Annotated in this window: 50 protein-coding genes (2 of these 50 cut by a window edge); 18 read left to right on the top strand and 32 right to left on the bottom strand. The window is 62.9% G+C overall.

Annotated elements, in window-relative coordinates; genetic code table 11:
* The 12 genes from E8E75_RS16155 to yaaA all read right to left on the bottom strand — a co-directional run.
* Positions 1-617, bottom strand: partial view of an alginate O-acetyltransferase AlgF gene (locus E8E75_RS16155; RefSeq protein ID WP_120652770.1) — the 5' portion only. It extends 28 nt beyond the left edge of the window; only the first 617 of its 645 coding nucleotides appear in the window; its start codon is at positions 615-617; its stop codon lies off the left edge, out of view.
* A 67-nt stretch (positions 618-684) separates the two neighbouring features.
* Positions 685-1833 (bottom strand): alginate O-acetyltransferase, encoded by a 1149-nt coding sequence (locus E8E75_RS16150; protein WP_120652769.1) that lies wholly within the window; start codon positions 1831-1833, stop codon positions 685-687.
* A 12-nt stretch (positions 1834-1845) separates the two neighbouring features.
* On the bottom strand, positions 1846-3339 hold the full coding sequence (locus tag E8E75_RS16145; protein WP_120652768.1) for an MBOAT family protein: 1494 nt from the start codon (positions 3337-3339) through the stop codon (positions 1846-1848).
* 177 nt (positions 3340-3516) lie between these two features.
* Positions 3517-4614, bottom strand: a complete 1098-nt coding sequence (locus E8E75_RS16140) for a mannuronate-specific alginate lyase (RefSeq protein WP_153922381.1) — start codon at positions 4612-4614, stop codon at positions 3517-3519.
* A 14-nt stretch (positions 4615-4628) separates the two neighbouring features.
* Positions 4629-6053, bottom strand: a complete 1425-nt coding sequence (locus tag E8E75_RS16135; RefSeq protein ID WP_153922383.1) for an alginate O-acetyltransferase — start codon at positions 6051-6053, stop codon at positions 4629-4631.
* A gap of 11 nt (positions 6054-6064) precedes the next feature.
* Entirely contained in the window at positions 6065-7600 is a 1536-nt protein-coding gene (gene algG, locus E8E75_RS16130; protein ID WP_153922442.1) for a mannuronan 5-epimerase AlgG, read from the bottom strand.
* 53 nt (positions 7601-7653) lie between these two features.
* The gene (locus tag E8E75_RS16125) at positions 7654-9099 is read right to left on the bottom strand and encodes an alginate export family protein (protein ID WP_153922386.1); all 1446 of its coding nucleotides are present in this window, start codon (positions 9097-9099) and stop codon (positions 7654-7656) included.
* Positions 9100-9114: 15 nt separating this feature from the next.
* Positions 9115-10488, bottom strand: coding sequence for an alginate biosynthesis TPR repeat lipoprotein AlgK (algK, locus tag E8E75_RS16120; RefSeq protein ID WP_153922388.1), 1374 nt, complete (start codon positions 10486-10488; stop codon positions 9115-9117).
* Positions 10489-10501: 13 nt separating this feature from the next.
* On the bottom strand, positions 10502-11662 hold the full coding sequence (locus tag E8E75_RS16115; RefSeq protein WP_153922390.1) for an alginate biosynthesis protein Alg44: 1161 nt from the start codon (positions 11660-11662) through the stop codon (positions 10502-10504).
* Positions 11663-11691: 29 nt separating this feature from the next.
* A complete protein-coding gene (gene alg8, locus E8E75_RS16110) occupies positions 11692-13173 on the bottom strand; it encodes a mannuronan synthase (protein WP_120652762.1) in 1482 nt (493 codons plus the stop codon).
* 256 nt (positions 13174-13429) lie between these two features.
* Complete coding sequence (algD, locus tag E8E75_RS16105) at positions 13430-14740, bottom strand: GDP-mannose 6-dehydrogenase (protein WP_153922392.1); 1311 nt, start codon at positions 14738-14740, stop codon at positions 13430-13432.
* 786 nt (positions 14741-15526) lie between these two features.
* Positions 15527-16306, bottom strand: coding sequence for a peroxide stress protein YaaA (gene yaaA / locus E8E75_RS16100; protein ID WP_153922394.1), 780 nt, complete (start codon positions 16304-16306; stop codon positions 15527-15529).
* Positions 16307-16724: 418 nt separating this feature from the next.
* Here yaaA and E8E75_RS16095 point away from each other — a divergent pair, with 418 nt between their 5' ends.
* The 5 genes from E8E75_RS16095 to E8E75_RS16075 all read left to right on the top strand — a co-directional run bounded on the left by E8E75_RS16095 (position 16725) and on the right by E8E75_RS16075 (position 20509).
* Positions 16725-18116, top strand: a complete 1392-nt coding sequence (locus tag E8E75_RS16095; RefSeq protein WP_120652759.1) for a PhoH family protein — start codon at positions 16725-16727, stop codon at positions 18114-18116.
* 81 nt (positions 18117-18197) lie between these two features.
* Positions 18198-18668 (top strand): cyclic pyranopterin monophosphate synthase MoaC, encoded by a 471-nt coding sequence (gene moaC / locus E8E75_RS16090; RefSeq protein WP_280359425.1) that lies wholly within the window; start codon positions 18198-18200, stop codon positions 18666-18668.
* A 2-nt stretch (positions 18669-18670) separates the two neighbouring features.
* Positions 18671-18919 carry a MoaD/ThiS family protein gene (locus tag E8E75_RS16085; protein WP_120652757.1) on the top strand — a complete coding sequence of 83 codons (249 nt, stop codon included), beginning with the start codon at positions 18671-18673 and terminating at the stop codon, positions 18917-18919.
* Position 18920: 1 nt separating this feature from the next.
* Positions 18921-19370, top strand: a complete 450-nt coding sequence (gene moaE / locus E8E75_RS16080; protein WP_120652756.1) for a molybdopterin synthase catalytic subunit MoaE — start codon at positions 18921-18923, stop codon at positions 19368-19370.
* Between the two features lie 362 nt (positions 19371-19732).
* Positions 19733-20509: an ABC transporter substrate-binding protein gene (locus E8E75_RS16075; protein ID WP_120652755.1), complete on the top strand. Its 777-nt coding sequence runs from the start codon at positions 19733-19735 to the stop codon at positions 20507-20509.
* 219 nt (positions 20510-20728) lie between these two features.
* Here E8E75_RS16075 and E8E75_RS16070 read toward each other — a convergent pair whose 3' ends face one another.
* The 4 genes from E8E75_RS16070 to E8E75_RS16055 form a co-directional block, all read right to left on the bottom strand.
* Positions 20729-21490, bottom strand: a complete 762-nt coding sequence (locus E8E75_RS16070) for an amino acid ABC transporter ATP-binding protein (RefSeq protein WP_077522538.1) — start codon at positions 21488-21490, stop codon at positions 20729-20731.
* 10 nt (positions 21491-21500) lie between these two features.
* Positions 21501-22598 (bottom strand): amino acid ABC transporter permease, encoded by a 1098-nt coding sequence (locus E8E75_RS16065; protein ID WP_120652754.1) that lies wholly within the window; start codon positions 22596-22598, stop codon positions 21501-21503.
* A 10-nt stretch (positions 22599-22608) separates the two neighbouring features.
* On the bottom strand, positions 22609-23796 hold the full coding sequence (locus E8E75_RS16060; protein WP_120652753.1) for an amino acid ABC transporter permease: 1188 nt from the start codon (positions 23794-23796) through the stop codon (positions 22609-22611).
* Between the two features lie 109 nt (positions 23797-23905).
* Positions 23906-24934 (bottom strand): amino acid ABC transporter substrate-binding protein, encoded by a 1029-nt coding sequence (locus E8E75_RS16055; RefSeq protein WP_120652752.1) that lies wholly within the window; start codon positions 24932-24934, stop codon positions 23906-23908.
* A 478-nt stretch (positions 24935-25412) separates the two neighbouring features.
* On the opposite strand from E8E75_RS16055, the gene E8E75_RS16050 reads away from it, so the two are divergent.
* The 5 genes from E8E75_RS16050 to rhlB all read left to right on the top strand — a co-directional run bounded on the left by E8E75_RS16050 (position 25413) and on the right by rhlB (position 32068).
* Positions 25413-26072, top strand: coding sequence for an alpha/beta fold hydrolase (locus E8E75_RS16050; protein WP_120652751.1), 660 nt, complete (start codon positions 25413-25415; stop codon positions 26070-26072).
* Positions 26073-26101: 29 nt separating this feature from the next.
* Positions 26102-28003 carry an acyl-CoA synthetase gene (locus E8E75_RS16045; protein WP_120652750.1) on the top strand — a complete coding sequence of 634 codons (1902 nt, stop codon included), beginning with the start codon at positions 26102-26104 and terminating at the stop codon, positions 28001-28003.
* A 310-nt stretch (positions 28004-28313) separates the two neighbouring features.
* Positions 28314-29252, top strand: coding sequence for a GGDEF domain-containing protein (locus tag E8E75_RS16040; RefSeq protein ID WP_120652749.1), 939 nt, complete (start codon positions 28314-28316; stop codon positions 29250-29252).
* Positions 29253-29336: 84 nt separating this feature from the next.
* Complete coding sequence (locus tag E8E75_RS16035) at positions 29337-30494, top strand: dipeptidase (RefSeq protein ID WP_120652748.1); 1158 nt, start codon at positions 29337-29339, stop codon at positions 30492-30494.
* Between the two features lie 98 nt (positions 30495-30592).
* Positions 30593-32068, top strand: a complete 1476-nt coding sequence (gene rhlB / locus E8E75_RS16030; protein ID WP_120652747.1) for an ATP-dependent RNA helicase RhlB — start codon at positions 30593-30595, stop codon at positions 32066-32068.
* Positions 32069-32167: 99 nt separating this feature from the next.
* Here the strand turns inward: rhlB and E8E75_RS16025 are convergent, their stop codons facing one another.
* From E8E75_RS16025 to E8E75_RS16000, 6 genes are read right to left on the bottom strand one after another with little or no spacing between them, the layout of a single operon-like run.
* On the bottom strand, positions 32168-33499 hold the full coding sequence (locus E8E75_RS16025) for a DUF58 domain-containing protein (protein ID WP_120652746.1): 1332 nt from the start codon (positions 33497-33499) through the stop codon (positions 32168-32170).
* The gene (locus E8E75_RS16020; RefSeq protein ID WP_120652745.1) at positions 33496-34521 is read right to left on the bottom strand and encodes a MoxR family ATPase; all 1026 of its coding nucleotides are present in this window, start codon (positions 34519-34521) and stop codon (positions 33496-33498) included. The genes E8E75_RS16025 and E8E75_RS16020 overlap by 4 nt, the downstream gene beginning before the upstream one ends.
* Positions 34518-35759, bottom strand: coding sequence for a DUF4350 domain-containing protein (locus tag E8E75_RS16015; RefSeq protein WP_153922398.1), 1242 nt, complete (start codon positions 35757-35759; stop codon positions 34518-34520). Before E8E75_RS16015 ends, E8E75_RS16020 begins: the two co-directional genes overlap by 4 nt.
* On the bottom strand, positions 35756-37339 hold the full coding sequence (locus E8E75_RS16010; RefSeq protein ID WP_120652710.1) for a DUF4129 domain-containing protein: 1584 nt from the start codon (positions 37337-37339) through the stop codon (positions 35756-35758). Before E8E75_RS16010 ends, E8E75_RS16015 begins: the two co-directional genes overlap by 4 nt.
* The gene (locus tag E8E75_RS16005) at positions 37326-38306 is read right to left on the bottom strand and encodes a stage II sporulation protein M (RefSeq protein WP_153922400.1); all 981 of its coding nucleotides are present in this window, start codon (positions 38304-38306) and stop codon (positions 37326-37328) included. The genes E8E75_RS16010 and E8E75_RS16005 overlap by 14 nt, the downstream gene beginning before the upstream one ends.
* On the bottom strand, positions 38303-39037 hold the full coding sequence (locus E8E75_RS16000) for an RDD family protein (protein WP_120652709.1): 735 nt from the start codon (positions 39035-39037) through the stop codon (positions 38303-38305). The genes E8E75_RS16005 and E8E75_RS16000 overlap by 4 nt, the downstream gene beginning before the upstream one ends.
* 320 nt (positions 39038-39357) lie before the next feature.
* Here E8E75_RS16000 and sbcB point away from each other — a divergent pair, with 320 nt between their 5' ends.
* Positions 39358-40788, top strand: a complete 1431-nt coding sequence (gene sbcB / locus E8E75_RS15995; protein WP_120652708.1) for an exodeoxyribonuclease I — start codon at positions 39358-39360, stop codon at positions 40786-40788.
* Positions 40789-40868: 80 nt separating this feature from the next.
* Here the strand turns inward: sbcB and mvaT are convergent, their stop codons facing one another.
* Positions 40869-41249, bottom strand: a complete 381-nt coding sequence (gene mvaT / locus E8E75_RS15990) for a histone-like nucleoid-structuring protein MvaT (RefSeq protein ID WP_120652707.1) — start codon at positions 41247-41249, stop codon at positions 40869-40871.
* Between the two features lie 325 nt (positions 41250-41574).
* Here mvaT and purU point away from each other — a divergent pair, with 325 nt between their 5' ends.
* From purU to E8E75_RS15975, 3 genes are read left to right on the top strand one after another with little or no spacing between them, the layout of a single operon-like run.
* Positions 41575-42426 carry a formyltetrahydrofolate deformylase gene (purU, locus tag E8E75_RS15985; RefSeq protein WP_120652706.1) on the top strand — a complete coding sequence of 284 codons (852 nt, stop codon included), beginning with the start codon at positions 41575-41577 and terminating at the stop codon, positions 42424-42426.
* 48 nt (positions 42427-42474) lie between these two features.
* On the top strand, positions 42475-42900 hold the full coding sequence (locus tag E8E75_RS15980) for a CBS domain-containing protein (RefSeq protein WP_120652705.1): 426 nt from the start codon (positions 42475-42477) through the stop codon (positions 42898-42900).
* 11 nt (positions 42901-42911) lie between these two features.
* A complete protein-coding gene (locus E8E75_RS15975) occupies positions 42912-43088 on the top strand; it encodes a hypothetical protein (protein ID WP_178123599.1) in 177 nt (58 codons plus the stop codon).
* A gap of 58 nt (positions 43089-43146) precedes the next feature.
* Here E8E75_RS15975 and E8E75_RS15970 read toward each other — a convergent pair whose 3' ends face one another.
* On the bottom strand, positions 43147-45024 hold the full coding sequence (locus E8E75_RS15970) for a methyl-accepting chemotaxis protein (RefSeq protein WP_120652704.1): 1878 nt from the start codon (positions 45022-45024) through the stop codon (positions 43147-43149).
* A gap of 124 nt (positions 45025-45148) precedes the next feature.
* Between E8E75_RS15970 and E8E75_RS15965 the strand changes: the two genes are divergently transcribed.
* Positions 45149-46642, top strand: a complete 1494-nt coding sequence (locus E8E75_RS15965) for a helicase HerA-like domain-containing protein (RefSeq protein ID WP_153922402.1) — start codon at positions 45149-45151, stop codon at positions 46640-46642.
* Positions 46643-46754: 112 nt separating this feature from the next.
* Here E8E75_RS15965 and E8E75_RS15960 read toward each other — a convergent pair whose 3' ends face one another.
* The 8 genes from E8E75_RS15960 to E8E75_RS15925 all read right to left on the bottom strand — a co-directional run bounded on the left by E8E75_RS15960 (position 46755) and on the right by E8E75_RS15925 (position 55327).
* Positions 46755-48227 carry an inorganic phosphate transporter gene (locus E8E75_RS15960; RefSeq protein ID WP_120652702.1) on the bottom strand — a complete coding sequence of 491 codons (1473 nt, stop codon included), beginning with the start codon at positions 48225-48227 and terminating at the stop codon, positions 46755-46757.
* Between the two features lie 154 nt (positions 48228-48381).
* Positions 48382-48579: a hypothetical protein gene (locus E8E75_RS15955; RefSeq protein WP_028628576.1), complete on the bottom strand. Its 198-nt coding sequence runs from the start codon at positions 48577-48579 to the stop codon at positions 48382-48384.
* Positions 48580-48881: 302 nt separating this feature from the next.
* On the bottom strand, positions 48882-50303 hold the full coding sequence (gene mapR / locus E8E75_RS15950) for a GntR family transcriptional regulator MpaR (protein ID WP_153922445.1): 1422 nt from the start codon (positions 50301-50303) through the stop codon (positions 48882-48884).
* A gap of 81 nt (positions 50304-50384) precedes the next feature.
* A complete protein-coding gene (gene ccoG / locus E8E75_RS15945) occupies positions 50385-51800 on the bottom strand; it encodes a cytochrome c oxidase accessory protein CcoG (RefSeq protein WP_153922404.1) in 1416 nt (471 codons plus the stop codon).
* A 246-nt stretch (positions 51801-52046) separates the two neighbouring features.
* Complete coding sequence (locus E8E75_RS15940) at positions 52047-52220, bottom strand: hypothetical protein (RefSeq protein ID WP_153922406.1); 174 nt, start codon at positions 52218-52220, stop codon at positions 52047-52049.
* A gap of 44 nt (positions 52221-52264) precedes the next feature.
* A complete protein-coding gene (gene nudE, locus E8E75_RS15935) occupies positions 52265-52849 on the bottom strand; it encodes an ADP compounds hydrolase NudE (RefSeq protein ID WP_153922408.1) in 585 nt (194 codons plus the stop codon).
* Between the two features lie 192 nt (positions 52850-53041).
* Complete coding sequence (locus E8E75_RS15930) at positions 53042-54172, bottom strand: LuxR C-terminal-related transcriptional regulator (RefSeq protein ID WP_120652699.1); 1131 nt, start codon at positions 54170-54172, stop codon at positions 53042-53044.
* A 108-nt stretch (positions 54173-54280) separates the two neighbouring features.
* Positions 54281-55327 carry a Rieske 2Fe-2S domain-containing protein gene (locus tag E8E75_RS15925; protein WP_153922410.1) on the bottom strand — a complete coding sequence of 349 codons (1047 nt, stop codon included), beginning with the start codon at positions 55325-55327 and terminating at the stop codon, positions 54281-54283.
* 180 nt (positions 55328-55507) lie between these two features.
* On the opposite strand from E8E75_RS15925, the gene E8E75_RS15920 reads away from it, so the two are divergent.
* The 3 genes in view from E8E75_RS15920 to E8E75_RS15910 are tightly spaced (at most 13 nt apart) and all read left to right on the top strand, a layout consistent with a single transcriptional unit that may run on beyond the window.
* Complete coding sequence (locus E8E75_RS15920) at positions 55508-55840, top strand: hypothetical protein (protein WP_120652697.1); 333 nt, start codon at positions 55508-55510, stop codon at positions 55838-55840.
* Positions 55830-56468, top strand: coding sequence for a Dabb family protein (locus E8E75_RS15915; protein ID WP_120652696.1), 639 nt, complete (start codon positions 55830-55832; stop codon positions 56466-56468). Before E8E75_RS15920 ends, E8E75_RS15915 begins: the two co-directional genes overlap by 11 nt.
* A 13-nt stretch (positions 56469-56481) precedes the next feature.
* Positions 56482-57051, top strand: partial view of an NADP-dependent oxidoreductase gene (locus E8E75_RS15910; protein ID WP_153922412.1) — the 5' portion only. The gene runs 405 nt beyond the window's last position; the window shows 570 of its 975 coding nt (coding positions 1-570); its start codon is at positions 56482-56484; its stop codon lies beyond the right edge, outside the window.

The following is a 57051-nucleotide window of genomic DNA, read 5'->3' as shown; positions in this document are numbered from 1 at the left end:
ACAGGAGAGAGCTTGCCGCCGCTGCCGGTGATGTAGAGGCAGACCACTTCGCCGCGCTGCAGCGAGACGGGCTTGAGGTCGCTGACCTTCTTGTCACCGTCGAACAGGGCGAGGCCGACTTTCACCGGATTGATCTCGCGCTCGCCGCGACCCTGCGGGGCTACGTCCGCCACGACTGGCGTCTTGCCGTCGGCAGTCTTCAGGGTGAGCTTGGCGTCCGACAGGTTCTGTACGCGCAGGAGGGCCTTCTGCTTGTTTCGGAACGGCGGCTCTTCCACCAGCTGCGGGTCTTTGCCGGTCTGGTTGACCAGGGTGTAGTAGCGGTCGGCCTCGAGTTTCACCGAGAGGTTGCTGCTGCCGACCTGGGCGCTGTAGTTGCCTGGCGGGAGGAACTTGAAGTCGCTGGAGCCGAGCGGCGGAACGTCGGTCAGTGCGGTGTTGCCGACGTTGACGCTGAGCTCGTTACTGGCGGCGTTGTAGGCGCGGACGAAGGCGGAGCCCTTGGGCGCCTGGGGGCCGTACAGTCCACCTTCGTTGGCCTGGGCGTGCAGGGCACCGAGGCCGAGCACCAGGGCGCAGGCATAAGACGTCCAGCTGCGGTTGTTCTGTCGGTTCATGAGGTGTACCTCCATCTTCTCTCTTGATCGGGCCGTGTCCGGCCCTGTGTTCCCGTTCACGGGGTATTCAGTTGCCCGAGCGCGAAGCCAGGCGTTCGTCGGAACCCACACCCTTGCGCAGGCTGGCGACCCATTCGGGGTCGAATTCGGACAGGTCGCTCAGCATCGGCAGGTAGCGTTCCGGGAACTCCCAGATCACCAGCTGCGGCGGGGCGTCCTTCAGTTCGTCGCTCCTGAGGTACTTGAGCATCGGCAGGATCGGGCCGTGGCCGTCCTCCGCGTGGTTCACCAGGTCGCGCTGCAGTGACTGGCGCAGGGCGCCGGCGAAGTTCCAGCGGTCGTTGGCGCTGTAGCTGGTGCCCACCAGCACGACCGGTACATCGTTCTCGGCGAACAGGGCATCGTCGCCGGCGTTCGCTTCGTCCTGGCTGCGGGTGGCGCGCTTCTGCAACTGGTCCGGGGCCGGCATCAGGTTTTCGAACAGCGGGTCCAGGGGCAGGAAGCGGGTCAGGTCGCCCTTGTAGTCCTCATTCCCCACCACCTCGGTGACGTACTGCTGCGGAGTGCCGCGCAGGCTCATGGCCTGGCCCACCGCCTGGCCCAGGCGACCGGCCACCACTTCGGCGCCCAGCGGGGTCCAGTGGGTGTCGGTGCGCAGGAAGACCTGGCCCTGGTTCTTGGCGTCTTCCAGCGTGGCGAGCAGGTCCGGGGCGGTGATCCCGGCCTTGCGCGCGGCACCACGGAAGCGCTCATAGAGGTCCTGGCGCAGGGCAGTGGGGGTGACCTCGCCGACGTGCTCGGGGTAGAGGCGCGATTTGGACGGGATGATCGCCAGTACCAGTTCCACATTGTGCCGCGCCAGCTCGTCGCGCACGCCCTGGATCAGCGCAAGGTTGTCGCGGACCTGACGGGAGCCGTCGGCTACCGGGTCGAACTCCTCGTCCGAGTAGAGCCAGCCGTCCTGGCCGATGACTACGCCCTGGCGGCCTTCGCCGAACAGCTTGTAGTCCACCAGGGCCCAGAGGTTGGTGCCCAGTTGCTTGACCGGGAATTCCTCGTCGTAGCGCTTCTCGAAGGCCAGGGCCAGCTTGCCATCCAGCACGCTGGTTTCCTTTGCCACGGAGAAACCGAGGATCGAGCGCATGGACCACAGGCTCAGCGCCAGCAGCAGGCCGCAGAAGAGCAGGATGTAGAGCAGGTTCAGGGTTCTGTTCATGGTCGGTTCCACTCAGAACTGGAAGTACAGGAAGGGCGAGAAGCTCTGCGCCGAGAGCTTCAGCACCGAGGCGGCGAACAGCAGGAGCACAGCGGCGTGGAAGGCCAGGGCGCCGATCTGTATGCGGGCGCGGGGCAGGGTGGCGCTGCCGTCGGCATTGATAGCGATGCCGTCGTCGTCCTCACGGGCCTTGGCCTTTGGCGCGCCAGCCAGTGGCTGGGCATAGAACTGACGGATGCCGCAGATGACCAGCACGACGTAGGCCAGCACCAGGGTGGCGATCTGCAGGCTGGTGAGTTGCGCGCGGTTGAGCTCGGAGAGCTGCCAGTCACCGAAGCTGAACATGGCGGCATACATGCGCCAGGCAACATCCAGGTTCTCGGCGCGGAAGATCACCCAGCCGATCACCACCAGCAGGAAGGTGAAGACCCACTTCAGCGGGTTGATCGCGCGGGGCGCGGCGTTCACGCCCAGCGCGCGTTCGATGGCCAGCCAGGCACCGTGCCAGGCGCCCCAGATGATGTAGGTGAAGTTGGCGCCGTGCCAAAGGCCACCCAGCAACATGGTGAGGAACAGGTTGCGGTAGGTCTGGAAGGTGGTGCCACGGTTACCGCCCAGGCTGATGTACAGGTAGTCGCGCAGCCAGGTGGAGAGGCTGATGTGCCAGCGCCGCCAGAACTCGGTGATGGACTGGCTGATGTAGGGCTGGTTGAAGTTCTCCATGAAGCGGAAGCCCATCATCAGGCCTAGGCCGATGGCCATGTCGCTGTAGCCGGAGAAGTCGAAGTACAGCTGCGCGGTATAGGCCAGTGCGCCGAGCCAGGCATCGCCCGTGGTCGGGTCGGAGAGTGCGAAGCAGTGATCGGCGATGGGCGCAATGCTGTCGGCGATGAAGACCTTCTTGATGAAGCCCTGCATGAAGCGCGTGCAGCCCTCGGCGAACTTGTCCACCGTATGGGTACGGTGGTTGAACTGGTCCACCAGGTCTTTGAAGCGCAGTACCGGGCCGGCGATCAGGTGCGGGAAGATCGCCACGAAGGCCGCGAAGTCCACCAGGTTGCGCGTGGCCGGGGTGTCGCCTCGGTACACGTCGATGATGTAGCTGATGGATTCGAAGACGTAGAAGGAAATCCCGATCGGCAGCAGGATGTGCGTGAGCACGAAGGGCTCCAGGCCGAAGGAGGTGATGATGGCGTTGAGGCTGTCGACGCCGAAGTTGGCGTACTTGAAGTAGCCGAGGACGCAGAGGTCCACCACTACGCCGAGGAGCAGCCATTTCTGCGCTGTTTTCGTGCGCACCCCGGCTGCGCCGATGCGCAGGCCGATCCAGTAGTTGAACACCGTCACCGCAGCGAACAGTGCCAGGAAGTCGATGCGCCACCAGGCGTAGAAAATGTAGCTGGCGACCAGCAACAACAGGTTTCGATAGCGTGTCCCGACCAGGTAGTACAAGCCGAGGAAGATCGGCAGGAACAGGAACAGGAACACGTTTGAAGAAAAGACCATCCGAGTCTCTCCGTTGAACGTTTGATTTCTGGCCCGCCACGTTGGGGCGGGGGCGTTTTTCTCCCCTCTCCCATTGGGAGAGGGGCAGGGGGTAAGGGATGTTGGGCTCCGCGTGGAGTCCGTCCGCCCTGACCCCAACCCTCTCCCAGGGGGAGAGGGGGCTGTCCGAGCGGGGGTTTAGCTCCCACCCTCCTTCTTCGGATGGAACACCTGGGTCACATCCCCGCCGAGGCGGAAGGTCTTGTAGGGCCCCATCTCCTCTTTGCGTTCGAGGGTCGCGGCCGAGCATTGGTAGAGCGAGCACCAGGGCTCCAGCCAGGCAAACTTGGCGTGTTTCTTCAGCTCGCTCATGTCCTGGTCGTCGCCGGTCTTCTCATCGAAGGCTTCCTGGTCATCCACGCCGGCGATCACGTTCTCGCCGAGGCGGCGCAGGGCGCCGTCGTTCGCTTCGCGCAGGTCCACACCGTTGGCCTGGGCGAAGGCCGCGATCATCGCCAGCGGTGGCAGGCTGTAGTTGTGGTAGGCGAGCGCGCGCTGGCGGCGCTTGAGTTCGTTGGGCAGGAAGCCGTCCTGGTCGACCTGGCCGGCGGCGACGCGGAACTGCTGCACCGACCAGTCGAAGAGGTCCTGGCGATTGGTCGCCACGGCGGTGGCCATCACCGACCAGGCGGCCCAGTAGGAGTGGTTGTTGATCTTCTTCAGCGGCAGGTCGCTCCAGTCGTGGACGACCTGGTCGGCAAGGCGCGAGAACCAGGACTCGATCATCCGGGTCTGGGCGCGGTAGGGTGCCAGGGGCTGCGACTCGGAGAACTTCAGGTGCAGGTAGGCCGAGGCCATGCTGCCCAGCGCCCATTTGCGCATCGACTTGCCGGTGTGGTTGTACTGGGGGCTCAGCAGCGCATTCGCCTGGGCCCAGCTGCCCAGCCACTGCAGGGAACATTCGAGCTGGGTGCGTTGGCCCTTGCGCATGTACTCCATGACCATCTTGCTGATGCCACGCTCCATCTCTGTGATGTCAGCGGTCTTCTCGCGGAAGGCCTTTTCCGCGTTCGGGTTGAGCGTCGCGCGGGCCTTGTCGGAGCCTTCGTACTTGCTGCGGAACTCCAGCTTCGCGGTATAGGGCGTGGGTGGCGCCTTGCAGGTGCCGGCGGACTTGGCGTCGATTTCCACAGGGGCGTAGTAGCCCCTGGGCGGCACCAGGTCTGCGGCGTGGCCTTGCCCGGCGAGCAGGATCCCCGCGAGCAGCGGAGCGATCAGCCAGGGTCTGGTAGTCATGGGTACCTCCTTCCTCACTCGGCCTTGGCCGTGAGGTTGTCCCCGCCCTTGCCGGAACGCGCGCAGAGGCTGACCTCGACGCTGAGATCCTGGGGCATTTGTTCGGGGCTGTGGATTTCCAGGGCGAGCATGTTCAGATCGGCCCAGTCGGGGTCGTTGCGCAGCTCGAAGGCGTAGCGACCACCGGTATCGATGCGGTCGCTCTGTTCCAGCTTGAAGTTCTCGCGTCGGCCGTTGAGGTACCAGATGGTGGTCTTGAGGTCGTGAATGGACGGATCGCTGAGTCGCAGGTCCACCTGGTAATCGCCTCCGCGCAGGTCACGCAGTGGCGCGCCCTTGCCATTGACCAGTACCTCGTTGGCGCCAGGTTTGAGCGAGACTTTGTTCTTCAGCACCGCCGTCCGGCCTTCGCAGCCGTTGTTCACCATGGGCACGGCCTGGCGGTAGAAACTCGCTTCGGCCATGTCGTAGTGGGTGGCGAATTCCCAGACCAGGACCTTGGGCGGGTTCTGATGGAACTCCGGGCTGCTCATGTACTGCATCAGGGCGCTTTCGAAACCGCCGCCACTGACCGCCATGTTGAGCACCTCGGCACCGGTGTGCTGCTGCAGGAATCCGGCGAAGTTGTAGGCCGGACCGCTATTACTGGTGCCCACCAGGGTCACCTTCGGGTTGGATTCGTCGCCGAACAGGCTGTCGCCGCCATCGCCCGCCGCCTCGGTTTCGTAGCGGTCGACGTACTGGGTGGCATAGCCGGTGCCGCAGAACTGGGCCGCGGTCTTGTGCAGGGTGCCGGCCTTGGACAGCAGGCCCACCACCTTGCTCTGGTAGTCCTTCTTCGGAATGTCGCTGAAGCCGGGAATCTGGTTCAGGGTTTCGGCGACAAGCGCGGCGGTACGGTCGGCGCCGGCCGGCGTCCAGTGGTGGTCCGCCTTGAAGTAGTAGTCGGTGCCCACGCCCTTCTCATCGAAGAGCGGCGACAGGTCGGTGACCCAGATGCCGGCCTTGCGGAAATGGTCGACGGCAGCCAGGTAGTTCTTCTTTGCCAGCTCGTAGTTGAAGTGGGCCTTCTCTTCGGGCGTGAGCTTCTCGCGGTTCACCAGGCCACGGGTGGGCTGGTAGACCACCATCAGCTCCACACCCTTGGCCTTGAGCGCATCGCGCAGACGCTTCAGTTGGCTCCAACCGAAGGGGGTGGTACCGAAGTCGGTACGCAGATCGTACTGGGTCCGGAACAGCCAGTCGCCCTGACCCTGAACCAGGGTGGTGAAGAAGCTGAGGTACTTGGTGTTGTAGTTGGCCGGATTCTGCGCTGCGGCGCAGAGCGGCCCGGTGCGCTGCACGCTGAACTCGGGCGCGGCGTGCGCACCTTGGGCGGCGGCCAGCAGGGCGGCTGCAAGGGCCGAAGGGGTGAACCATTTGCGGGAAATTCTGGGCATGATCGGGTACCTCAATCCTGGAGTTCGGCCTGGGTTTCGACGGGGTCGATCAGCACCGCTTGTTTGCGGCGCACCATCAGGTCGAGGATTTCGTCCTGCTTTTCGCCGAGGATGCCGGCGAAGCTGATACCGGTGGATTTGCTCGGCGCGAGCAGCTCGACGCGGTACAACTCGACCGACAAGGGCGAGTCGATGGATAGGGGGCTGGAGCCGTTGCCTGCGAGCTTGCCGCCGACCAGGATCAGCGAGACCTTGGTGTCGAAGGGGTCGAGCTTGATGTTGCGGTCGGTGTTGGAGAGGTCCTTGATGTGGCCATACACGCCGGTCAGGCCGTTGGCCGCGGAGAGGTTCTCGTACAGACGGATGTTCACGCTGTTGCGCACGCGGATGCCGTGGCGCTGGTTGCTGAGGATCTTGTTGCCCCAGAGCAGGTTGTTGGAGCTTTCGTAGATGGTGATGCCGTCGGAGTGGTTCTGGTACACCTCGTTCCAGGCGACAAGGTTGTTCACCGAGTTACGGTCGATCACGATGCCGGAGAGCTTGTTGTCATAGCTCTTGTTATTGATGATCCAGCTGTCGTCCACCTCACGGGAAATGATGATGCCGTGCTTCTTCTTGGTCCCGAAGACGGTGTTGTGGGCGATGACCAGACCGCTCGATCGGTCGTGCGGGTCGATGCCGTAGACGATGTTGTCGCGGTAGGTATTGCCTTTGATGACCACGTTCTCCGCTTCGAAGCAGTAGAAGCCGTACCAGTGGTCGACGAACTCCGAATCCAGCAGCCAGCCGGTCGGCGCAGGGCGCTTCAGGCGCTTGGCCTGGCCTGGCGTGTACTGGGTGATGGAGACACCGTAGGACTTGGAGTTGTCGTAGCCGAGGCTTGTGACCTTGCTGCCGACGATGTACAGCTCGCTGCCGCCCCAGGACACCAGGAACGGGCGGAACTCCTCGGGCTTCTGGAACCAGGCCGGGGAATTGTTCTTTTCGTTCCAGGCGGTGAGCTGGGTGCCGGTGATGAACAGCTTGCCGTCGTTGACCAGGAACGCGCCGCGCTCCTGGGACATGCGGAATTCCCGGGTCTCCTTGCCGATCTGCAGGCTCGCGCCCTGGGCCACCACGATTGGCAGGCGGGCGATGTAGACGCCCGGCTCGGTTTCGCTGAACTGGTTCTCGGGAAGCGCCTTGGCAAGGTCTTCCGGGGTCACGTAGCCCCCTTCGACGAAGATCGCCTGCGGCATGTTCTGCTGGCGCTTGACCCACTCACGCAGACGCTCGTCGCCGCCGATGAAGTCCTTCAGCGCATCCTGCTGGAGCATGCGCCTGACCGCTACGTGGCCGCGGGTGGCGCGATCGATCTTCGCTTCCACCGCTGCGGCGGTGTAGCCAGACAGGTCTGGCGCCTTCGGCGTATCCATGTGCAGTTGTTCCACCGGCGCGGTGGAAACCGTGTAGTTCTTGGTTTCCTTGAGCTCCTGGGTCGGTTCCGCACCTTGTACCCAGGGTGCGGCGAACTGCAGGGCGCCGAGCACGACGCCGCCCATCAGCATTGTGGTTCCCATGCTGCGTTTCATGGCTGTTCCTCCCTTGCGCCGGATGCTCATCAGAAGCGCCAGATGAAGTCGACGAAGGCGCGATGCATGAGCGAGTCGGTGCCGCTGGCATAGGCATCGCCCGGCTTGAACACGCCGCCACGGAAGCGCACGAGGGCGGAGCGCTCGTCCAGGTGTTCGGCCATGGAGGCCGGCAGCAGGCCCTGCTTGAAGTAGCGGGTGACCACCAGATCCATCTCCTGGCCGATGTCTTTCTCGCCGTCTTCCAGGGGCGCGATGATTCCGCTCTGGCCCACGTCCTGGTTGTCGTCCACGCGCCAGAAACGGTGGTAGACGACGCTCGCGTCGTAGTCCTCGCCCATCTGCCAGGAGGTGAAGGCAGTGGCCACCTGGAGGTTGCTCAGCTCGCCACGGAAGGCCTCGCCGAAACGGTGCATGCGGGCTTCGGTACCGGTGAAGTTGGAGCGGTTGCTTTCCAGGCCGGTCTGGCGGAACTGCTCGGAGCTGTCGTCATCGCCGCCGCCACTGCCCCGGGCGTAGGCGCCGCCGACCTTCCACTGGTCATGGATATTCCAGCGCAGGCCGAGATCCAGTGCCCAGGCGTCGACGTCGACGTTGCGCTTGCCGCTGGCGACGTTCTGATTGCCGACGGTGGTCTGTTGCAGTTCGTCTACATCGCCGGTCAGCCATGTGGCCTGGGCCCAGTAGTTCAGCGGCAGGGTGGAGCGCCGATCGAAGAAGCCGCCGTCGGCTTCCAGGCCCAGCCAGGTCAGGTCGCCGGTGGTGCGCTTGTCGAGTTCATCGACTTCCTCGCCGACGTTGGGCAGGTCGCCGTTATCACGGCTGTGGTGCAGTTTGGCGCCGACCCAGTGGCCTGGTTGCCACTGGGTGGAGATGTCGCCGAAGAAGTGCTGGCGGTCCTCGTCTTCAGGGGCCAGTTCGTCGATGTCGGTGCGGTACTCGCTGAAGCGCTCGGCGACTCCGGCATGGGCACGCAGCAGGGTGGTGTCGAAGCTCCAGCGCAGGGCTTCGATATTGGTGTCCCACCAGGTGCCTTCTTCGCTGCGCACGCGCTGGCGACCGAAGCGCAGGTGCTCGCCCGGGTAAGCGGTCAGGCCGCCGTAGTCGACCCAGAACTCGCGCATGGCTAGGTAGCTTTTGTCCGGCTCGCGGCCGTTGTTGCGCTGGCCGGCATCGGCTTCGATGTCGCTGGATTCCAGGGTGTCTGTTTCGACGATATCGGTGGCGGTAACGGCCTGGCCCATGGCGAAGGCGCTCCAGTCGCCACGCTCGCCATAGACCCAGGGACGCAGGTCGAGACCGATACCGTTGACGTCGCCACCGTCGCGGGTGCCGAGGTCGCGGTCGTCTTCGGATTGCGCGGTGATCTTCACGTCCAGGCCGTAGTTCTTGCCGTTGGGCTCTGCGGCGTGGGCGATGCTCGCGGCCAGCAGGGACAGGCCGAGGCCTGCGCGGATCCAGGGTTTGTTGTTCATCGTCGGTACGGGTCCTTATTGGGTCTGCATGGCCTGCATCTGGGGCGTGCCAGGTGCGGCGGCGCCACGTGCTGCGCGTTCTTCACGCAGCAGTTGTTCGGCGCGGGCGCGTTCGGCGGGCGGCAGCTGCTGATCAACGCGCTGGGCAAGTTCCAGGGCCTGCGGGGTGTTCTTGGGCAGGGCCAGTTGGCTGAAGACGTAGGCATTGACCAGGTTCGGCTGGATGCCCTTGCCCTGGGCGTACATCTGGCCCAGCGCGAAGTCGGCATTGATCTGGCCGTTGCGTGCGGCACTGAGCAGGTGCTCCAGGGCCTTGTCCGGGGCGATGTCGCCCAGGTAGCCGCGCAGGTAGATCTGGCCCAGCAGATAGTTGGCGGTGGGCTCGGTCGGGGCCGCCTTGAGCAGGTGTTCCTCGGCCTTCTTCGGGTCCAGGGGCACCAGCTTGCCTTCGTAGTAGAGGCGGCCCAGCAGGAGTTCGGCGCGGGGCTGGGAGGCGGCGCGACCCTTCTCCAGGTAGCCCAGCATCTGCTCGGTATCGCCCTGGCCGGGGTACTCGTACAGCAGCTTGGCCAGGCTTACCCAGGCAGCGGGGTAGGTCGGTGCCACGGCTTCGAGCATTTCCTGGGCCTTGCCTTCATCGGGCTTGCCGATATCGGCGTCGGCCAGTACCTGAGCCACTGATTCCACGCGCTGGGCGGGAATGCGCCCGGCCTGGTAGCCGGCCATCAGTTGGTCCAGCAGTTTCTGCTGGGCTTCGGCATTGCCTTGCTTCTGATAGACCGTGGCCAGCTCGACGTAGCAGACGTCGGCGACCGCCAGGTTGCGGGCACAGATCTGTTCGATCTCGCCCAGGTGCTGATCGTAGGTACCCTGGGTGCGATAGACGAGGATCTGCGCCAGGTCTGCCTGGATGTGGCCTTCGGCGCGCCACTTGGCGATACGTGCTGGGACGTTCACGGATGGGAAGTCCTGCGGGTACTGCAGATAAAGCATCACCAGCGGTAGCAGGCTGCTTTCTTCACCGGCTTCGAAGGACTCCTCCAACAGTTGCGCGGTTTCGCGGCGCTCGGCCTGGCTCAGCGCAGTCTTGCGCGCCAGCAGTTTGCCAAGGCGGGCCTTGGCGCGGGGCGACTGGTCCATGGCCTGGCGATAGGTCTGCTCGGCCTTCTGCAATTGCTCCGGATCGCCACTGGCGACCTGCATGTCGGCCAGACCGACCGCGGCATCGGCATAACCGAGATCGGCCAACTGGCGGAAGTTCTGCTCGGCAGTGGTGCTGTCGCCGCGCTTCAGGGCCTCGCGGGCGAGGCGTTCGTCCGGAAGTCCCGCGCAGCCGGCCAGGGCGATAGCCGCGGCCAGCAGCAGGACGGGGGTGGCGTGATGGGCCATGGTCGCGCCCTCCTCAGAAGCCCGCGGCCAGGGCGCGGTCGATCAGCCAGTCGAGGGACGGGCCGCGATCGATGCTGACTTCCACCGGCTGGCCGGCGAAAGTGCTGGGCAGCGGCTCGTCGGGCTGGATGGTGGCGCGGATGTCGGCGGACATGCTGCCGTCATGCAGGTTGCTGCTGAGGATCTTGCCGTGGCGCACCTGATCTTCGCCGGCGACCTGGAAGGTGACGCGGGCACCCGGTTTGGCCTGGGCGATGTTGCGGAAGGGGAAGCGCGCCTGGATGGTGGCCTGGGTGTCCTGGGGCACCAGTTCGAAGATCACGTCGCCCTTGCTGGCGAACTGGCCGTCGGCCACGAGCTGGCGCGCGATCTTGCAGTTGCAGGGGCTGGTGAGGGTGCCCTTCATCTGCTTGCCGAACAGTTCTTCGACGTTCTTCGGAGTGAGCTGGTCGTCGGTCAGGTGGCCCTTGAGCATCTCCAGCATGGTGGCGTTGAAGGATGCGATGGGCGCGCCTTTCTCCACGCTGGCGTCGGCGCTTACCAGGCTCTGTACCGTGCCTTCGCGGGGCATGGTGACCTGCATGGAGGGCACTGCCACCATCGCCGAGTCAGCGTGGGTGACGAAGTACAGGCCGTACAGTGAGTTGAGGATGTAGGCGAAGGCACCGACGCCAACGACGAAGATGCCGGCGCTCAGGCCGACTGCCCTGAGGCGGGCGAGGGGGCCCATGCCGCCACCGGCGCCACCTTTGCGCGGTTTGGTGAAGTTCTCGCGCTGCAGGGTGTTGAGCAGGTCGCCGGCGCTGACCAGTTCGCCCGAGAGGTGCGAGCTGATGAGGTAGCGCAGGGTGGCGATGTCGCGCGGCTGAAGGCCATGGAAGACGCAGCCGACGCGCTCGTTGCGCGAATCCACGGCGCGTACCTGGAACTCCACGTCCAGGCCCAGGCTGAGGCCGTCGATCTGGAACATCAGGCGGCCCTTGTGGTGGTCGCCGATGTTGGCGCTGGCGCGGCCGGCGGTGAAGGCGAAACCTCCGGCGGACACGTCCAGCAGCGACGCTTCGAAGCGTTCGCCACGGGCGATGTAGCGGATCTTGCCGGGGATTTTCACCCGCGCGTGCTGGCGCTGGGCTTCGGATTCATGCACCACATTGAGATTGACGGCTGTATTCATGGCTTCGATTCCTGTCAGGTTCCTTGTGCTCACACGATCGCCAGCAACGTGGCGATGAATACGCTGGTTGCGGAGAAGGTCATGGCGCGTGAGGACCAGGTGTTGAACCAGCGCGAGAAGCTCGCGAGGTCACGGTTGAGCTTGGTGTTCTGGCGGGTCCAGGACTGCTGGTCGAGGCGGAAGAAGACGTAGATCTTCACCAGGGCCCCGACGATCTGGTTGTAATAGAGGATCAAGGGGTAGGCCGGTCCGATCCGGTGCCCCGTAATGCTGAGCAGCAGGGTCAGGACGAAACGGGTGAGGCCGATCCACAGGAGGTACACCAGCAGGTAGGCGATGCTGTACTTCAGGCTGGCGATGATGGCCACGGCCAGACCCAGCAGGCAGGTCCACATCGACGCACGCTGGTCGGCCAGCACCACGGTGGTGAACCAGCCGAGGCGACGTGGGCCGAGCGCGAGGGCGCGGGAGTTCTGCCGCAGGTTGTTGCCGTACCAGCGGAACATCAGCTTGCGGCTGGCCTTGATGAAGCTCTTCTCCGGCGGGTGCTCGACGGTGTTGATGGCGGCATCCGGAACGTAGAAGGTGTCGTAGCCCAGGCGCATCAAGCTGTACCAACTGGACTTGTCGTCACCGGTGAGGAACTGGAAACGACCCAGACGCCAGTGGTCCAGGTGATCGCTTTCCACGTCGGCGATGAAGTCCGGATCGGTCACCACGCTGGCACGGAAGACCGACATCCGCCCGGTCATGGTCAGCACACGCTTGGAGAGTGCCATCGAGCACATGTTGAGGTGGCGCTGGGCGAACCGCAGCTTGTGCCACTCGCTCATGATGTAGCTGCCGCGTACCTCGCAGAACTCGTTGGTGGTCAGGCCGCCGACATTCGGGAAGAGCTTGAACCAGGGCACGGTCTTCTTCACAACGCCTTCGGCCAGCACCGTGTCGCCGTCGATCACCGCCACGACCGCGTTCGAGTCCGGCAGTTGCCGCGAAATGGCGCGGAAACCGTAGGCCAGGCCATCGCGCTTGCCGGTGCCGGGAATACGCACGAAGTCCAGCTTGACTCGCGGCGGCGGTGCGAGCTTCGTCCAGAGGTTCTTCACCAGCAGCTCATCGGACAGCTCGACGATGGAGCAGACAACAGTGGTCGGGTAGCCGCAGTCGATGGCTTCCTGGATCACCGAGCGGTAGACCATGGCGGTGGTCAGGGCCTCGATGCGGAAGCTCGTCACCATCAGGAATACGTGGGACGGGTCCGCTGCGTTGCCGAGTTTGGCCAGGCGCCGCTTGTACCAGGGGTAGACGAAGTAGAGGAACAGCGTGCCGCGCACGAAGTGCAGGGCGCCCATGGAGTAGCGCCAGATGCCCACAGCCCCGATCAGCAGCAGGAAGTGCTTCGAATCGGGGTCGAATACGGACTTCGGCAGTGCCAGTGCCAGCAGCATCAGTGCGAGGAGGTAGAACAGCCAGCCCGAGGCTTCGAGCAGGCCATGCTTGATCTTGTCCATAGAGTCGTCCTGGGATCGTTGCGGATGCCCCCTTCCCGAGGGAAGGGGGCAGGGCGCTCAGAACCTGTTTACGATCTCGCGAGCTAGAGAAGAACAAGGCGAAAATGGGTGAGGAAGCGGAATTTACGAGTGGTAAATGAGCATTACTCGCTCTGCTCGCCCTTCGGGCCGCGCTAAAGCGCGTTAGCCGCAAGCGGCTTTCCGAAGCCATTTTCAACGCAGTTATTCCGACGCGCAGCGGATCGCAAGCAGGTTCTTACCAGCAGATCCCCTCGGCGTTGCCTTGGGTGCCCTTGGGCATGAAGCCCACCAGGTCGATCACCTGCTTGCCGGCTGGAGCCTGTTGGGCCAGCGGGGCGAACAGCTCGTCACGGTTGCCCAGGACGATGATGTCGGCCTTGTCGACCACCGAGTCGAAGTTGCTGTCCAGCAACGAGGACACGTGGGGGATCTTCGACTCGATGTAGTCCTTGTTGGCGCCGTGGACGCGGGCGTACTCGACGTTGCGATCGTAGATGCTGAGGTCGAAACCCTTGCCGATCAGCATCTCGGCCAGCTCCACCAGGGGGCTTTCGCGCAGGTCATCGGTACCCGCCTTGAAGGACAGGCCGAGCAGAGCGACCTTGCGCTTGTCATGGCTGGAGATGATGTCGAAGGCTTTCTGTACCTGGCCGGCGTTGCTGCGCATCAGCGAGCCGATCAGCGGGGACTCCACGTCCAGCGAAGTGGCGCGGTAGTTCAGCGCACGCACGTCCTTGGGCAGGCAGGAACCGCCGAAGGCGAAGCCGGGACGCATGTAGTACTTGGACAGGTTGAGCTTGTTGTCCTGGCAGACCACGTCCATTACCTCGCGGCCATCGACGCCAACCGCCTTGGCGATGTTGCCGATCTCATTGGCGAAGGTGACCTTGGCCGCGTGCCATACGTTGCAGGTGTACTTGATCATTTCCGCCACTTCGATGTCCTTGCGGATGATCGGGGCGTCGAGCTCGCGGTACAGGGTTTCCAGGACGTCGCCAGCAGTCTTGTCCAGCTCGCCGATGACGGTCATGGGTGGGTAGTCGTAGTCCTTGATTGCGGTGCTCTCGCGCAGGAACTCGGGGTTCACCGCTACGCCGAAGTCCACGCCGGCCTTCTTGCCGGAGCAGTCTTCGATGATCGGGATCACCACGTTCTTCACGGTGCCCGGCAGCACGGTGCTGCGGACTACCACGGTGTGGCGATCGGCCTTGTCGCGCAGGGCGAAGCCGATCTCGCGGCAGACGCCCTCGATGTAGTCCAGCGACAGGTCGCCGTTCTTCTTGCTCGGGGTGCCGACGCAAATGAAGGAAACCTGGGTATCGCGAACGGCACCGGCGACATCGGTAGTTCCGCGCAGGCGGCCACTCTTCACGCCTTGCTGCAGAAGTTCTTCCAGACCCGGTTCGACAATGGGCGATTTGCCATTGTTGATCAGGTCGATCTTGGTCTGAGAAACGTCGACACCGACAACTTCATGACCACGAGCAGAGAGGCAGCCGGCGCACACTGCACCAACATAGCCCAAACCGAAGATGCTGATTCGCATCGTATTCACCTCGTCCTTTAAGCACGCTGTTTAATATGTGACGTTAGTGTCACTTCCGTTTGCACCTTTATGTCGCAGTTGCAACTTTAAAGTGCACAGGCATGAGTAATACCGGACGCCAAAGTTAGGGCGCCTGAACTGGGCATGTCGTATTGCTTGCCCGGGTAGAGTCCTGAGCTGATCGCCGCGCGGGCTCTGGCTCGTTGGTTTTGTCCAGTAGGTCGAGTTTGTTGCGCTTCTCCTTAACTAACTTATTTGGCTTTCGCCAGATAAAAACTACCCCTCGGCTCGCGCCGATAGTTTTCAAGGCAGTTTGAGATCACACCGAAATATGGTGTGAAGAATTAAGTCACGGGGGTATGAGTGTCCATCTTTTCGGATAGTTCCTACCGTTCGTCCCTGATTTTGCTTATTGCAGTTTTTTGACTGCGCCCCGTGTAAGGCTCGTGGCATTCTCAGAGTTGGCGCGCCCGGGAAAAGTTCCAATCATGCAGTTTGCAATTTATCGGTGATTGCATTTTGCAACTTGGCCACTATCGCGGGGCAACTTGGCCACTATCAAGAAAACAAGTTGGCCAGTATCAAAGGCAAACTTGTGCCACGCATATGATCTTGAAGTGATATTGAAATTGCGATGGCCATTGAATGGCAAGGCGCAGAGGTAGGGGTGCGCTGCGCACACCAACGGATCTTGCGCTGCGAGGGAATGGGAGTGGTGCGCATGGCGCACCCTACGAATGCGCGCGGCACAAAAGAAAACCCCGCCGGATGGCGGGGTTCGTGGGGTCAGTCCTGGGGCTGGTCTCGCAGGAACACCAGGCTGTCAGGCTTGGAGTGCTCCGCCGAGTAGCGGTAGCCCTGGTAGCTGAAGTCCTTCAGGCCGGCGGGGTCCTGCAGGCGCTCCTTGATCACGTAGCGGGCCATCAGGCCGCGGGCCTTCTTGGCGTAGAAGCTGATGATCTTGTACTGGCCGTTCTTCAGGTCCTTGAACTCGGTATCGATGATGCGGGCGTTCAGGGCCTTGCGCTTCACCGAGCTGAAGTACTCGTTGGAAGCGAGGTTGAGCAGGATGTCGTCACCCTGGGCTGCGAGGGCTTCATTCAGCCAGCCGCTGATGCGCTCACCCCAGAAGGCATAGAGGTCCTTGCCGCGGGCGTTGACCACCTTGGTGCCCATTTCCAGGCGATAGGGCTGCATCAGGTCCAGCGGCCTCAGCAGGCCATAGAGGCCGGAGAGCATACGCAGGTGCTGCTGGGCGAAGTCGAAGTCGGCCTCAACGAAGTCTTCGGCGTTGAGGCCGGTGTAGACGTCGCCCTTGAAGGCCAGCAAGGCCTGCTTGGCATTGCCTGGAGTGAAGTCCGGGTGCCAGCTGCCGTAGCGCGCGGCGTTGAGGCCGGCGAGCTTGTCGGACAGGTGCATCAGCTCGGCGATCTGCGCGGGACTGAGTTCGCGCAGTTGCTGGATCAGCTCCTGGGCGTGATCGAGGTACTCCGGCTGAGTGAAGCGCGAAGTGACCGGTGGGGTCTCGTAGTCCAGGGTCTTGGCGGGGGAAATCACCAACAGCATTGAATCGTCTCCTTCGGGAACGGGACGATTCTAGGGATTTGCGTCGGTTGGCTCCACCTATCCCGCCGATAGGCAGGTTGGATGCAGGCGCGGATTCGCCGCCAAGGTCAGAAAAATCGGGAAAATTCGGGGGAGGGGACTTTCGACTTTAACGGGCGCTTTCCTACACGCCAAGGGCTTTTTGTCTTGCTGTGAAAAAAGACTCGTACAGGCAAAAAAGTTCTTTTTTCTGTCATCCCGAATGGAGTATTAACAAATCAGACCGCCGAACCCTGCAGACAGGTGGCGGCCATCGGCCCTCACCTTGTTGGCACCTTCTCCCTACCGGTACGACCCGGAGCGGGGAGGTCGGCGGCCCTCCGCGGCGGAGCGCCTCCTTGGCATTCCGTCGCCTGGCCCTATAAGAAGGTGACCGAGTATGGATGACCACGGACGCTCCCGCCCTACCGCTCCAACCTTGTACGCGCTCGACACCAACGTCCTGATCCACGATCCCAACGCATTGTTCAATTTCCAGGAACACCACGTGGCCATTCCGATGACCGTGCTGGAGGAACTGGACAAGCTGAAGACTGGCAAGCAGGGTGTTGCCGCTGAATGCAGACAGGCCATCCGTAACATCGACAAGATCCTCAGCGGTGCCACCCCTGAGGAAGTGGAGCACGGAGTACCCATCCAGCGAGAGAAAAGCGGCCCCTGCGGCTTCCTCTCGATTCTCATGAGCAAACACGCAGCTCCCATCACCTGGCTGCCTGAAGACCTCAACGACAACAAGATCATCAACCAACTGGTGGAGCTGAAGAGCCGCAGGCCGGGCATGTCCGTGGTGCTGGTGACCAAGGACATCAACATGCGCCTGAAAGCGCGCGCCTGCGGGATCGACTCGGAGGACTACCACACCGACCAGTTGGTGGATGATGTCTCCCTGCTGTCCCGTGGCTACCACGACATGCCCGGGTCGTTCTGGGATCGCGTGAGCAAGGTGGAGACGCGCCAGGACCATGGACGTACCTGGCATCGTGTGCAGCTCACCGACAACCTGCCGGCAGTACACGTCAACGAGTTCATCGTCGACGAGCAGGGTTTCGTGGGCTGGATCAAGGGCATCAAGGCCGATGAGCTGCTGATCCTCGACCTGCATCAGGAACCGCTGTTACACCAGGAAGCCTGGGGCTTGCGTCCGCGCGACGTGTACCAGGCGCTGGCGCTCTACGCGCTGCTTGACCCGGATATCCATCTGGTCAACCTCAGCGGCGCGGCGGGTTCGGGCAAGACCATCCTGGCGCTGGCCGCTGCCATCGAGCAGACCATGGTCAGCAAGCGCTACCGGCGCATCATCGCCACCCGCAGCGTGCAGGGTCTGGACCAGGAAATTGGCTTCCTGCCCGGTACCGAGGCGGAGAAGATGGAGCCCTGGCTGGGTGCGATCACCGACAACCTCGAAGCCCTGCACATGGATGATGAGAACACCCATGGCAGCGTGGACTACATCCTCAGCAAGGTGCCACTGCAGTTCAAATCCCTGAACTACATCCGTGGCCGCAGCTTCCAGCAAAGCCTGATCATCATCGACGAGTGCCAGAACCTGACGCCGCACCAGATGAAAACCATCATCACTCGTGCGGGCACCGGGTCCAAGGTGATCTGCCTGGGCAACCTGGCGCAGATCGATACCCCTTACCTTTCCGCCCCCAGCTCGGGCCTGACCTACCTGACCGAACGCTTCAAGGACTTCCCCCACGGCGTGCACATCACCCTCCAGGGCGTGCCGCGTTCCGTGCTGGCCGAGTACGCCGAAGCTCATATGTGACCCTCGACTCCCGCCGGGCGGCAGCTGCCGCCCGGCGGGGATTTCTGTATACAATCTGTCTCCTGTCCAAGGAGACTTTTAGTGCTTACCCATCTCGATGCCCAGGGCCGCGCCAACATGGTCGACGTCACCGACAAGGCGGTGACCTCCCGTGAAGCGACGGCCGAAGCCCGTGTGCGCATGCGCCCGGAAACCCTCGCCATGATCCAGTCCGGCGGCCACCCCAAGGGCGACGTGTTCGCCGTGGCGCGCATTGCCGGCATCCAGGCGGCAAAAAAGACCTCCGATCTCATTCCACTGTGTCACCCATTGATGCTCACCAGCGTCAAGGTAGAGCTGGCAGCGGAAGGGGAAGACTGCGTGCGTATCGTCGCCCGCTGCAAACTGGCCGGGCAGACCGGCGTGGAAATGGAAGCGCTGACCGCCGCCAGCGTGGCCGCCCTGACGATCTACGACATGTGTAAGGCGGTCGATCGCGGCATGACCATTGAAAACGTACGCCTGCTGGAAAAGTTGGGCGGCAAGAGCGGCCATTACCAGGCCGGGGAGTAATGATGATTCGCGTGCAGTATTTCGCCCGTTACCGTGAAGCGCTCGGCATCGAAGGCGAGCAGCTCAACTGTGACCCGGCGTTCGCGAAACTGGATGATCTGCGCCAGCACTTGCTGGCCCGTGGCGGCGTCTGGGAAGTCCTCGCCGAACAGAACCTGATGTGCGCCCGCAACCAGGAGCTCTGCAGCCTGGACGAAGCCCTCAGCGACGGTGACGAGGTCGCCTTCTTCCCGACGGTCACCGGAGGCTGAGATGGCCATTCGCGTGCAGGAAACCGCCTTTGACCCCGGTGTTGAACTCAACGCGCTGCACGCGGCCAATGTTGGCATTGGCGCGGTGGTCGGCTTCGTCGGCTATGTGCGCGATTTCAATGATGGCCAGGATGTGGCTGGCATGTTCCTGGAGCACTATCCGGGCATGACCGAGAAAGCCCTGGAGAAAATCGCGGCCGAAGCCCGGGGACGCTGGCCGCTGCTCAATGTGGATATCCTCCACCGCATCGGCCGCCTGGAGCCGGGCGAGCCGATCGTCTTCGTCGGTACAGCCAGCGCCCATCGTCAGGCGGCGTTCGACGCCTGCAACTTCATCATGGACTTCCTCAAGACCCGCGCACCCTTCTGGAAGAAGGAAGACACCGCCGAAGGCCCGCGCTGGGTGGAAGGGCGGTGCAGCGACAAGGCCGCTGCCGAGCGCTGGAAATGATCCCGGCCGGGGCTGCTTTTCCTGTGAGGCGAATTTATTCGCGAAGGGCAGCGTAGCTGCCCACGGGGGGCTCCCAATGGCAGGCCTGCGGCCTGTTTGGCGAATGAATTCGCCCCTACAAGGTTCGAACAAGCCTGGCCTTTGCCGGGCTTTTTCATAGGTGATTGACGATATGTACATTTGAGTCCAGTATGGACTCACAAGTACAAGTTAGCGGCATCCACGATGATCCACAGCCAGCTACTCATTCCATTCCCATGCCGGCCAGCCCTGGCGGCGCCTTCTTCTGCCTCGAATATCCATTCCGAACCGGCTTGCCCTGCAATGTGGCGAGCCTCCATCCGTAATGCGGGAGTCGCACCATGAAGAAACTCGTTCTGCTGGGCAGCCTTGCCCTGAGCCTGCTGGCCTCCAGCGTTTTCGCTGCTGACAAGCCCTTGCGCATCGGCATCGAGGCGGCCTATCCACCTTTCGCCTTCAAGACCCCGGAAGGGCAGATCGCCGGCTTCGACTATGACATTGGCAATGCCATGTGCGAGGAAATGAAGGTGAAGTGCCAGTGGATCGAGCAGGAATTCGATGGCCTGATCCCTTCCCTGAAGGTGAAGAAGGTGGACGCGGTGCTGTCCTCCATGACCATCACCGATGAGCGCAAGAAGTCCGTCGACTTCACCGGCAAGTACTACTACAGCCCGGCGCGCCTGGTGATGAAGAAGGGCACCGCGGTCGACCCGGAATTCAAGAGCCTGGTGGGCAAGACCATCGGTACCCAGCGCTCTACCACCACCGATCGCTTCGCCACCGAGGTCCTGGAGCCCAAGGGCATCAAGATCGTGCGCTACAGCACCCAGAACGAGATCTACCTGGACGTGCTTTCCGGCCGCCTGGACGGTGTGCTGGCTGACGTCTTCCCGCTCAACGAAGGCTTCCTCAAGACCGATAACGGCAAGGGCTACGAGTTTGTTGGGCCGGTCCTGAACGATCCGAAGTACTTCGGCGAAGGCGCCGGGATCGCCGTGCGCAAGGGTGATAACGAGCTGCGCGAGAAGTTCAATGGCGCAATCAAGGCCCTGCGTGAGAATGGCAAGTACCAGGCGATCCAGGCCAAGTACTTCGATTTCGATATCTACGGCGATTGAGTCCTGCCGCTGTGAAAAGCCGCGCATCTGCGCGGCTTTTTTTATCTGGAAGAAAGCAGTCAGAGCGCTGCACGGGCTACCTCAGGACTGGGGTGAGGGTTGCCTCCGGTTGGCTCGGTGCCTGGCCATTTCGTGAATGAATTCGCTCCTACGGGGAGCTTCCACACGCCAACGAAAAAGGGAGCCCGAAGGCTCCCTTTTTCATTCAGCGTCCCATCCTCAGTGCAGGATCTGCCCGAGGAACAGCTTGGTCCGCTCGTTCTGCGGGTTGTCGAAGAACGCGTTGGGCTCGTTCTGTTCCACGATCTCGCCCTTGTCCATGAAGATCACCCGGTTGGCCACGGTGCGCGCGAAGCCCATCTCGTGGGTCACGCAAAGCATGGTCATGCCGTCATGGGCCAGGCCGATCATGGTGTCGAGCACTTCCTTCACCATCTCCGGGTCGAGCGCCGAGGTGGGCTCGTCGAACAGCATGATCTTCGGCTTCATGCACAGTGCACGAGCGATGGCAACGCGCTGTTGCTGGCCGCCGGAAAGCTGCCCTGGGAACTTGTGCGCCTGCTCCGGAATGCGCACGCGCTCCAGGTAATGCATGGCGACTTCCTCGGCCTGGCGCTTGGGCATCTTGCGAACCCACATGGGGGCCAGGGTGCAGTTCTGCAGCACGGTGAGGTGCGGGAACAGGTTGAAGTGCTGGAACACCATGCCCACTTCGCTGCGGATCGCCTCGATGTGCTTGAGGTCGTTGGTCAGCTCGGTGCCGTCGACGACGATGCGACCTTGCTGGTGCTCCTCCAGGCGGTTGATGCAGCGAATGGTGGTGGACTTGCCGGAACCGGACGGGCCGCAGAGGACGATACGCTCGCCCTGCTGCACGTCGAGGTTGATGTCCTTCAGGACGTGGAACTGGCCGTACCACTTGTTCACGCCCTGCAGTCGGATGATCGGCTCGCCGGCGGTTTTCTTGCTTGCTTCAGTCATGGAATGACTCCTAACGCTTGTGGCTGGTGTCCAGCTTGCGCTCCAGGCTCATGGAGTAGCGGGACATGCCGAAACAGAAGATCCAGAACACCAGGGCGGCGAAGACGTAGCCTTCGGTGGCCATACCCAGCCAGGCCGGGTCGGTGGTGGCTTGCTTGATGCTGTTGAGCAGGTCGAACAGGCCGATGATGATCACCAGGCTGGTGTCCTTGAACAGCGCGATGAAGGTGTTGACGATGCCGGGGATCACAAGTTTCAGGGCTTGCGGCAGGATCACCAGGCCCATCATCCGCCAGTAGCCCAGGCCCATGGCCGCAGCGGCTTCGTACTGGCCCTTGGGGATGGCTTGCAGGCCGCCACGCACCACCTCGGCGATGTATGCCGACTGGAACATGATCACGCCGATCAGCGCTCGCAGCAGCTTGTCGAAGGACAGGCCTTCAGGCAGGAACAGCGGCAGCATCACCGAAGACATGAACAGCACGGTGATCAGCGGCACGCCGCGCCAGAACTCGATGAAGGTCACGCAGATGACCTTGATCGCCGGCATGTTCGAACGCCGTCCCAGCGCCAGCAGGATGCCCAGCGGCAGTGCACCGACGATACCCACGGCAGCAATCACCAGGGTCAGCATCAGGCCGCCCCACTGGCTGGTGGAGACGGTGGACATACCGAGGAAGCCGCCATGCAGCAGCCAGTAGGCGACGAGCGGATAGATCACCAGGAATGCCAGTCCGTACTTGGCCTTCTGCTGGAAGCGCGGGATGAACAGCGGCGCAGCGCCGATGATCGCGATCCACACCGCCAGGTCCACGCGCCAGCGCAGGGCTTCGGGATAGAAGCCGTACATGAACTGCGAGAAACGCACCTTGATGAAGACCCAGCAGGCGCCTTCGCTGGTGCAGTCGGCACGGGTGGTGCCGCTCCAGTCGGCCTGGAGGAAAGCCCACTTGATCAGCGGCGGCAGGATCAGCCAGACCAGGTAGATGGCGAACAGGGTCAACAGAGTGTTGAACCAGTTGGAGAACAGGTTGGCGCGTAGCCAGCCCACTGCGCCGACGCTCATCCGGGGTGGCGGCTGGTCGGGCTTGAATACGTGTGTCGTCATGGTTCGGACCTCACCGCTCGACTAGCGCAATGCGCTTGTTGTACCAGTTCATCAGCAGGGAAATGCTGATGCTGATGGCCAGGTAGACGCTCATGGTGATCGTGATCACCTCGATCGCCTGGCCGGTCTGGTTCAGCACCGTACCGGCGAACAGCGAGACCATGTCCGGGTAGCCGATGCCGGCCGCCAGGGACGAGTTCTTGGTCAGGTTCAGGTACTGGCTGGTAAGCGGCGGGATGATCACGCGCAGGGCTTGCGGAATGATCACCAGGCGCAGGGTCTTGGCGGCGGGCAGGCCCAGGGATCGCGCGGCTTCGGTCTGGCCGTGGCTGACCGCCTGGATGCCGGAGCGCACGTTCTCGGCGATGAATGCCGCGGTGTACACGGTGAGCGCCAGGGTCAGGGCGATCAGTTCCGGAATCACCACCCAGCCGCCACGGAAGTTGAAGCCCTGCAGTACCGGCATGCTCCACTCGAAAGGCGCGCCGAACACCAGCGACACCAGGCCCGGAATCACTACCAGCAGTACCAGGGCAGTGAGCAGCACCGGGAAGCGCTGGCCCGTGGCCTCACGCCTGGCCTTGGCCCAGCGGGCAGTCCCGACGATCGCCGCCAGTACCAGTACCAGGCTGATCAGGAACGGCCAGAAGCCATCGGCGATGGTTGGCGCCGGCATGTACAGGCCGCGGTTGTTGAGGAAGAAATGCTCGCCGATGGCCATGCTCTGGCGCGGCCCCGGCATGGGCAGCATGACCGCGAAGTACCAGAAGAAGATCTGCAGCAGCGGCGGGATGTTGCGGAAGGTCTCGATGTAGACGGTCGCCAGCTTGCGCACCAGCCAGTTCGGCGACAGGCGCGCCACGCCCAGGATGAAGCCGAGGATGGTGGCGAAGATGATACCGATGACCGAAACCAGCAGCGTGTTAAGCAGACCGATGACGAAGACGCGGCCGTAGCTGTGGCTTTCGTTGTAGTCGATCAGGTGTTGGGAAATCCCGAAGCCGGCGCTTTGTTCGAGGAAATCGAAGCCGGACAGGATGCCGCGCTGTTGCAGGTTGTGCTGGGTGTTCTGGAACAGATACCAGCCCAGTGCCACGACTGCGACGACGGCGATGATCTGGAATAGCCACGCACGTGCCTTGGGATCGGTCCAGACCGAACCTTTCGGGGCACGCGGGGCGTTGGCAGGTTTTTGCATGACAGCCCTCTGGGAACCACTGGCCGACCGGATGGGGGACGGCGGCCAGGGTTCGCGTTGAAACGGAACTCAAACCCGGCAGCCACGTCATGTGGCCGCCGGGCGACGGTCAGCGCACCGGCGGTGCGTACTGCAGACCGCCCTTGTTCCACAGGGCGTTGAGACCACGCTCGATCTTCAGCTCGCTACCGGCACCGATATTGCGATCGAAGATTTCACTGTAGTTACCAACTTGCTTGACGATCTGCACCGCCCAGTCCTTCGGCAGTTTCAGGTCCTTGCCGAATTCGCCTTCAGTGCCCAGCAGACGAGCAATGTCGGGGTTCTTGGTGGACTTGGCCATTTCCTCGACGTTCTTCGAGTCGATGCCCAGTTCCTCGGCGTTCACCATGGCGAACAGGGACCAGCGCACGATGTCGAACCACTCCTCGTCACCCTGGCGTACGGCCGGGCCGAGGGGCTCCTTGGAGATGACTTCCGGCAGTACCACGTACTCGTCCGGGGCAGCCAGCTTGATGCGCTGTGCATAGAGCTGGGACTGGTCGGAGGTCAGCACGTCGCAACGACCGGACTCAAGCGACTTGGCGCTCTCGTCGGAAGTGTCGTAGGTGATGGGGGTGTACTTCAGGTTGTTCGCGCGGAAGTAGTCGGACAGGTTCAGCTCGGTGGTAGTACCGGCCTGGATGCAGACGGTGGCGCCATCGAGTTCCTTGGCGCTGGAAACGCCGAGCTTCTTGTTCACCAGGAAGCCTTGACCGTCGTAGTAGGTCACGCCGGTGAAGTTCAGGCCCATGGCTGCGTCACGGGAGCTGGTCCAGGTGCTGTTGCGCGAAAGGACGTCGACTTCGCCGGACTGCAGCGCGGTGAAACGTTCCTTGGCGGTCAGCGGGCTGAATTTGACCTTGCTGGCATCGCCGAACACGGCGGCGGCAACGGCACGGCAAACGTCAACGTCGATGCCTTTGTAGTTGCCCTTGCCATCGGCATACGAGAAGCCCGGGAGGCCGTCGCTGATGCCGCATTGTACGAAGCCTTTCTTCTTCACCGAGTCCAGGGTAGCGCCCGCCTGCGCGAAACCGCTGACACCGAGAACGGTTGCCGCGGTCAGCACGGCCAGGGTGGATTTCACCATCTTCATCAAAAACCTCCAGTTGCTTTTATTGGTGTTGGAGTCTCGGTCCCACCGCCGTACCCTCGTGAGGCAGGTTCAACCTTTCATGCACTGGAAAAGGTCAACCGGGGTGTCAGACCTAAGGAAGGAGTCTAGTTGGCGCTGCTCCGCTCGCCACCAGACCTTTCCTCGCCCATTGGTCAAATGGGCTGGAGACGGATTGCGCCACCCCCGCACCACGAATGGCACCAGGTGATCGCCTGCAAGGTAGCAACCTGAGTTGCTACCCAACCCGCTGCACGCCAGGGCAAGTGTTACCGAACCCGGGCGCAATATTCAGTCTGGAGCTCGTTAGCAAAGGACGTACCAGCCAGGTGCCAGTAGGCCTATTCCGATAGGTCAATAGGTAAAGTTTTAGCGGTGCGACATCTTTTTCAGTTATCAAACCACCCCTTCCAATGTCATCGCCCCACAACTGTGCAGATGCACCACAACGGAGCCACACATGAGCGACACACTGATCCTCGAGCCCCCACATCGTGCCGATGCCTGCATTATCTGGCTCCACGGCCTCGGCGCGGATCGCTATGACTTCCTGCCAGTGGCCGAGGCCCTGCAGGAAGTGTTGGGTACAACCCGCTTCGTGCTACCGCAGGCACCGACTCGCGCCGTGACCATCAATGGCGGTTGGGCCATGCCCTCCTGGTACGACATCCTTGCCATGAGTCCGGAGCGCGCCATCAACGAGGCCCAGCTGGAAGAGTCGGCGGAACAGGTCATGGCCCTGGCGCAGGCACAGGTCGACGGTGGCATCGAGCCGCGCCGCATCTTCCTGGCCGGATTCTCCCAGGGCGGCGCAGTCGTCCTGCACACGGCCTTTCTGCGCTGGCCGGATGAGCTGGGTGGTGTGCTGGCGCTTTCCACCTACGCACCGACCTTCAGCGATGAAATGACACTGTCGGATACAAAACGACAACTGCCAGTCCTTTGCTTGCATGGCACTTTCGACGATGTGGTGCTTCCCGCGATGGGGCGCTCCGCCCACGATCGCCTGGTGGCCGCCGGGGTCCCCGTGGAGTGGCGCGACTATCCAATGGCCCACGAAGTATTGCCGCAGCAGATCCGCGACATCGGCACCTGGCTGGTGGAACGGCTGCACAGCTGAACTGCAACCCTTCAGAACAAGAAGCGACCATGGCCCAGACCTTAGCTCCGCCCATCGCCAACCTGCGCGATATCGAAGAACTCGAGCGTCTTTCACTGGAACAGCGCGGCATGCCGGACAGCACCTACGAGCTGATCCGTCGCAGCGCCGAGCGTTACCCAAGCAAGCGAGTCATGACCTTCCTGCTTCAGGGCGACGCTGAAGAGACTCCCGTCGAGCTGACCTATGGGGAGCTGCTGGCGCGGGTGACCCAGGCCGCCAACGCCTTCCACCATCTGGGTGTGCGTCCGGGCAAGGCGGTGTCCTTCCTGCTGCCGAACCTGCCCCATACGCACTTCACCATCTGGGGCGGGGAGGCGGCTGGTGTGGTCAATGCCATCAACCCGCTGTTGGAGCCGGAGCACATCGCCGAGCTGGTCCATGCCGCCGACTCCAAGGTGCTGGTGACCCTGGCGCCGTTCCCCGGTACTGATCTCTGGGACAAGGTTGCCAGCCTGCGTGACCGTTTGCCCGAGCTGGAAGCCATCGTCACGGTCGACCTGGCCAATCTGCTGCCTGAGCCGCAGCGCAGTGCCGTCAAGGCTCAGCGCGGAGCGTTGCCCGAGGGTGTGCTGGATTTCGATGAGCTGCTCGACCGCTTTCCCTCCGACCACTTGCAGAGCGGTCGGGTGATTGCGCCGGATGATGTAGCCTCCTATTTCCACACCGGTGGCACCACCGGAACGCCTAAGCTGGCGCCCCACAGCCACCGCAACGAAGTGGCCATGGCGATGATTCTCGCTTACGCGATCAACCTGGGTGAGGGCGACAATACGCTCTGCGGGCTGCCACTGTTCCACGTCAACGGCGTGATGGTCACCGGACTTGCCCCATTCTTCGCTGGAGCGGAAATCCTCATCGCCACGCCACAGGGCTATCGCAACACACGGTTGATCCAGAACTTCTGGAAAGTCATCGAACGCTATCGCGTGAGTTTCTTCAGCGGTGTGCCGACCATCTATGCCGGCCTGCTGCAGGTACCCAGCGAGGGGCACGACCTGTCCAGCCTGCGCTACGCCTTGTGCGGCGCTGCACCTATGCCGGTCGAGCTGATCCGCCAGTTCGAGGCCAAGACCGGCCTCAAGCTGATCGAAGGCTACGGCCTGACCGAGGCCACCTGCGGCACTTGCGGCAATCCGGCCCACGGCGAGCGCCGGCCAGGCTCCATCGGCATGCGCATGCCCTATTGCCAGGTGAAGATCGCGGTACTCGACGAGCAGGGCCAGTACCTGCGCGATGCTGCCTCCGATGAGATCGGCAACCTCTGCGTGCGTGGCGTGACCGTGTTCAAGGGCTACTTGCAGGCGAGCAAGAACAAGGACATCTGGGTCGATGGCGACTGGTTCAACACCGGTGATCTTGGCCGCATGGACGCCGACGGCTACATCTGGCTCACCGGCCGCAGCAAAGACCTGATCATCCGCGGCGGGCACAACATCGATCCGCAGATGATCGAGGAAGCCCTGCATCGTCACCCTGGCGTGGCCATGGCCGCTGCTGTGGGCAAGCCGGACGACAAGGTTGGTGAACTGCCTGTGGCCTATGTGCAGCTCAAGCCTGGTGCCGTCGTCAGCGAGGCCGAGTTGCTGGCGCACGCATCGCTTCATGTGCCCGAGCGCGCGGCAGTGCCCAAGGATGTGTGGATCATCGAGGCCATCCCGGTGACCGCGGTAGGCAAGACCTTCAAGCCGGCGCTGCGCTTGGACGCCACTCGCCGAGTGCTGGAAGAAGTACTGGGGGCTATCGCCCAAGGCGTGACGGTGGAGATGGTGAACGATGATCGCCACGGTCAGGTCGCCGAGATCCGCGTACCGGGGCTGGATGCGTCACTGCGGGCGCTGCTGGAAGCACGCATGGCGGGCTACTCGGTGAAGTTCCGACTGATGGCTTGAGGCCATCTATACTGCCCTCAGAAGGCCGCCTCCGGGCGGCCTTCTGGTCACTGCAACATTGATTGTTTTGCGCCGGCGCCCTGGGTAGTTGTCCGGGGCGTTTCCGTGCGTCCATAAAACTGTTGCGAAATTGTGGCGAATATCAGGAATTGTCGCGTTCCTTACCGATATCCTGCCGCCCGTCGGCCCAACTTTGGGCGGGCATTGTCAGTCCAAAAGTGCGGGAATACTGTCGCACTGGGTTAACAACTGAGACAGGGATCGTTAGCGGTGCCGTCCGCTTCGACTGCCATCCGAGGCCGTTGCAGCCATGAAGCATGTCCACTGGCAAGAAGACATGGCCCTGTTGGGCCGACTGCGTCTGTTCCAGAACGTCACGGCGAGCAGCCTCGGGCAATTGCTCAAGGAGTTCCGCGCCTGCGACCTGGATGCCGGCGAGATTGTGCTGAGTCCGTTCAACCGCAACCAGTACCTTTATCTCGTTGTGAGCGGGAGGTTGAAGGTTTACCTCGGCTCGCTGGACAACAATCCCGTCAGCTCCATAGGGCCGGGAGAGTGCGCCGGTGAGATCAGCTTCATCGACAACGACCATCCTTCGGCCTACGTGGTGGCCGCAGAACCCACTACCGTGTTGCGTCTGCATCGGCAATCGCTCGTCAGCCTGTTCCAGCAGTCGCCGCAGTTGATGCAGAACCTGCTGGAAGTGCTTTGCGACCGTGTGCGTCAGGGCAACCGGATCATTCTCGACACCGAGCAGAACGCCAAGATCGACACCCTGACCGGGCTCTTCAACCGGCGCTGGCTGGAGCAGATCTACCAGCGCGAAAGCACGCGCTGTTCCTTCAATGAGCAGCCAATGTCGATGCTCATGCTGGATGTCGACCACTTCAAGTCATACAACGACCGCCACGGGCACCTGGCAGGGGACTACGCGCTTTGCCTGGTGTCCCACACCCTGCGCAACCAGCTGCGACCCAAGGACAGCATGGCGCGCTACGGCGGCGAGGAGTTCGTCATCCTGCTTCCGGAAATGGGCGGCGAAGAGGCCCGCACCATCGGCGAGCGGCTGCGGAGCAGCCTGGAGCAGATCCCTTCCTTCTATTCACCGCTGGGCGTATTGCCCGGCGTGACCATCTCAATCGGTCTCGCGGAGATGCAGCGTCCGGACAGCCTGCAGGGCATGATTTCACGGGCCGACAACGCGCTCTACCAGGCCAAGCAGGATGGGCGTAACCGGCTGAACGGGTAATTTCATCCCTGCATTACATTTCCGCTTCCTTCAAACGTCTGTTTGCTAGAGTCCGTTCACTACAAGACAGCCGGGAAGCTGGACATGCGTAAACTCCTTATCGCTTTGCTATTGCTGGCGGCCGCTGGCCTGGGGATCTTCTTCTACCTGCCGGGGTTCCTCGACCGTGAAATGAACACGGTAGCCGCGCCGCCACCCTATCGCGCCTCGGACGAGGCCGAGCAACTGCACAAGACCCTGTTCGTCGCCGACCTGCACGACGATGCGCTGCTGTGGAACCGCAACCTGCTGGAACGCCATGACTTCGGCCACAGCGATCTGCCCCGCCTGCTCGAAGGCCATGTCGGCCTGCAGGTGTTCTCCACCGTCACCAAGACCCCGCGCGGCCTCAACTACGAGCGCAATGGTTCGGACACCGACGACATCACCCTGCTGGTCATGGCCCAGCGCTGGCCCCGTGCGACCTGGCACAGCCTGCTGGAACGTGCCCTGTATCAAGGCAAGAAGCTGGAAGAAGCCGCAGCCGGCAGCCAGGGCAAGCTGACCCTGGTGCGCAGCCGCGATGATTTCGCCAGGTACCTCGCCTCATGGGAGAAGGATTCGAACCAGACGGCCGCCATCCTTGCGACCGAAGGCCTGCATCCGCTGGAGGGCAGGCTGGAGAACGTCGACCGTATGTATGACGCGGGTTTCCGCATCATGGGCCTGACGCATTTCTTCGATAACGAGGTTGGTGGTTCCGCCCACGGCCTGGAGAAGGGCGGTCTGACCCCCTTCGGCCGCCGGGTCATAGCCCACCTGGAAGAGAAGAAGATGCTGGTGGACCTGGCCCATGCGTCCCGTGCGCTGATCGACGACGTGCTGAACATGGCCGAGCGTCCGGTGCTGGTGTCCCACACCGGTGTCGAAGGCACCTGCCCGGGCACCCGGAACCTCAGTGACGCGCATGTCCAGCGCATTGCCGCCACCGGCGGGGTGATCGGCATCGGCTACTGGGACACCGCAGTGTGCGAGACCTCGGTGAAAGCCATCGTCACGGCGATTCGCTATGTCGCCGACAAGGTGGGCGTGCGACACGTAGCGCTGGGTTCGGACTTCGACGGCGCCGTGCACACCCCGTTCGACACCAGTGGCCTGGCGCAACTGACCCAAGGCCTCAAGGACGCCGGATTCAGCGAAGCGGACATTGCCCTCATCATGGGCGGAAACGTTCGCAGGTTGCTGCTGGAGACGCTTCCGTAGTCCAAGTCAAGCCCTTGAATGCCCGCAGCTCTTCGCCCTGCGGGCATCTTGCTTTACACTGGCGGCCGTTCATTCCTTAATCAATCGACGAGACCACCGTGCTCAAAGCACTCAAGAAGATTTTCAGCAAGGGTGAAGAGCCGCAGGCCGGCCCCACCCCAACCGCTCCAGCCCCCGCCCGTACCGACAAGGAAGAGCGTCCGGCCAAACCGAAGAAAGCGCCTCACGAAGCAGGCGAAAAGGCCGAAGGCTCCAGCGAACGCCCGCCCCGTGGCGAGAAAAAGCCCCGCAGCGACAAACCAAAATCCGACAAGCCGCGTCGTGAGCGCCCAACCAAGGCTGCGCGCCCTGTGGATAACTGGAAGCTCGAAGACTTCGTGGTGGAGCCCCAGGAAGGCAAAACCCGCTTCCACGACTTCAACCTCGATCCGAGCCTTATGCACGCCATCCACGATCTGGGCTTCCCCTACTGCACCCCGATCCAGGCACAGGTCCTCGGCCACACCCTGAAGGGCAAGGATGCAATCGGCCGTGCCCAAACCGGTACCGGCAAGACCGCCGCCTTCCTGATTTCCACCATTACCCAGCTGCTGCAGACCCCGCCACCGAAAGAGCGCTACATGGGCGAGCCGCGCGCGCTGATCATCGCGCCGACCCGCGAACTGGTAGTGCAGATCGCCAAGGATGCCCAGGCACTTACCAAGCACAGCGGCCTGACCGTAATGAGCTTCGTCGGCGGTATGGACTTCGACAAGCAGCTCAAGCAACTGGAATCGCGCTTCTGCGACATCCTGGTCGCCACCCCCGGCCGGCTGCTGGACTTCAACCAGCGCGGCGAAGTGCACCTGGACATGGTCGAAGTGATGGTGCTGGACGAAGCCGACCGAATGCTGGACATGGGCTTCATTCCGCAAGTGCGCCAGATCATCCGCCAGACTCCGTTCAAGGGGGAGCGCCAGACCCTGCTGTTCTCGGCCACCTTCACCGAAGACGTGATGAATCTGGCCAAGCAGTGGACCGTCGACCCGGCCATCGTCGAGATCGAGCCGGAGAACGTTGCCAGCGAAACCGTTGAACAGCACGTCTACGCCGTGGCTGGCAGCGACAAGTACAAGCTGCTCTACAACCTGATCGCCCAGAACGACTGGACCCGCGTCATGGTCTTCGCCAACCGCAAGGACGAAGTGCGCCGTATCGAGGAACGTCTGACGAAGGACGGCATCAGCGCCGCCCAGATGTCCGGTGACGTGCCCCAGCACAAGCGCATCAAGACCCTGGAAGGCTTCCGTGAAGGCAAGATCCGCGTACTGGTGGCCACCGATGTCGCCGGCCGTGGTATCCACATCGACGGCATCAGCCACGTGATCAACTTCACCTTGCCGGAAGATCCGGACGATTACGTCCACCGCATCGGCCGTACCGGCCGCGCTGGCGCCAGCGGCACCTCCATCAGCTTCGCTGGTGAGGACGATGCCTTCGCACTGCCGCCGATCGAGGAGCTGCTGGGGCGCAAGATCAACTGTGAGATGCCTCCGGCCGAACTGCTCAAGTCGGTGCCGCGCAAGCACCACTGAGGTTCAGTGGAGTGGGAAAAGGCGAAGCCAGGTGCTTCGCCTTTTTCTTTGGGGGAGGGAGGGGGAGACCTGCGTTCTCCTTGGCGAATGAATTCGCCCCTACAGCGCTCCTGCCTTCTTCCACGCCAGGTAGCGGCTCACCAGCTGGGGTCCCAGCTCGCTGGGGCGCGCGTCCAGTACCGGCACGCCGTGGGCTGCGAGGCGTTCATGCAGGCTGTTGCGGGCATTCAGGTAGTCCACTGTGCCGCAATAGGCGAGGGCGTCATCGAAGCCCTGGACCGGGGTATGGCGCAGGCTGTCAAGGACTTCCTCACGCAAGCTGACTACCAGCAGTCGGTGTTGGCGACCGAGGCGTTTCACTGCGTTGAACAGTTCAGTGTCGTCCTCATCGCGCAAGTTGCTCACCAGTACCACCAGTGCGCGGCGCCGCTGGCGTGCCAGCAGCACGTCCGCAGCGGCGCTGTAGTCGGCTGGGCGCAGGGTGCTGTCCAGGTCGTAGACGCCATTGAGCAGCACATTCAACTGCGCCGGCCCCTTCACCGGCGCCACGAAGCGATCACGTTCGGCAGCGAAGGTGGACAGGCCAACCGCATCGCCCTGGCGCAGCGCCACATAGCTGAGCAGCAGGCTTGCGTTGAGGGCGTGGTCGAAGTGCGAGAGATCGCCGTCCTGGCTACGCATGCGGCGACCGCAGTCGAGCAGGAAGACGATCTGCTGGTCACGCTCGTCCTGGTACTCGCGGGCGATCGGCGTGCGTTTGCGCGCGGTGGCCTTCCAGTCGATCTGACGCAAGGTGTCGCCGTCGCGGAACTCCCGAAGCTGGTGGAATTCAAGGCCCAGGCCGCGGCGCGGTCGCTGGCGCACGCCGAGTTGGCTGAGCCAGTCGTCCACGGCCTTCAGTTGCGCGCCATAGAGGCGCGCGAAGTCCGGGTAGACGCGTGCTTCACCGGGCAGGTCGAGCACGCGCTTGTGCCGCCACAGGCCCAGCGGACTGGGCAGTTGCACTTCGCAGGCTGGGAAGTGGAAATGGCCGCGCTTGACTGGGCGCACCCGATAGCCGAAGTCGGTGTGCTCACCCGGGTGCAGAGCTACGCGCTGGGGCAGGGGCTCGAACTCCATGGCGGCCGGGACCTGGTCGAACAGATCGATTTCCACGGAGCGGCCATAGCCGTGATGGAGGGTCAGTCGGACATCGCTCCAGCGTCCCAGTGCCAGATTCCCCGGAAGGTTACGCTCCAGGCGCGGTGATGGCAGGCGGCGCAGCCAGGCGCAATCCAACAGGCCAAGCAGGATGAGGGCGCAGAGTAGACCCCACCAGAGCAGGTTCAACTGCTCGGGCAGCTTGATGCCCAACGCTGGCAGCGTGCCGAGCAGCAGGGCCAGGCCGAAGAGCCCGGCCACCAGCACCAGCAGTGCGCGGGAAGGCTTCATAGGCGCGGCGCCGGTACCTGATCTAGGAGTTGCTGGAGTACCTGATCCACCGACAGGCCCTCGATATCCAGTTCCGGCGAAAGGCGTACGCGATGGCGCAGTACCGCCAGGGCACAGCCCTTGATGTCGTCCGGCAGCACGAAATCGCCGCCGCGCAGCAGTGCGCGGGCACGGCCACCGCGGACCAGGGCGATGGAAGCGCGCGGTCCGGCCCCCATGGCCAGGCCAGGCCAGCTACGTGTGGCGCGGGCCAGGCGCACGGCGTAGTCCAGCACCTGGTCGTCCACCGGCAGATCGCTGGCGATCCTCTGCAGAGCCAGGACGTCACGGGCTTGCAACAGGGTGCGCAACGGCGCCACTTCGAGCATATCGGCGCGAGCCGAGCGGGTGACCTGGCGTACCAGGTTCAGTTCTTCATCAGCGGCCGGGTAATCCATGCGCAGCTTGAGCATGAAGCGGTCCAGCTCGGCTTCTGGCAGGGGATAGGTACCTTCCTGCTCGATAGGGTTCTGCGTCGCCAGCACGAGGAAGGGTTGGGGTACCGGCAGGGCGCGGCCTTCCAGGGTCACCTGGCGTTCCTGCATCACTTCCAGTAGCGCGGCCTGGGTCTTGGCCGGGGCACGGTTGATCTCGTCCGCCAGTAGCAGGTTGGTGAACACCGGTCCCTTGCGCAGCTTGAACTGCTCGCTCTGCATGTCATACACGGCGTGGCCAGTCACGTCGCTGGGCATCAGGTCGGGGGTGAACTGGATACGCGAGAACTCGCCGCCGAAGCAGCGGGCCAGGGCGCGGACCAGCAGCGTCTTGCCGAGGCCCGGCACACCTTCCACCAATACGTGTCCGCCAGCCAGCAAGGCAGTGAGCACATCGTCGATTACGGCGACCTGGCCGATCACGGCCTTCTGCAATTCCACGCGCAACGCCTGGGCCAATTGGCTGGCGCGCTGACGCTGGATGGCGGCCGAGGGCGCGGAAGCGCTGCTGGCTTCGGTTTGCGACGGATCGGAAATCTCTTCGCTCATAGGGCATTCCTGAGGGTTTGCAGGTGGGCGACCTGGCGGGTGAAGTCGGCGGCGGTAAGCCGTTGCTTGGGCAGCGGCCGCATGGCCTGGCTGATGGCGCTGGGCGGCAGACGGGTCAGGCGGCCCAGCACCTGCCACTGCTCGGCCACGGGGAGCCGTTCGAATCCGGGGTGACGATGACGGGCGCGGCGCTGGATATCACGTTGCAGACCTTGCAGCAGGCTGGACTGGCCACTGCGACGGAGCAGGAAGTCGGCGCTTCCGCGCAGGTGTTCTTGCAGTTGCCGGCGCGCGCGGCTGGCTGGCGCCTGCAGCGGCCCCTGGCGTTGGCCAACGTGCCAAAGCAGCAGGACGACGAACAGGGCGAGGGCCACCAGGGCTTCGGGGAAGTTCTGTCCGAGCAGGGTGACCAGGCTGTCGCGTTCGGCGCGGTAGAGCAGGGTGACGGTGCTGTCCTGGGTCAGATACCAGAGCAGCCAGGCGTTGTCGTACTCGTCTATATCGCGGTTCTGCCAGATCCAGCCGTCGGTAAGCACGGTGACCAGACCGTCGCCGTGGTCCAGCTGCAGCATGTGCGTGGCCTTGGCGCTGTTGGCCCAGGCATGGGCGCGGTTCTGGCTGTCGTAGAGGTGGAATTCAGGGTCGAAGCCGGCGTAGGCCGGTGCCTGTTCATTTTCCAGATAGAGCTTGGTCAGCTCGGGGAACGGATCTCCCTCTGCGAGCTCCTGGTCGTCCTGGGGAGAGACAGAGGCCGCAGCCTGTTCCTCGGTGCGGTTGTCCTCAGGCGCCTCGGGCTCAGTGCTTTTGTCTTCGTCGAGCTCCTTGGCTTCGAATTGCTGGATGCCCAGCCGATCCGCCAGCAGGTCGCCGCTCTTGCCGTCGCTTTCGTCATAGATGCGCTCGGTGATGAACAGTAGGTGTCCGCCCTTGCTCGCCCACTCCAGCAGGCGGTCGGCCTGGCGTGGCGTCATGCGTGAGCGGCTGCCGAGCAGCAACAGGCTGTGGCCGGCACTGGGCAGATTGTCGAGTACTTCCAGGCCGTTCGCCCGCACTACTTGCAGGCCCTGCTTGCGCAGGAAGTGCTCGGCGGCGAGGTACGGATTGCCCAGCACTTCCGGCGCGGGGCCGTGTTCGACGATGTCCTGATAGGGCTGCAGACGCCCACCGAGATGGATCGCCAGCAGGCCCAGTAAAAGGAACAGGCCGGCGCAGATCAGGAAGCGCAGGCGCGGTTTCATGTTGCGGCTCCGGCGTTGAACAGGCGACGCCAGCCATCGCAGAGGCCTTGGCGCAATTCGCTTGCGGGCAGGCGGTGGCCGTAGGCGAGGTTCTGCCAGTGCCCGGTGAGGACCTGGCTGAAACCTTCCAGCTCGGTGTTGTCCAGGCGACGCACCAGTTGCAGCACTTCACCTTCGGTATGGGATTGCTTGAGCGGCAGGCGGAAGTCGTGCAGCAAGCGGCTCAGCAGGGCGCGATAGAGCAAACCGAGGGCTTCGCGGGGTTGGCTGGACCAGAGGCGCTCGGCCTCCGCAGCGACATCGTCCGGAAGGCTTTCCGGCGCCAGCTCCAGACCGAACAGCACTGAAGGCGCTACGCGTGTGCGGTGCTGGGGCAGTCCCAGTCGTCCGGCGAAGGTGCTGAGCCAGTCGCGGTAGCGCCAGAGCAGCAGGGCCAGAAGGCTGATCAGCGCACCCCAGAGCAGTACCTTGATGACCAGGGCAAGTGTGTCCAGGCTCTTGGCGTACTCGGCCAGCTTGAACAGGCTGCGGATGAACTCGGCCCAGCCTTCGACGTCTTCGGGCTTCAGTTCCTTGTCGGCGGCCTCCTCGCCCAGACGCCAGCGAGTGACGGTTTCCCGGTTCTGGAAGGGCGGATTGTCCAGCAGGGCGCCAATGTCTTCCTTCGCGGCCTTGCCGGTCAGCGACTGGTGGGTGAGGCGTTCGGCATCGGGGCCATCGAGGAAGGCCTGGGGTGCAAGGCACAGGGCCGGCGCGTCATCTGCCATGGCCGGTTGCGGCAGCTGGCTTAGCAGCAATCCCAGGCCCAGCAGAAGCGCGTAAGCGGTACCGGTCAGGCGCTGGCGCATGCGGCGGAACTGCAATTCGATGTCCCAGCCTTCCAGGGACGTTCGACGGTTCAGGTACAGGGTGAAACCGCAGGCGACGTAGACCGGTCCCCAGATCACCAGTACCAAGGCATAGAGGCTGTTGGACAGGTGCTCCAGCCATAGCCACTCGCCCGAGGCCATTTCCAGAAGCTTCTGCCAGTCCCAGTCGATCACCACCTGCTGGGGCAGCATCAGGTAGAGCAGTGTGATGAAGCCGAACCAGAGGGCGGATTCCAGATGCACGCCGATCACCGTCAGCCAAGTGGCACCGCCCGCGTTGCGTTGCCCCAGGACCACCAGGCGCTGGCTGCGTGCCTGCCCGGAAAGTCCTTCCAGTTGCAGCACCGGCAGATCGAAACTTCGGGTGGTGCTGAGGCGCCGCCAGGTCAGGCTGGCGAGCAACTGCGGCTTGAGCAGTCGCGGATATGCGCGCAGGGCCTGCCTGAGGGTCGGCGTGTCGCCAAACAGGGCGCGGGAGAGAATGTACAGCGGCAGCCGTTCATAGGCGGGCTTCAGCAGCCAGAAAAGGAAGACCGCCAGGCCCGGATACTTCCAGCAAACCAGCGTGAGGAGGCCGAACACCGGCAGGGTCACCAGTGCCCAACTGGCCATCAGCAGGCCGGCATGGCGACGCGCCAGCAGTACGCCGAGGTCCATGGCCTCCCAGGCGCTACGCGGACGGATAGTGACGCTGGCGTCAGTCAGGCGCATGAGTCCTCCTGCCCACCAGCCCGAAATAGAGCGCGACCAGCAGCCAGAGGCAGGCGCCAACCCAGTATTTCACCTGGGGCGTGACCAGGGTCATGGAGGACCAATAGGCTTCGATGAAAGCAGCGATCACCAGCAGCAGTATCACTCCGGCTACCAGCTGTACGCTGCGTGCACCGGCCAGGCGCAGCGCTTCGCCGCGGGGCAGACGGCCTGGCGCGAGCAGGGCCCAGCCCAGTTGCAGGCCGGCGGCACCGGCGAAGGCGATGGCGGTGAGTTCGAACGCACCGTGACCGATGACGAAGGACCAGAAGGTTTCGCCGAAGCCGATCTGAGTCAGGTGCCCGGCCACCGCACCTATGTGGAGGCCGTTGAACAAAAGGAAGAACAGGCTACCGACGCCGAAGAGCAGGCCGCCTGCGTAAGTCTGAAAGGCGATGCCGATGTTGTTCATGATGTAGTGGCCGAACATCATCCAGTCGTCCCCGGAGTCTCGTTCGCTCATGGGGCCGATGCGTCGGGCGTCAGGGTCGTACATGGACTCCATCGACGACACCTGCTCCGGATCCAGCACGCTGTAGACCAGATCCGGCCAGTTGTGCACCAGCAGGCCCATCAACAGCAGGCTGCCATAGAACAGCAGGCAGGCGGCAGCGATGCTGCGCCACTGGCTGCGCACCAGGCGCGGGAATCCGCCCAGCAGGAAGCCCAGCAGGCGCGCGCCGAGGTGGCTGCGATGGCGGTAGAACTGCTGGTGGCCGCGCATGGCCAGTTGGTGCAGGTGCTCCACCAGGTGGCTGCTATAACCGCGCTCCTGGGCCAGTGCCAGCTGTTGGCAGACCTGCCTGTAGTCGGCGGAGAAGCTTTCGCAGGCGCGAGCATCGGCCTTGCCACGTTCGAGGCGATCGAGCAGATCGGCGAAGGCTTTCCAGCCAGCCTGATGCTGGCGTTCGAAGAGATTCTGTTTCATGGCGTGCTCGATCCCAGCAGACCACGGGCGATGCCGTTGATGCGGGCTTGGGCCTGTTGCGGCATCACGTTCAGCGGCGCGGCGAGGATGCCGGCGAGTTCAGCGCGGCGGGCCGGTGATAAGTCGGCCTGGCGTTCGGCGAATCCCAGCAGGGCGCGCTGGTCGGCGAGGGTCAGGTCGAATGGTGCGCGCTCAGGCTCGGCATCTGGTAGTTCGGGACGCTGGGTCTTCTCGTCGCGATAGACCACCAGGCTGCCGGCGGCGATATCACCCAGGCGCTTGAACGTTGGATGCAGGAGGCAGCTGAGGGCGCCCAGGGTATAGGCGAAGGGCAGCAGATCGACGAAGCGCAACAGGTTTCGCACCAGGGAGGCGGACCAGCCAATGGGAGTACCGTCGTCATGCACGACACGCAGCCCCATTATCTGCTTGCCGGGCGAGCGGCCCTGATTGAGTACTTCGAACAGCACCATGTACCACCAGTTGAGCAGGAACATGAGGATCAGGCCGAGGCCGAAACCGAGTTGTCCGAGCAGGGCCAGGGCAATGAACAGCACCAGCATGATGGCGCCACGAATGGCCAGGTCGATGGCATAGGCAAGAGCGCGTGGCAACAGGCCGGCCGGACGCAGAATCAGGTCGATGCCTTCCGGTGTTTCCACCTGGTAGCGGGTGTCCAGCGGTTGGGCCTGGGAGTCGGCAGGTTGGGGACTGGCTCGGTTTGCGGGCATCGGCTGGGCGCCAAGGGGAAAGCCAGATGCTAGCGAGCGGCCGGTATCCAGGCAACCTGGCCGAGAAGACTCAGCCCGCATGCTGTGAAAGATTTGGAGTTTTCGACGGAGCGCATGGCACGCAGGTGCGTGCGCGAAGTGCGAGAGGCACGGGCATGGGGCAGTCCTTGGCGGGGGGCGATCGTCCAGTGGCGGCGATTCTAGGCACGCCGGAAACCGCCCAGCAAGTCGTTGGATGGCGAAGTTTCACCGCCCGTTCAGCGCCTTTGCCATACACGTCCCGGTGATAGACTGCCCAGCTCACGAACAAGGGGGACGCCGTGACTTCCAGCATTTTCTGGCACGACTACGAAACCACCGGCATCAACCCGCGGTGCGACCGGCCACTGCAGGTAGCCGGAATTCGGACTGACGAGGCGCTCAACGAGATCGGCGAGCCGATCAACCTCTACTGCAAGCCCAGCGATGACATCCTGCCCCATCCGGCCGCTTGCCTGGTCACCGGCATCCTGCCCGCTACCCTGGCGGCGAAAGGGTTGGGCGAAGCCGAGTTCATGCATCGGGTACATGCCGAATTGGCCCTGCCAGGAACCTGCGGCGCCGGCTACAACACCCTGCGCTTCGATGATGAAGTCACCCGCTACAGCCTCTATCGCAACTTCTATGATCCTTACGCTCGCGAGTGGCAGGGCGGTAACAGCCGCTGGGATCTGATCGACCTGGTACGTACTGCCTATGCACTGCGTCCAGAGGGCATCGAGTGGCCGCAACAGGACGGTCGCGTCAGCCTGCGGCTGGAGCTGCTCACTGCGGCCAACGGCATCGACCATGGTCAGGCCCACGATGCACTTTCCGACGTCCGCGCGACCATTGCCCTGGCACGCCTCCTGCGCGAGCGCCAGCCGAAGCTGTTCGACTATCTCTACCAGCTGCGCAGCAAGCACAAGGTCCAGGAGCAGGTGCGGCTGCTGCAACCTCTGGTGCACATCTCCGGGCGCTTCTCCGGTGAGCGACATTACCTGGCAGTGGTGCTACCCCTTGCCTGGCATCCGCGCAACCGCAACGCGCTGATCGTGTTGGACCTGCAGTCGGAGCCGGGCCCGCTGCTCGAACTGGATGCGGAAGTGCTGCGCCAGCGCCTCTATACCCGACGCGATGACCTGGCTGAAGGCGAACTGCCGGTGCCGCTGAAATTGCTGCATATCAATCGTTGTCCGGTAGTCGCTCCCCTAGCGGTGCTGCGCGAAGCTGATCGGCAGCGCCTGGGCGTTGATCTGGAACTCTGCCAACGTCGTGCCGCGTTGCTCACCGAGCAGGCTGTCATCTGGCAAGAGAAGTTGCCGGTTATTTATGCGGAAGAGGAATTCTCTTCGCCGGATGATCCGGAGCAGCAGTTGTATGACGGATTCCTCGGTGACCGTGATCGTCGCCTGTGTGAACAAGTGCGGCTCGCCGATCCGCAACGTTTGTCTCGCGAGAATTGGCCGTTCGATGACCCGCGCCTGCCTGAGTTGCTGTTCCGTTACCGTGCAAGAAACTTCCCTGAAACTTTGTCGGAATCCGACCGCTCACGATGGGAGGCGTTTTGCAGGAATCGGCTGAATAGCCCGGAATTCGGGGCGCCTAATACCATGGAGAGTTTTTTCAAGGCGCTGGATGAGTTCCAGCTCAAAGCTGATCCGGCACAACAGGTGGTGTTGCTGGAGTGGCGTCGATATGCCACGGAACTGCGGCATCGCTATCAGTTGTGAAAACGCCCCGGGTACTTCCGGGGTTTGCCCGCGCCAATAAAAAACGCCAGCAGATGCTGGCGTTCTTTATTGCTGAAGGCTTAGCCCAGGATGGTGGCCCAGCTTTCAACGGTGTCAGCGCCCCACTTGGCTTTCCACTCTTTCAGAGTCTTGTGGTTGCCGCCTTTGGTTTCGATGACTTCACCGGTGTTCGGGTTTTTGTACTGCTTGACCTTGCGGGCGCGCTTGCTGCCGGTGGCAGAGGCTTTCGCGGCGCGCGGGGCCTTGGTGGAGCGGGCATCGGGATCGAGCAGGGCAATGATGTCGCGCAGGGACTTCTGATATTCGCCCATCAGAGTGCGCAGTTTGCCTTCGAACTCAAGTTCTTTTTTCAGCTTGTCGTCCTGGGACAGGTTCTTCAGGCGCTCCTGGAGCTCCTTGATGGCTTCTTCCGTTGCCCGGTATTCGTTGATCAGCGACATGTCGGCGTCCCTTGTTGGAATCGTACGTTGACTTGCGATTGCGAAGTGTCATCAATAATAGACAGCGATTATCTGCAAGTAAATAAGCAGGAAAACTTTTGTACGCATTGTCGGCGACTTCTTCTTTCATACTAGTCCGCCGGTCGCTCAAGTGCGTAATTGCGCTTCGTACACTCGCTATATCGATGTCCGCTTACGCCCCTTAGTTGTGCGTCGCGCTTTTTTTACGATGGCCGGCAATCCGCTGTAACCCACGTGGTTACTGAAGTTTTTGCGCGTAGTGGCTAGAATGGCCGCCTTTGTGAAGTCTCTGGAGTGTTCCCAAATGCGCACATTTCGTCTGGTGATTGCCTGTCCGGACGGCGTCGGCATCGTAGCCAAGGTCAGTAACTTCCTGGCTACCTACAACGGCTGGATTACCGAGGCCAGCCATCATTCGGATAATCAGAGCGGCTGGTTCTTCATGCGCCATGAAATCCGTGCCGATTCCCTGCCTTTCGATCTGGATGGTTTCCGCCAGGCGTTCGCGCCCATAGCCCGTGAGTTCGCCATGGACTGGCGGGTGACCGACTCCGAAGTGAAGAAGCGCGTCGTGCTGATGGCCAGTCGCGAGTCCCACTGCCTGGCCGACTTGCTGCACCGCTGGCACAGCGGTGAGCTGGATTGCGAGATACCCTGCGTGATCGCCAACCACGATGACCTGCGCAGCATGGTGGAGTGGCACGGCATTCCTTATTTCCACGTACCGGTGGATGCGAAGAACAAGCAGCCGGCCTTCGATGAGGTTTCGCGCCTGGTGGAGGAGCACAATGCCGATACCGTCGTGCTTGCCCGCTACATGCAGATTCTCCCGCCGGAACTCTGCCAGCGTTATGCCCATCAGGTGATCAACATTCACCACAGCTTCCTGCCGTCCTTCGTGGGGGCCAAGCCTTACCACCAGGCTTCACTGCGTGGTGTGAAGCTGATCGGCGCCACGTGCCACTACGTCACTGAAGAGCTGGATGCCGGCCCGATCATCGAACAGGACGTGGTGCGAGTGACCCATCGCGACAGCGTTGAAGACATGGTTCGCTTCGGCAAGGACGTGGAGAAGATGGTGCTGTCCCGTGGACTACGCTATCACCTTGAAGACCGGGTACTGGTGCACGACAACAAGACCGTCGTGTTCAACTGACGACCTTGGCGGGCATCCGCTCCGGTCAACCGGAACAGGAGCCCGCCCATGCTCAAATCCATAAAGGTGCGCGACTACATGACCCGCCACCTGGTGACCTTCAGGCCCGACACCGATCTTCTCCTCGCCATCGAGCGGCTACTGGAGCATCGGGTATCTGGTGCGCCCGTGGTGGACTCGCAGGGCCACCTGATTGGCATGCTCTCGGAGGGCGATTGCCTGCGCGGCATACTTTCCGGCGCGTATTACGAAGCGGCGATTGGCAATGTCGGCGGATATATGTCCACCCAGGTGGAGAGCGTTTCGCCCGAAGCCGACATCATTGATGTCTGCCAGCGCTTCCTGCGCGACAAGCGACGGCGTTTTCCAGTAGTCGAGGAGGGGGTTCTGGTCGGCCAGATCAGTCGCCGCGATGTGCTGCGCGCGGTGAAGGGCTTTGCTCAGCATGACCCTGAACAACCACCGGAAGTCTGAGGATCGCTGCCATGGCTGACCCACGTGACCGAGCCACCTCCAGTCCACCGCCTACGCTTGGCGAAGGCTGCGTGCGGCGTTATGACCCCGATGAGCTGAGCGAGGAAAACGGCACCGAGTTCCCAGGGGCCGCCGAGTTATGGCGAAAGACGCAGGAAGAGGAAGAAGAAGCGAAGAAGGCGCCATAGGGCGCCTTCTTCGTTTGGGGCGTTAATCGCCCTCTCTCCGAAGAGGAGAGAGTTGGGGTCAGATCCGGAAGCTGCCCACCAGTTGTTGCAGACGCGCAGCCTGCTGGTCGAGGTCGGCACAGGCGCGCAGGGTGGCCTGGAGGTTTTCCACGCCTTCCTGGTTGAGGGTGTTGATCTCGGTGATGTCCATGTTCAGCGAGTCGACCACGGCGGTCTGTTCCTCGGTGGCGGTGGCCACCGACTGGTTCATGCCGTCGATCTCGCCGATGCGATGGGTCACGCTGCCCAGGCGCTCGCCGGCCTGGTTGGCGATTTCCACGCTCTGCTCGCTGTAGCGCTGGCTCTCGGTCATGGTGGTGACCGCTTCGCGGGCGCCGACCTGCAGTTCCTCGATCATCTGCTGGATTTCCTGCGCCGACTCCTGGGTGCGATGCGCCAGGTTGCGCACTTCATCGGCCACCACGGCGAAACCACGGCCGGCTTCCCCGGCGCGGGCGGCCTCGATGGCGGCGTTGAGTGCCAGCAGGTTGGTCTGTTCGGAAATGCCTTTGATCACTTCGAGGATTTGGCCGATGTTCACCGTCTTGCTGTTCAGCGTCTCGATGTTGCCGCAGGAGGCGCGGATCTTCCCGGACAGTTCGTTCATCGCGGAAATGGTGCGCTCCACCACCTGACGGCCATCCTCGGCGAGGGTGCGTGCGGAGGACGCCTGGTGCGAGGCATCGGCGGCGTTGCGGGCGATTTCCTGGGCGGCGGCGCCCAGTTCATTGATCGCCGCGGCGACGCTGTTGGTGCGGTTGGCCTGCTCGTCGGAGTTGCTCATGGACGAGTTGGAGGCGTTGAGCACGAGCTTGGCCACCTGGTTCACCTGATTGGTGGCCGAGGACACTTCGCGGATGGAGCCGTGGATACGCTCGACGAAGCGGTTGAAAGCACTGGCCAGTTCGCCGAACTCATCCTGGGTATGGATCGCCAGGCGGCGAGTCAGGTCGCCTTCACCCTGGGCGATGTCCTGCATGGCGCGACCCATGATGTGCAAGGGCTGCATCAGCACACGGATCAGCATGCCGAGCAGGATCATGATGATCACCACTGCGATCACGGTGGCAATGATGGCCGATGCACGGAACTCGCTGAGCATGCTGTAGGCCTTGTCTTTGTCCACCGAGACACCGATGTACCAGTTAACAGAAGGCAGGCCCTTTACCGGGGCGAAAGTGAGGATGCGGGTGCTGCCATCCAGTTCGACTTCGCTGAAACCGGTGCTGATGGCAGGCGTGTTCTGCGGATAGATGTCCCGCAGGCTTTTCATCACCATGTCCTTGTTCGGATGCACCAGGATCTTGCCGTCGGAACTAACCAGGAAGGCGTAGCCCATGCCGTCGAAGTCCAGCGCGTTGATGATCTGCACCAGCGTCTGCAGGCTCAGGTCGCCACCGGCTACGCCGAGGGACTGGACCGGTGTGGCAATGGTCATGATCAGCTGGCCGGTGGCTGCGTCCACATAGGGTTCGGTGAGGGTGGTGCCGCCAGCGCTCTTGGCGCCCTGGTACCAGGGACGGGTGCGCGGGTCGTAGCCCTCAGGCATTGCGCTGTCCGGGCGCATGGTGAATTGCCCGTCCTGGGTACCGAAATAGGTGAACGCAAATGTCGAGCTCAGTGCCCGCTGTTGCAGCAACGCAGGTACGGCCTCAGGTGAAGAGTTGGCAGCCAGGGATTCGGCCACGCTTTCCACCAGCAGAATCCGGCCCGATAGCCAGTTCTGGATATTGCTGGCGGTGACATCGCCCATTTCCTGCAGGTAGTTTTCCAAATCGTCTCGGAGCGCATTCCTTTGCAAGTAATCGTTGTACAGGGTGAACAGCGAGAAGGCTGCAATGACCACCAGCGAGGCGGCGAGCAGAATCTTGTGGCTGAACCTGAGGTTTTTGATCATGTTTGCTTGCGTCCGGTTGGGTCAGGCACCAGTCTTTATGGCACGCGAGTGCTGAAAAACTGAGTAGAAACGTCGGTTTATATATCGGCGGGAATCAATGAAAGCTTTAACCGAGGAAGGCGAAATGCCCGATCAAAGTTCCCTGATTCTCGGCGCTGGCCCACAGGGCAATGCCGTATCCCAGGCCATGAAACTGGCCAATCGCCACGGGCTGATCGCTGGCGCCACTGGCACCGGCAAGACCGTGACCCTCCAGCATCTGGCCGAAGTCTTCAGCGATGCCGGTGTGGCGGTGTTCGCGGCGGATATCAAAGGTGATCTGTGCGGTCTTGGCGCAATGGGCAACCCCCAGGGCAAGGTGGCCGAGCGCATCGCCTCCATGCCCTGGCTGGGCCACCGGCCCCAGGCCTACCCGGTAACGCTCTGGGACGTTGCCGGGCAGTCCGGCCATCCGCTGCGTACCACGCTCAGCGAGATGGGGCCGCTGCTGCTGGGTAACCTGCTGGAACTGACCGACAGCCAGCAGGCCGCGCTCTATGCAGCCTTCCAGGTGGCTGATCGTGAGGGTCTGCTGCTGCTCGACCTGAAGGATCTGAAAGCCCTGCTCAACCACCTCAAGGATCACCCGGAGCTGCTGGGAGAGGACCGCGCCCTGTTCGCGGGTTCCTCTGCCCAGGCACTCCTGCGGCGCCTGGCCACCCTGGAACAGCAGGGCGCCGAGGCACTGTTCGGGGAGCCGGCACTGCAACTGGAGGACATCCTCCAGCCGGATCGAGACGGCCGTGGGCGCATCCATCTGCTGGATGCCAGTCGTCTCGTCCATGAGGCTCCCAAGGTGTACGCCACTTTCCTGCTCTGGCTGCTGGCCGAACTTTTCGAGCAACTGCCCGAGCGTGGCGATGCCGACAAACCGGTGCTGGCGCTGTTCTTCGATGAAGCGCATCTGCTCTTCACAGGTACCCCGAAGGCCCTCCAGGAGCGCCTGGAGCAAGTGGTGAGACTGATTCGTTCCAAGGGCGTTGGCGTGTACTTCGTCACCCAATCCCCCAGCGATCTGCCGGATGATGTGCTGGCGCAGCTCGGCTTGCGCATCCAGCATGGCCTGCGCGCTTTCACCGCCAAGGAACAGAAGTCGCTACGCGCAGTGGCCGATGGTTTCCGCCCCAACCCGGCGTTCGACGCGTTGGCCGTGCTCACTGAACTGGGTATCGGCGAGGCCCTGGTGGGCACCCTGGAAGAAAAGGGCACGCCGGCCATGGTCCAGCGCGTAGCCATCGCTCCGCCGCAGTCGCGAATCGGTCCGTTGAATGACAGCGAACGCGCCGCACTGGTGCGGAGTTCGCCCCAGGCCGGTCGTTACGATAAGCCGATCGATCGCGAGTCCGCCTATGAAATGCTCACCGCCCGCGCAGCCCAGGCGCCCGTCGAAGAGCCGGAGCAGACGGGCGGCAAGGCTTCGGCCAGCCAGCCTGGCGTGGGAGACCTCGCCGGTGAGCTGCTGGGTTCCTTCGCCAGCCAGGCGATGAAGACGGCGGTGCGCCAGGCGGCCAATCAGCTCGGCCGGCAACTGGTGCGCGGCCTGATGGGATCGTTGCTGGGTAGTAGCAAGCGCCGTTGAAGGGAACTCATTGTGGGAGCGAATTTACTCGCGAATGAATTCGCTCCCGTAGTTGAAGAATCAGGAACGAAAAAGGGCGCCACAAGGCGCCCGTTTTTCATGCTCGTCCGAATCAGACGATGAAGGTGATGGCCAGCCAGAAGAGGGCGGCGGACAACACGATCGTAGTCGGCAGGGTGAGTACCCAGGCCATCAGGATGTTGCGCACGGTACCGCCTTGCAGGCCGCTCTTGTTGGCGACCATGGTGCCGGCGACTCCGGACGACAGCACGTGGGTGGTGGACACCGGCAGGCTGTAGACGTTGGCCAGGCCGATGGCGCAGGCAGCGGTGATCTGCGCGCTCATGCCCTGTGCGTAGGTCATGCCGTGCTTGCCGATCTTCTCACCGACGGTGCGCACCACACGCTTCCAGCCCACCATGGTGCCGATGCCGAGCGCCAGGGCCACGGCCAGGATCACCCAGAACGGCGCGTACTCGGTGGTGGCGGTCAGGTCCTTGCGCAGCTTCTCCAGGTCGGCCTTTTCACGGGCCGGCAGCTCGGAAAGCTTGCCCACTTTCTTCGCGGTGTCGTCCAGGCAGAGCAGGTAGCGGCGTACTTCCACGCGGGTTTCGTCGCTCAGGTCCCGGTAGTTGGCAACGCCGTTAAGCTTGTCCAGCAGGGCGGCGATGGTCGGCTCGGTCTGCTTCGGATCGCAGCGATAGAGCTGCGGCATCTCGCTGCCATTGCTCTTGCCCAGGGCCAGCATTTCACCAAGGGTGTTGGTATGACGCTGGTAGAACTGGCTCAGGTGGGTTGCTGCGTCGCGGGTACGCTCGATCTGGTAGGTGGTGCTGTTCAGGTCCAGGACGAACTTGGCCGGCACGATACCGATCAGCACCAGCATGATCAGGCCAACACCTTTCTGGCCGTCGTTGGAACCGTGCACGAAGCTCACAGCCATTGCGGAAAGCACCAGTACCAGGCGGTTCCAGAAGGGCGGGTGCTTCTTCTCGTCAAGTTCCTTACGGGTTTCCGGCGTCTTGTGCATCTTCGACAGCGGATACAGCCATTTCAGGCTGAGCAGTACCAGGGCGGCGACCAGGAAGCCCGCTGCCGGCGAGAAGATCAGCGACAGGCCGATGTCGATGGCCTTGCCCCAGTTCACGCCTTCGGCCAGCGGCACATCGGTGAGCACCGCGTTGGCCAGACCGACACCGAGGATCGAACCGATCAGGGTGTGGGAGCTGGAGGCCGGAATACCGAAGTACCAAGTGCCCAGGTTCCAGGCGATGGCCGCGGTGAGCAGGCTGAACACCATGGCCAGGCCATGGCCGGTATTGACGTTGATCAGCAGTTCCACAGGCAGCAGGTGGACGATGGCATAGGCCACGCCGACGCCGCCCAGCAACACACCGAGGAAGTTGAAGACTCCCGAGAGGAACACCGCCCGGTAGGGCGACATGGCCTTGGTGTAGATGACAGTGGCCACCGCGTTGGCGGTGTCATGGAAACCGTTGATGAACTCGAAGGTCAGGACGAATGCCAGGGCGAGACAGAGGCTCAGCACCAGCCAGGCATCTAGCCCGCTGAAGAGATCGAACATGAAAGTTGTGTGACTGGCTCATGAAGGGGCCGCGATTATGCCAGAAAACCGGTCGTCGCCCAGACCCGGGCGTCGAGCGGTCCCTGGTATCCCTGGCAGAAGTTGTCGCAAATCAATACGAAAGTTCCCTCGGCTGGCCGGGTGCGACAATTTGTCAGGGTTCCTCTCTGAGCTCTTTCTCGATCTTCTCCAACTCTTTTTCGAAGCTCTTGTCGAGCAGGCTGGGCTTCTTGCGCCAGGGCTTGCGTTCGGGGTCCCTTTGCGCGGCATAGGTGGTTACTTCGCCGCCGTATACATCCTTGTAACGTTGCGCCTGGCGCTCGAGTTCGGCGCGCAGTTCGTCTTTCGTCACGTGGTTAATCCGTTTCTCTGATTAATGGTCTTCAGCTGCAGCGGGCGATCTAGAGGCGTCTGCCTCCTAAGCGTCGGTCACCCGATAGAGACCGTCGTAGCGGTCTTCTTGTAGGACAATGTTCGGTTCTCGCAACTACTGGGGACTTACCTACGCACTACGGAAAGACCCTGCGAATGTTCTGGGAATAGAAGTCGATTTCTGTAAAGGCCCAGACGGAACATTCCCGAGTATAACAAGCAAACGGGAAAGCTCCATTATTGGAGTTCCCGTTCGAGTGAGAGATATCTGCGTTTGCGGAATCAGGAGTTGCCTAGTAGAGACCTGATTATCCTGCCGAGAGTTTCCATTGCCTGTTCACTGGAATTGCTCCAGGGATGGCCATAGTTGAGGCGGGCGCAATGGCCGAAACGCCGTGTTGCCGAAAAAATCGGCCCCGGCGCGATGCTGATGCCCTGCGCCAGGGCGAGCTGGAACAGGCGCAGTGAATCCACCTGTTCGGGGAATTCCAGCCAGAGGAAGTAGCCACCTTCCGGGCGGCTGACGCGGGTCTCCTCGGGGAAGTGCCGTGCCACCGCCGCAAGCATCGCATTGCGCTGGCTTTCCAGGGCATAGCGCAACTTGCGCAGGTGGCGGTCATAGCCGCCATGTTGCAGGTAGTCGGCGATGGCGGCCTGGGCCGGCACCGAGGCGGAGATGCTGGTCATCAGCTTCAGTCGCTCGATCTGTCCGGCGAAGCGTCCGCCTGACACCCAGCCCACCCGGTAGCCGGGAGCCAGGCTCTTGGAGAAGGAACTGCAATGCATCACCAGGCCTTCGCTGTCGAAGGCTTTGACCGGCTTGGGTGCGTGCTGGCCGAAGTACAGCTCGGCGTAGACGTCGTCTTCGATCATCGGTACCTGATGTTTGGCCAGCAGGGCCGCCAGTTGGCGCTTTTTGTCTTCGGAAAGACTTGCCCCCAGAGGGTTCTGGAAGTTGCTCATGAACCAGCAGGCCTTGATCGGCAGCCGCTCCAGGCTGTCTTCCAGCACTTGCAGGTCGATGCCATCGCGTGGGTGGACGGGGATTTCCACTGCTTTCAGCTTCAGCCGTTCGAGCACCTGGAGGCTCGCATAGAAGGCCGGTGCCTCGATGGCGACGAGATCGCCTGGACGCGCCACCACCTGCAGGCAGAGGTTCAGCGCTTCCAGTGCGCCATTGCAGATCACCAACTCCTCGATGGGCAACGGCAGGCCGCCGACCATGTAGCGCAAGGCGATCTGCCGACGCAGGGCATGGTTGCCCGGCGTCATGTCGGCCACCGTCGAGCGCGGGTCCATCTCCCGCACCGCGTGAGCCATGGAGCGGGCCAGGCGTTGCAGGGGGAACAGTTCCGGGCTGGGGAAGGCCGAGCCGAAAGGCACGGTGTCCGGGTCTTTGATGGAGCTGAGTACCGAGAACACCAGTTCGCTGACGTCCACCTCGGTGGTCGCGGCTTCCCTCGGCCCGGGCTGGGGCTCCGGAAGCGGGCGGCGCACGTGCTCGCAGACAAAGTAACCGGAGCGTGCACGGGCCATGATCAGCCCGCGACTCTCCAGTAAGTAATAGGCCTGGAACACGGTGGAAGCGCTCACACCGTAGGTGCGGCTGGCGTGGCGCACCGAGGGCACTTTCTGTCCCGGGGCAAGCACCCCGGTGCGGATCAGTTCGGCGATCTCGTCGGCGAATTTCTCGTAGCGCTTCATCTTTTCCTGGTTGGGCAGCGGCCAGTTGGTGCCCAACTCTAAGCGCTCGGCGCGTGCGCCGCCATGATCCCAGGCCATGCTTCAGCGCCTCGGACTGACGAAGGTACTGTTGGCGCTGGTCTCGGTGGTCGGGTCGTCCAGGCTGCGTACTACGAAACGCAGCGGGCGAGAACCGGCCGGGCCGCTATCGTCGGTGTGCGCCACCGAGACCGGTAGCGAGAGAATCTCGCCAGCGCCGATGCTTACCTGATGCTCGCCTTGCAGGCGTAAACCAGGGGCATCCGCCAGCTCCACCACATAGCGCTGCTCCCGCTGGGTCTTGTTGATCAGCTTGAGGTTGTAGATGTTCTCGATCTCGCCGACGGCGTTCTCGCGGAACATGCCGCGGTCCTTGATTACGTCGACCGACAGTTGTGGACGAGTGGCACCCAGCCAGAAGAGGGCGATGATCATCAGCATCAGGGCAATGGCATAGCCGATCAGACGCGGGCGCAGCAGGTGGGTCTTGCCACCTTCCAGCGCGCGCTCCGAGCTGTAGCCCACCAGGCCGCGGGCGTAGCCCATGCGATCCATGATCGAGTCGCAGGCGTCGATGCAGGCGGCGCAGCCGATGCAGGCGATCTGCAGGCCGTCGCGGATATCGATGCCGGTGGGGCAGACCTGCACGCACATCTGGCAATCGATGCAATCCCCCAGACCCTGGGTTTTCGGGTCGCTGCCTTTCTTGCGCGGGCCACGGGACTCGCCGCGAGTGGCATCGTAAGAGACGATCAGCGTGTCCTTGTCGAACATCACGCTCTGGAAGCGGGCGTAGGGGCACATGTGGATGCACACCTGCTCGCGCATCCAGCCTGCATTTATATAGGTGGCGGCGGTGAAGAAGATCACCCAGAACAGCGCAGTCCCGCCGACCTCCCAGGTCGCCAGGTTCGCCACCAGATCGCGTACCGGGGTGAAGTAGCCGACGAAGGTAATGGCAGTAGCCAGGCTGATGGCGAGCCAGAGACCGTGCTTGGCGGAGCGGCGCAGCAACTTGCCGGCGCTCCAGGGCGCGGCGGCCAGCTTGATGCGCTGGTTGCGGTCGCCCTCGGTGATCTGCTCGCACCACATGAAGATCCAGGTCCAGACGCTCTGCGGGCAGGTGTAGCCGCACCAGACGCGACCGGCGAATACCGTGATGAAGAACAGGCCGAAGGCGCAAATGATCAGCAGCCCCGAGAGCAGGATGAAATCCTGGGGCCAGAACGTAGCGCCGAAGATATAGAACTTGCTGTCTTCCAGGCTCCACAGCACCGCCTGGCGACTGTCCCAGTCGAGCCACAGGGTGCCGAAGAAGAGCAGGCACAGCAGACCCGCGCCGAGGCGGCGCAGGTCACGGTAGAAACCGGTGAAGCTACGTGTGTGGACAGGTCCGTTGGAGGCAGAAAGGGGTTTGCTTGCTATCGGCGGCAGGTTAGGGGTGACCTCTATTACCTGCGCTGGAATTCTCTCGCTCATGATCAGTGCCCATCAGGCTGTTACGGCGAGACGGACTATAGGAATGCACTGATGGGCAAAACAGATTCAGATCAGCCGGTAAAAACCATATCAGATTGGCCATAAGGGGACGCCAGGCCGCAAGGCGCGTGGCATGGGCACCTTGCGACGGAATGCGTTGCAGCTGTGCGACATCCAGTCGCGGGCCGTTGGGGGAGTCCAGCGCCGTGCGTGATTCTGATCCGCACGGACGCCCGGGCTGTACTGTCAATGCAACATCGAACCGATGCTTGCCACCGGTATGGCGCAGCTTGGGTAAGCGGGCGGACAGTACTGGGTCACGGCCAGAGGTTGTGGCAGGGGGCGCATCAGTATTGCGGCGTAGGCAGCACCGAAGGCGCAGATGATGACGGCGAGAAACAGCTTTCTTCTTGTTTTCATGGTCATGCCTCTGCAACGGAGGGACATCTTGTTATGGGGCAAGACTAGGAACCGCTGCGACAAACCGCCTCGTCCGAATGGACTAGATGCTGGGACGAACTGCTGAGTGCCATGAAGAGCGCGGCAATGGCGCGCGCTTCCTGCAGCTCACCCGACGCCACCAGTGCCGGCAGCCGTGACAGGGGTACCTGCATGACCTCCAGGGGTTCCGGTTCATCGCCTGTGGCCATGCAAGGTTGCAGCTCCTCCGCCAGCACCACGCTGCAGCTATGGCACAGGTGCCCGGGAGCCAGGGTCAGTACGCCCAGCTCGCGGAGGCGTCCGGCGCGTAGGCCGACTTCCTCCATCAGTTCGCGATTAGCAGCTTGCAGCGTGGTTTCGCTGGGCTCGACACCGCCCTTGGGCAGGCCAAGCACGCGTTGTTCGACGCCGACGGCATATTCGCGAACCAGCAGCACGTGGTGGGGATCGGGCAGTGCCACCACCAGTACCGATTGATAGTCGGAGCCGCGCAGGCGCTCGTACACCCGCTGCTGGCCGTTGGCGAATTCCAGGTGCAGGGCTTCGATCTGGAACCAGTCGCTCCTGGCCAGCAGTTCGGTTTTGACGATAGTGGGCAGGCTGCGCATGGCGGGCTCCCGTGGCGGACCCAATAGAGCGTCGCGCGCATCGGTGCTAAGGGCATCGTCTGGATGGACTAAGTCACAGCCAGGGCGAGGGGCTGCGGGTGGTGCTGTAGGAGCCAGCTTGCTGGCGAACGGCCGCGAGCGGGAGTGTTCGCGAGCAAGCTCGCTCCTACGAAAGGGCATGGGCCCGACCGCTCACCCCAGCGTCGCCACGCTGCGCAGAATCAGTCGTACCAACATGGTCTGGCGCGTCACTCCGGTCTTGGAGAAGGTGGAGCGCAGGTGCGCCCGTGCCGTGTTGCGGCTGATGCCCAGGGCGTCGGAGGCCTCATCCAGGGTCAGGCCGTTGGCCAGCAGCATGGCCAGTTGGGCTTCGGCCGGGGTCAGGTCGAACAGTGCCTTGACGATCTCTTGGGGTGCGCTGGATTCCTGTTCCGGATCGCTGATGAAGATCACTACCGACGGGCACTGCTTGCCTTCGTTCCAGGCCGACAGCGGCACCGAACGCACGATGATGCCGAGGTCCGACTTGCCGGACGGCCGCTGCACCCGCAAGGCCTCTACCACCGATGGCAGGTTGTTTTTCTGCGATTGCAGGGCCTGCTTGACCAGGCGGCGGAACTCCTGGGTATCCCGTGGGTTGCCCACCTGCAAACCATCGTTGACCAGCTTGAGGCCGTCCTTGTCCTGCAGAAGGCGTTCGGCCACCCGGTTCGTCTGCAGCACCTTGCCGTCCTCGTCGAGGATGATGGTGCCCACGGCGAGCTGGTCCACCGCGCCGGCGTACAGGTTGCGCTCGGTCTCGATACGGTTGAGCTGCATGTGGATCTTGATCGAGCGTTCCAGGTGCGGGATGAACTGTGCCACCAGCGCCTTGTCGTCTTCAGTGAATTCCGCGTCCTCGCGGCCCCGGCTGACGCGGATGCGGCATTGCGCACCGTCACTGGTCCGGATATCGGCGCCGAGGATGTGGAACACCCCCACTGGCTCCAGGAAGCTCTTGAAGAATTCCGACTCTTCCCACTCCGTGCGGGAGAGGAATTCGCTATTGGTCACTACCTGCCGGTTGGGCAGACCGACAAAGGGGTCCAGTGCGAAGAAGTGCTTGTTGTAGGACGCGGTGACCTCGGAGGAGCTGCCCGTGGTGTTGACCATCAGGCCTTCGGCGTTCTCGCTCGGTGGCCGCAGGATAAAGGTGACGTACTTGCTCTGCAGGTACTGGTTCAGCTGATTGAGAAAGGTTGCCCAGGGGATGTCTTCCAGCGGTCCCTGATAGAGGTTGCCGAGCATCCCGCTGAATTCATCGAGCGTGAGATTGTGTGCCATGTCTGAACCGCTTTTTATTTTTGTAGGGAGCTTCTTACAGACTAACGGGATCATTCATCAAGACTGATCGTCTCCCACTGATCGGGAGACGATCGATCCCTACCGGACTCAGGCGGTCTCGGTGATGTCCAGAACAACGAAGGAGCGTGGCTCGACGAGACTTGCGGGCAGCTCGGCGATGTCGGTGTAGAACTGGTCGTACCACTTGCGCAGCTGATAGACCGGGCCGTCGCCGTCGCACAGCAGCGGGTTATCTACACGGGTCTTGCTGTGCCATATGGCCACGTCTTCATAGAAGGCGGCCTGGGCCTGCTGCACGTAGGCCTTGGCCATTTCGCGGTTCTGCTCGTCGGTCAGGCCGGGAACCTTCTTCACCAGTACGCCGTAACGCAGGGTGAAGCTGTTCAGGTCGATAGGGACGTGGCAGTTGAGCAGGATCGAGTGGATTTGCACGCCGTCCATGGCCCCAGTCATCTCGGTGATCTGGTAGGCCGGGCCGTAGTAGGTGGCCACCGTGGTCAGCTCGCTGTCGCCGGACAGGCGTGCGCTGCTGCCGCGCATCACCTGCACTGCCATGTGGCGCTCGAAGGTGTTGCTGAAGTGGTTGAGGTCGGTGCCGTGCACCGAGTCGAAGTGAGCCATGTCGGAGATGTTGTCGATCAGCTCGCGGCAGTTGGTGTCGATCTTCAGCTCGGCTACTTCCCAGTCCGCCCATTCTTCGCTGAAGCAGGCGTCGATGCGCGGGATGGCCTGTTCTTCGATCGGCGCATTGCCTTCCGGGTCGTTCCAGACGAACAGCAGGTTGTTCTGCTCCGACACCGGCCAGGACTTGATCTTCGCCCGCGGGGGAATGCGCTTGGCGTAGGGAATGTCATCGCACACGCCGTCGGCGCGCCAGCGCCATTCGTGGAAGGGACAGCGGATCGCGTCGCCCTCGACACAGCCCTGGCTCAGGTCCGCCCCCATGTGCGGGCAGAAGCCGTCGAGGATGCGGATCTGTCCATCTTCCCCGGCGAAGGCCACCAGGCGGGTGCCGAACACATCCAGACGATGCGCCTTGCCATCACGGTACTGCGCGGCCAGGCCCAGGCAATGCCAGCCGCGTGCGAAGCGGGGTTCCAGCTGCTTGGCTTCGATTCGGTGCAGGGTACTCATCTTCTTGTTCTCCCATCGGGGTTCTCGAGGGCTGCTTGCGGCTCAGGCAGACCGGCGCAGCGGATGCACTGACCGGATTCTGCGGTGCCAGCATTTCCCGGCATCGTCTGATCGGACGATGGCCCTGGCCGGCGCCACGGTTTTACTGCGGGCGGGAGCAACGACCAGGAGTACCCGAGGGTGATCCACATACTCGATGAAATTCCGCTGGCCGCGGCGCGTCTCGCGCCGGTGCTGGAAGCGCTTGAGCGTCTCTACCTGCCGGCCTGCGCCGCACGTGGTCTGACCCTGGAACAGCGCTGGGTTTCGCCGCCGGTGGTGGTGCCGGGGCAGATGAATACGATCTGGCTGCTCTGGCAGGTGGCCGACGTGTGGGCCTACTACGCCATGCGCAGTGCGGCCGGCGATGAGGTGCGTGCCTTCTGGGACCTGGTGGAAGCGGATTGCGATGGACGGCGCCGTCACGTACTCGGCCCGGCGGGGCACCCCCTGGAGGCGCCCGATGTGGAGTGAGACCCTGCAACTGACCCTGGCTCAGGACTCTGATCCGGCTGCCGTCGAATACCATCTGCGCGAGAGTCTCCAGGCGTTGCCCGGCCTGCTGCATCTGGGCTTTGGTGCGAACCTGCCCGGTAGCTGGGGCGCCGCCGATTGCACCCTCGACCTGGCGTTCTCCGAGTCGGCCCCCACTGACCTCGACGATATCCTCGGGCGTGTTCCCGGCTTGGCTGGCGTCCAGCGTGTTCGCTACCAGCGCATCGGTGGCGGGCTCAGGAAGCCGACCATGGCCAGCGGCATCTGGCGCACGCTGCTACTTCGGGTGCGGCCGCAGGCAACCACGCAACAGCGTGCGGCGCTGGAGCAGGACTTGCTGCGGATGCCTGCCTACATGCCCGGCATCCGTAACTGGCAGCTTTCACGAGTGCAGTCTCCGGGACGCTGGACCCACGTCTGGCAGCAGGAATTCGCCCGGGTCGACGATCTGCTCGGGGAATACCTCAGCCACCCCTATCACTGGGCCTGGGTGGATCGCTGGTTCGATCCGGATTGCCCGGACTGGACGGTAGACGCCATCGCCCATGTCTTCTGTCCCTTCCAGGCAAGCCTGCTTGGCAGGGTTGCCCCTTTTACAGACAACTGACCGGGAGACTCGCATGCGCGCAGTGGTCATCGAACGCCTTGGTGGAGCCGAGGTGCTGCAAATGATGGAAGTCGAACGCCCCCGGCCCGGTCCCGGCGAGGTACTGGTGCGGGTGGTTTGCGCTGGCGTCAACCCGGCGGACTGGAAGTGCCGCGAGGGCTACCTGGGAGGATTCCTCGACTATCGCTTCCCTTTCATCCTTGGTTTCGACCTCGCAGGAACAGTCGCTGAACTGGGTGAGGGCGTGGGCGACCTGACGCCGGGCAGTCGGGTGTTTGCCCAGAGTGATGTCGGCGCGGGCAAGTGGGGTTCCTACGCAGAGTACGCCTGCGTATCCCGCGCGTCCCTGGTACCCATGCCCGAAAATCTCGGTTTCGCCGCTGCGGCGGCCGTGCCCACGCCGGCACTGGCGGCCTGGACCGGCCTGCTCGAAGAGGGCGCCCTGCGTCCGGGCCAGACTGTGCTGATCCACGGTGGCGGAAGCGCGGTAGGTGGCTTTGCCATCCAGTTCGCCCGCTGTGCCGGGGCCCGCATCGCGACTACCTGCAGCGCAGCCAACGCCAGCCAGGCATGCGCCCTGGGT

The sequence above is a fragment of the Pseudomonas sp. BN606 genome (assembly GCF_029873115.1).
GTDB lineage: Bacteria > Pseudomonadota > Gammaproteobacteria > Pseudomonadales > Pseudomonadaceae > Metapseudomonas.
This window is presented reverse-complemented; position numbering and strand designations above follow the sequence as displayed.

Coding starts and splice junctions, on each gene's coding strand:
- E8E75_RS16065 (WP_120652754.1), bottom strand. CDS start 22,598: ATGACGACACACGTATTCAAGCCCGACCAGCCGCCACCCCGGATGAGC.
- E8E75_RS16125 (WP_153922386.1), bottom strand. CDS start 9,099: ATGAACAACAAACCCTGGATCCGCGCAGGCCTCGGCCTGTCCCTGCTG.
- E8E75_RS16020 (WP_120652745.1), bottom strand. CDS start 34,521: ATGAGCGAAGAGATTTCCGATCCGTCGCAAACCGAAGCCAGCAGCGCT.
- E8E75_RS15960 (WP_120652702.1), bottom strand. CDS start 48,227: ATGTTCGATCTCTTCAGCGGGCTAGATGCCTGGCTGGTGCTGAGCCTC.
- algG (WP_153922442.1), bottom strand. CDS start 7,600: ATGCTGATGGGCGGCGTCGTGCTCGGCGCCCTGCAGTTCGCCGCACCC.
- E8E75_RS16040 (WP_120652749.1), top strand. CDS start 28,314: ATGAAGCATGTCCACTGGCAAGAAGACATGGCCCTGTTGGGCCGACTG.
- E8E75_RS16145 (WP_120652768.1), bottom strand. CDS start 3,339: ATGGTCTTTTCTTCAAACGTGTTCCTGTTCCTGTTCCTGCCGATCTTC.
- nudE (WP_153922408.1), bottom strand. CDS start 52,849: ATGCGCAGCCTGCCCACTATCGTCAAAACCGAACTGCTGGCCAGGAGC.
- yaaA (WP_153922394.1), bottom strand. CDS start 16,306: ATGCTGTTGGTGATTTCCCCCGCCAAGACCCTGGACTACGAGACCCCA.
- E8E75_RS16115 (WP_153922390.1), bottom strand. CDS start 11,662: ATGAATACAGCCGTCAATCTCAATGTGGTGCATGAATCCGAAGCCCAG.
- E8E75_RS16000 (WP_120652709.1), bottom strand. CDS start 39,037: ATGCCCGCAAACCGAGCCAGTCCCCAACCTGCCGACTCCCAGGCCCAA.
- E8E75_RS16095 (WP_120652759.1), top strand. CDS start 16,725: ATGGATGACCACGGACGCTCCCGCCCTACCGCTCCAACCTTGTACGCG.
- E8E75_RS15970 (WP_120652704.1), bottom strand. CDS start 45,024: ATGATCAAAAACCTCAGGTTCAGCCACAAGATTCTGCTCGCCGCCTCG.
- E8E75_RS16015 (WP_153922398.1), bottom strand. CDS start 35,759: ATGAAACCGCGCCTGCGCTTCCTGATCTGCGCCGGCCTGTTCCTTTTA.
- E8E75_RS15940 (WP_153922406.1), bottom strand. CDS start 52,220: ATGAAAACAAGAAGAAAGCTGTTTCTCGCCGTCATCATCTGCGCCTTC.
- algK (WP_153922388.1), bottom strand. CDS start 10,488: ATGGCCCATCACGCCACCCCCGTCCTGCTGCTGGCCGCGGCTATCGCC.
- ccoG (WP_153922404.1), bottom strand. CDS start 51,800: ATGAGCGAGAGAATTCCAGCGCAGGTAATAGAGGTCACCCCTAACCTG.
- E8E75_RS16140 (WP_153922381.1), bottom strand. CDS start 4,614: ATGACTACCAGACCCTGGCTGATCGCTCCGCTGCTCGCGGGGATCCTG.
- E8E75_RS15975 (WP_178123599.1), top strand. CDS start 42,912: ATGGCTGACCCACGTGACCGAGCCACCTCCAGTCCACCGCCTACGCTT.
- E8E75_RS15915 (WP_120652696.1), top strand. CDS start 55,830: ATGTGGAGTGAGACCCTGCAACTGACCCTGGCTCAGGACTCTGATCCG.
- mapR (WP_153922445.1), bottom strand. CDS start 50,303: ATGAAGCGCTACGAGAAATTCGCCGACGAGATCGCCGAACTGATCCGC.
- E8E75_RS15930 (WP_120652699.1), bottom strand. CDS start 54,172: ATGGCACACAATCTCACGCTCGATGAATTCAGCGGGATGCTCGGCAAC.
- E8E75_RS16045 (WP_120652750.1), top strand. CDS start 26,102: ATGGCCCAGACCTTAGCTCCGCCCATCGCCAACCTGCGCGATATCGAA.
- E8E75_RS16055 (WP_120652752.1), bottom strand. CDS start 24,934: ATGAAGATGGTGAAATCCACCCTGGCCGTGCTGACCGCGGCAACCGTT.
- purU (WP_120652706.1), top strand. CDS start 41,575: ATGCGCACATTTCGTCTGGTGATTGCCTGTCCGGACGGCGTCGGCATC.
- E8E75_RS16150 (WP_120652769.1), bottom strand. CDS start 1,833: ATGAACAGAACCCTGAACCTGCTCTACATCCTGCTCTTCTGCGGCCTG.
- E8E75_RS16135 (WP_153922383.1), bottom strand. CDS start 6,053: ATGCCCAGAATTTCCCGCAAATGGTTCACCCCTTCGGCCCTTGCAGCC.
- mvaT (WP_120652707.1), bottom strand. CDS start 41,249: ATGTCGCTGATCAACGAATACCGGGCAACGGAAGAAGCCATCAAGGAG.
- E8E75_RS15965 (WP_153922402.1), top strand. CDS start 45,149: ATGCCCGATCAAAGTTCCCTGATTCTCGGCGCTGGCCCACAGGGCAAT.
- E8E75_RS16005 (WP_153922400.1), bottom strand. CDS start 38,306: ATGAAACAGAATCTCTTCGAACGCCAGCATCAGGCTGGCTGGAAAGCC.
- E8E75_RS15980 (WP_120652705.1), top strand. CDS start 42,475: ATGCTCAAATCCATAAAGGTGCGCGACTACATGACCCGCCACCTGGTG.
- E8E75_RS16085 (WP_120652757.1), top strand. CDS start 18,671: ATGATTCGCGTGCAGTATTTCGCCCGTTACCGTGAAGCGCTCGGCATC.
- E8E75_RS16075 (WP_120652755.1), top strand. CDS start 19,733: ATGAAGAAACTCGTTCTGCTGGGCAGCCTTGCCCTGAGCCTGCTGGCC.
- algD (WP_153922392.1), bottom strand. CDS start 14,740: ATGCGAATCAGCATCTTCGGTTTGGGCTATGTTGGTGCAGTGTGCGCC.
- E8E75_RS16025 (WP_120652746.1), bottom strand. CDS start 33,499: ATGAAGCCTTCCCGCGCACTGCTGGTGCTGGTGGCCGGGCTCTTCGGC.
- E8E75_RS16035 (WP_120652748.1), top strand. CDS start 29,337: ATGCGTAAACTCCTTATCGCTTTGCTATTGCTGGCGGCCGCTGGCCTG.
- E8E75_RS16060 (WP_120652753.1), bottom strand. CDS start 23,796: ATGCAAAAACCTGCCAACGCCCCGCGTGCCCCGAAAGGTTCGGTCTGG.
- E8E75_RS16070 (WP_077522538.1), bottom strand. CDS start 21,490: ATGACTGAAGCAAGCAAGAAAACCGCCGGCGAGCCGATCATCCGACTG.
- E8E75_RS16010 (WP_120652710.1), bottom strand. CDS start 37,339: ATGCGCCTGACTGACGCCAGCGTCACTATCCGTCCGCGTAGCGCCTGG.
- E8E75_RS15925 (WP_153922410.1), bottom strand. CDS start 55,327: ATGAGTACCCTGCACCGAATCGAAGCCAAGCAGCTGGAACCCCGCTTC.
- E8E75_RS16050 (WP_120652751.1), top strand. CDS start 25,413: ATGAGCGACACACTGATCCTCGAGCCCCCACATCGTGCCGATGCCTGC.
- moaE (WP_120652756.1), top strand. CDS start 18,921: ATGGCCATTCGCGTGCAGGAAACCGCCTTTGACCCCGGTGTTGAACTC.
- alg8 (WP_120652762.1), bottom strand. CDS start 13,173: ATGGACAAGATCAAGCATGGCCTGCTCGAAGCCTCGGGCTGGCTGTTC.